At 40.6% G+C, this 54,847-nt stretch carries 71 protein-coding genes and 1 tRNA gene (1 of these 72 cut by a window edge); 27 read left to right on the plus strand and 45 right to left on the minus strand.

From position 1 onward, the window contains the following. Positions 1-84: 84 nt before the first annotated feature. The 7 genes from ACFSQ3_RS14565 to ACFSQ3_RS14595 are packed head-to-tail and all read left to right on the plus strand — an operon-like array spanning position 85 to position 3,024. Positions 85-366, plus strand: coding sequence for a hypothetical protein (locus tag ACFSQ3_RS14565; protein ID WP_380870305.1), 282 nt, complete (start codon positions 85-87; stop codon positions 364-366). A gap of 2 nt (positions 367-368) precedes the next feature. After that, positions 369-665, plus strand: a complete 297-nt coding sequence (locus ACFSQ3_RS14570) for a hypothetical protein (protein WP_380870306.1) — start codon at positions 369-371, stop codon at positions 663-665. Beyond that, on the plus strand, positions 666-1,124 hold the full coding sequence (locus ACFSQ3_RS14575) for a lysozyme (protein WP_380870307.1): 459 nt from the start codon (positions 666-668) through the stop codon (positions 1,122-1,124). It begins immediately after the preceding gene. Beyond that, positions 1,125-1,466, plus strand: a complete 342-nt coding sequence (locus ACFSQ3_RS14580; RefSeq protein WP_380870308.1) for a hypothetical protein — start codon at positions 1,125-1,127, stop codon at positions 1,464-1,466. Further along, positions 1,463-1,636 (plus strand): hypothetical protein, encoded by a 174-nt coding sequence (locus tag ACFSQ3_RS14585; protein WP_380870309.1) that lies wholly within the window; start codon positions 1,463-1,465, stop codon positions 1,634-1,636. The genes ACFSQ3_RS14580 and ACFSQ3_RS14585 overlap by 4 nt, the downstream gene beginning before the upstream one ends. Before the next feature lie 32 nt (positions 1,637-1,668). Beyond that, on the plus strand, positions 1,669-2,184 hold the full coding sequence (locus tag ACFSQ3_RS14590; protein WP_380870310.1) for a hypothetical protein: 516 nt from the start codon (positions 1,669-1,671) through the stop codon (positions 2,182-2,184). Between the two features lie 51 nt (positions 2,185-2,235). Next, positions 2,236-3,024 (plus strand): hypothetical protein, encoded by a 789-nt coding sequence (locus tag ACFSQ3_RS14595; protein WP_380870311.1) that lies wholly within the window; start codon positions 2,236-2,238, stop codon positions 3,022-3,024. A 119-nt stretch (positions 3,025-3,143) separates the two neighbouring features. Here the strand turns inward: ACFSQ3_RS14595 and ACFSQ3_RS14600 are convergent, their stop codons facing one another. Then, on the minus strand, positions 3,144-3,353 hold the full coding sequence (locus ACFSQ3_RS14600) for a DUF6965 family protein (RefSeq protein WP_380870312.1): 210 nt from the start codon (positions 3,351-3,353) through the stop codon (positions 3,144-3,146). Between the two features lie 39 nt (positions 3,354-3,392). Further along, complete coding sequence (locus ACFSQ3_RS14605) at positions 3,393-3,851, minus strand: hypothetical protein (RefSeq protein ID WP_380870313.1); 459 nt, start codon at positions 3,849-3,851, stop codon at positions 3,393-3,395. A 352-nt stretch (positions 3,852-4,203) separates the two neighbouring features. On the opposite strand from ACFSQ3_RS14605, the gene ACFSQ3_RS14610 reads away from it, so the two are divergent. Next, positions 4,204-4,377 carry a hypothetical protein gene (locus ACFSQ3_RS14610; protein WP_380870314.1) on the plus strand — a complete coding sequence of 58 codons (174 nt, stop codon included), beginning with the start codon at positions 4,204-4,206 and terminating at the stop codon, positions 4,375-4,377. Between the two features lie 24 nt (positions 4,378-4,401). Then, entirely contained in the window at positions 4,402-6,249 is a 1,848-nt protein-coding gene (locus ACFSQ3_RS14615; RefSeq protein WP_380870315.1) for a hypothetical protein, read from the plus strand. A 171-nt stretch (positions 6,250-6,420) separates the two neighbouring features. On the opposite strand, the gene ACFSQ3_RS14620 is transcribed toward ACFSQ3_RS14615, so the two are convergent. Next, positions 6,421-6,792, minus strand: a complete 372-nt coding sequence (locus tag ACFSQ3_RS14620) for a hypothetical protein (protein ID WP_380870316.1) — start codon at positions 6,790-6,792, stop codon at positions 6,421-6,423. A gap of 40 nt (positions 6,793-6,832) precedes the next feature. Then, complete coding sequence (locus ACFSQ3_RS14625) at positions 6,833-7,519, minus strand: SOS response-associated peptidase (protein ID WP_380870317.1); 687 nt, start codon at positions 7,517-7,519, stop codon at positions 6,833-6,835. A gap of 38 nt (positions 7,520-7,557) precedes the next feature. Here ACFSQ3_RS14625 and ACFSQ3_RS14630 point away from each other — a divergent pair, with 38 nt between their 5' ends. After that, positions 7,558-7,818 (plus strand): hypothetical protein, encoded by a 261-nt coding sequence (locus ACFSQ3_RS14630; protein WP_380870318.1) that lies wholly within the window; start codon positions 7,558-7,560, stop codon positions 7,816-7,818. 275 nt (positions 7,819-8,093) lie between these two features. Next, positions 8,094-8,390: a hypothetical protein gene (locus ACFSQ3_RS14635; RefSeq protein WP_380870319.1), complete on the plus strand. Its 297-nt coding sequence runs from the start codon at positions 8,094-8,096 to the stop codon at positions 8,388-8,390. 12 nt (positions 8,391-8,402) lie between these two features. Here ACFSQ3_RS14635 and ACFSQ3_RS14640 read toward each other — a convergent pair whose 3' ends face one another. The 25 genes from ACFSQ3_RS14640 to ACFSQ3_RS14760 all read right to left on the minus strand — a co-directional run bounded on the left by ACFSQ3_RS14640 (position 8,403) and on the right by ACFSQ3_RS14760 (position 22,391). Beyond that, complete coding sequence (locus ACFSQ3_RS14640) at positions 8,403-8,957, minus strand: ASCH domain-containing protein (protein WP_380870320.1); 555 nt, start codon at positions 8,955-8,957, stop codon at positions 8,403-8,405. 236 nt (positions 8,958-9,193) lie between these two features. Further along, complete coding sequence (locus ACFSQ3_RS14645; protein ID WP_380870321.1) at positions 9,194-9,439, minus strand: hypothetical protein; 246 nt, start codon at positions 9,437-9,439, stop codon at positions 9,194-9,196. A 2-nt stretch (positions 9,440-9,441) separates the two neighbouring features. Further along, positions 9,442-11,961, minus strand: a complete 2,520-nt coding sequence (locus ACFSQ3_RS14650) for a DNA methyltransferase (protein ID WP_380870322.1) — start codon at positions 11,959-11,961, stop codon at positions 9,442-9,444. Then, on the minus strand, positions 11,954-12,196 hold the full coding sequence (locus ACFSQ3_RS14655; RefSeq protein ID WP_380870323.1) for a hypothetical protein: 243 nt from the start codon (positions 12,194-12,196) through the stop codon (positions 11,954-11,956). Before ACFSQ3_RS14655 ends, ACFSQ3_RS14650 begins: the two co-directional genes overlap by 8 nt. Beyond that, on the minus strand, positions 12,189-12,644 hold the full coding sequence (locus ACFSQ3_RS14660; RefSeq protein ID WP_380870324.1) for a hypothetical protein: 456 nt from the start codon (positions 12,642-12,644) through the stop codon (positions 12,189-12,191). The genes ACFSQ3_RS14655 and ACFSQ3_RS14660 overlap by 8 nt, the downstream gene beginning before the upstream one ends. Then, positions 12,637-13,113, minus strand: coding sequence for a hypothetical protein (locus ACFSQ3_RS14665; RefSeq protein ID WP_380870325.1), 477 nt, complete (start codon positions 13,111-13,113; stop codon positions 12,637-12,639). Before ACFSQ3_RS14665 ends, ACFSQ3_RS14660 begins: the two co-directional genes overlap by 8 nt. Next, complete coding sequence (locus ACFSQ3_RS14670) at positions 13,106-13,495, minus strand: YopX family protein (protein WP_380870326.1); 390 nt, start codon at positions 13,493-13,495, stop codon at positions 13,106-13,108. Before ACFSQ3_RS14670 ends, ACFSQ3_RS14665 begins: the two co-directional genes overlap by 8 nt. Then, positions 13,488-13,808: a hypothetical protein gene (locus ACFSQ3_RS14675; RefSeq protein ID WP_380870327.1), complete on the minus strand. Its 321-nt coding sequence runs from the start codon at positions 13,806-13,808 to the stop codon at positions 13,488-13,490. Before ACFSQ3_RS14675 ends, ACFSQ3_RS14670 begins: the two co-directional genes overlap by 8 nt. Further along, positions 13,798-13,965, minus strand: a complete 168-nt coding sequence (locus ACFSQ3_RS14680; RefSeq protein ID WP_380870328.1) for a hypothetical protein — start codon at positions 13,963-13,965, stop codon at positions 13,798-13,800. Before ACFSQ3_RS14680 ends, ACFSQ3_RS14675 begins: the two co-directional genes overlap by 11 nt. Beyond that, a complete protein-coding gene (locus ACFSQ3_RS14685; RefSeq protein ID WP_380870329.1) occupies positions 13,965-14,240 on the minus strand; it encodes a hypothetical protein in 276 nt (91 codons plus the stop codon). The genes ACFSQ3_RS14680 and ACFSQ3_RS14685 overlap by 1 nt, the downstream gene beginning before the upstream one ends. 547 nt (positions 14,241-14,787) lie before the next feature. Beyond that, positions 14,788-15,132, minus strand: coding sequence for a VRR-NUC domain-containing protein (locus ACFSQ3_RS14690; RefSeq protein ID WP_380870330.1), 345 nt, complete (start codon positions 15,130-15,132; stop codon positions 14,788-14,790). Further along, entirely contained in the window at positions 15,119-15,331 is a 213-nt protein-coding gene (locus ACFSQ3_RS14695) for a hypothetical protein (RefSeq protein ID WP_380870331.1), read from the minus strand. Before ACFSQ3_RS14695 ends, ACFSQ3_RS14690 begins: the two co-directional genes overlap by 14 nt. A 206-nt stretch (positions 15,332-15,537) precedes the next feature. Then, entirely contained in the window at positions 15,538-16,203 is a 666-nt protein-coding gene (locus ACFSQ3_RS14700; RefSeq protein ID WP_380870332.1) for a DUF6633 family protein, read from the minus strand. After that, positions 16,172-16,990 carry a hypothetical protein gene (locus ACFSQ3_RS14705; RefSeq protein ID WP_380870333.1) on the minus strand — a complete coding sequence of 273 codons (819 nt, stop codon included), beginning with the start codon at positions 16,988-16,990 and terminating at the stop codon, positions 16,172-16,174. The genes ACFSQ3_RS14700 and ACFSQ3_RS14705 overlap by 32 nt, the downstream gene beginning before the upstream one ends. 10 nt (positions 16,991-17,000) lie before the next feature. Then, positions 17,001-17,405, minus strand: coding sequence for a hypothetical protein (locus ACFSQ3_RS14710; RefSeq protein ID WP_380870334.1), 405 nt, complete (start codon positions 17,403-17,405; stop codon positions 17,001-17,003). Positions 17,406-17,434: 29 nt separating this feature from the next. Then, the gene (locus tag ACFSQ3_RS14715) at positions 17,435-17,788 is read right to left on the minus strand and encodes a helix-turn-helix domain-containing protein (RefSeq protein ID WP_380870335.1); all 354 of its coding nucleotides are present in this window, start codon (positions 17,786-17,788) and stop codon (positions 17,435-17,437) included. Further along, positions 17,788-18,291 (minus strand): MazG-like family protein, encoded by a 504-nt coding sequence (locus ACFSQ3_RS14720; protein WP_380870336.1) that lies wholly within the window; start codon positions 18,289-18,291, stop codon positions 17,788-17,790. Before ACFSQ3_RS14720 ends, ACFSQ3_RS14715 begins: the two co-directional genes overlap by 1 nt. A 22-nt stretch (positions 18,292-18,313) precedes the next feature. Further along, positions 18,314-18,688: a DUF3127 domain-containing protein gene (locus tag ACFSQ3_RS14725; RefSeq protein WP_380870337.1), complete on the minus strand. Its 375-nt coding sequence runs from the start codon at positions 18,686-18,688 to the stop codon at positions 18,314-18,316. 12 nt (positions 18,689-18,700) lie between these two features. After that, positions 18,701-18,985: a hypothetical protein gene (locus tag ACFSQ3_RS14730; RefSeq protein ID WP_380870338.1), complete on the minus strand. Its 285-nt coding sequence runs from the start codon at positions 18,983-18,985 to the stop codon at positions 18,701-18,703. Between the two features lie 147 nt (positions 18,986-19,132). Next, positions 19,133-19,708: a 3'-5' exonuclease gene (locus ACFSQ3_RS14735; protein WP_380870339.1), complete on the minus strand. Its 576-nt coding sequence runs from the start codon at positions 19,706-19,708 to the stop codon at positions 19,133-19,135. Continuing rightward, positions 19,701-20,315, minus strand: a complete 615-nt coding sequence (locus tag ACFSQ3_RS14740) for a hypothetical protein (protein ID WP_380870340.1) — start codon at positions 20,313-20,315, stop codon at positions 19,701-19,703. The genes ACFSQ3_RS14735 and ACFSQ3_RS14740 overlap by 8 nt, the downstream gene beginning before the upstream one ends. Then, positions 20,308-20,790 (minus strand): hypothetical protein, encoded by a 483-nt coding sequence (locus ACFSQ3_RS14745; RefSeq protein WP_380870341.1) that lies wholly within the window; start codon positions 20,788-20,790, stop codon positions 20,308-20,310. The genes ACFSQ3_RS14740 and ACFSQ3_RS14745 overlap by 8 nt, the downstream gene beginning before the upstream one ends. 190 nt (positions 20,791-20,980) lie before the next feature. Beyond that, a complete protein-coding gene (locus tag ACFSQ3_RS14750; RefSeq protein WP_380870342.1) occupies positions 20,981-21,766 on the minus strand; it encodes an ERF family protein in 786 nt (261 codons plus the stop codon). A gap of 20 nt (positions 21,767-21,786) precedes the next feature. Next, the gene (locus ACFSQ3_RS14755) at positions 21,787-21,975 is read right to left on the minus strand and encodes a hypothetical protein (protein WP_380870343.1); all 189 of its coding nucleotides are present in this window, start codon (positions 21,973-21,975) and stop codon (positions 21,787-21,789) included. A gap of 86 nt (positions 21,976-22,061) precedes the next feature. Further along, complete coding sequence (locus ACFSQ3_RS14760; protein ID WP_380870344.1) at positions 22,062-22,391, minus strand: hypothetical protein; 330 nt, start codon at positions 22,389-22,391, stop codon at positions 22,062-22,064. Positions 22,392-22,856: 465 nt separating this feature from the next. On the opposite strand from ACFSQ3_RS14760, the gene ACFSQ3_RS14765 reads away from it, so the two are divergent. From ACFSQ3_RS14765 to ACFSQ3_RS14775, 3 genes are read left to right on the plus strand one after another with little or no spacing between them, the layout of a single operon-like run. Beyond that, on the plus strand, positions 22,857-23,672 hold the full coding sequence (locus tag ACFSQ3_RS14765) for a S24 family peptidase (RefSeq protein WP_380870345.1): 816 nt from the start codon (positions 22,857-22,859) through the stop codon (positions 23,670-23,672). A 6-nt stretch (positions 23,673-23,678) separates the two neighbouring features. Further along, a complete protein-coding gene (locus ACFSQ3_RS14770; RefSeq protein ID WP_380870346.1) occupies positions 23,679-24,044 on the plus strand; it encodes a hypothetical protein in 366 nt (121 codons plus the stop codon). Continuing rightward, positions 24,041-24,415 (plus strand): helix-turn-helix domain-containing protein, encoded by a 375-nt coding sequence (locus tag ACFSQ3_RS14775; protein WP_380870347.1) that lies wholly within the window; start codon positions 24,041-24,043, stop codon positions 24,413-24,415. Before ACFSQ3_RS14770 ends, ACFSQ3_RS14775 begins: the two co-directional genes overlap by 4 nt. On the opposite strand, the gene ACFSQ3_RS14780 is transcribed toward ACFSQ3_RS14775, so the two are convergent. Next, positions 24,412-25,689 carry a tyrosine-type recombinase/integrase gene (locus ACFSQ3_RS14780; protein ID WP_380870348.1) on the minus strand — a complete coding sequence of 426 codons (1,278 nt, stop codon included), beginning with the start codon at positions 25,687-25,689 and terminating at the stop codon, positions 24,412-24,414. The two genes, ACFSQ3_RS14775 and ACFSQ3_RS14780, sit on opposite strands and share 4 nt — an antisense overlap. Positions 25,690-25,871: 182 nt before the next feature. Next, positions 25,872-25,945, minus strand: a tRNA-Met gene (locus ACFSQ3_RS14785). Between the two features lie 251 nt (positions 25,946-26,196). Here ACFSQ3_RS14785 and ACFSQ3_RS14790 point away from each other — a divergent pair. The 4 genes from ACFSQ3_RS14790 (at position 26,197) to ACFSQ3_RS14805 (ending at position 31,012) form a co-directional block, all read left to right on the plus strand. After that, a complete protein-coding gene (locus tag ACFSQ3_RS14790) occupies positions 26,197-26,574 on the plus strand; it encodes an START-like domain-containing protein (protein WP_380870349.1) in 378 nt (125 codons plus the stop codon). Between the two features lie 72 nt (positions 26,575-26,646). Further along, the gene (locus tag ACFSQ3_RS14795) at positions 26,647-28,158 is read left to right on the plus strand and encodes an LptF/LptG family permease (RefSeq protein WP_380870350.1); all 1,512 of its coding nucleotides are present in this window, start codon (positions 26,647-26,649) and stop codon (positions 28,156-28,158) included. Between the two features lie 104 nt (positions 28,159-28,262). Continuing rightward, a complete protein-coding gene (locus ACFSQ3_RS14800; protein WP_380870351.1) occupies positions 28,263-29,474 on the plus strand; it encodes a bifunctional 3,4-dihydroxy-2-butanone-4-phosphate synthase/GTP cyclohydrolase II in 1,212 nt (403 codons plus the stop codon). A 104-nt stretch (positions 29,475-29,578) separates the two neighbouring features. After that, positions 29,579-31,012 (plus strand): NAD-dependent succinate-semialdehyde dehydrogenase, encoded by a 1,434-nt coding sequence (locus ACFSQ3_RS14805; RefSeq protein ID WP_380870352.1) that lies wholly within the window; start codon positions 29,579-29,581, stop codon positions 31,010-31,012. A gap of 75 nt (positions 31,013-31,087) precedes the next feature. Here ACFSQ3_RS14805 and ACFSQ3_RS14810 read toward each other — a convergent pair whose 3' ends face one another. From ACFSQ3_RS14810 to ACFSQ3_RS14835, 6 genes are all read right to left on the minus strand, one after another. Continuing rightward, a complete protein-coding gene (locus ACFSQ3_RS14810) occupies positions 31,088-31,603 on the minus strand; it encodes a hypothetical protein (protein WP_380870353.1) in 516 nt (171 codons plus the stop codon). Next, the gene (locus ACFSQ3_RS14815) at positions 31,600-32,157 is read right to left on the minus strand and encodes a CopD family protein (protein ID WP_380870354.1); all 558 of its coding nucleotides are present in this window, start codon (positions 32,155-32,157) and stop codon (positions 31,600-31,602) included. Before ACFSQ3_RS14815 ends, ACFSQ3_RS14810 begins: the two co-directional genes overlap by 4 nt. Before the next feature lie 108 nt (positions 32,158-32,265). After that, positions 32,266-33,303 carry a uroporphyrinogen decarboxylase gene (hemE, locus tag ACFSQ3_RS14820; protein WP_380870355.1) on the minus strand — a complete coding sequence of 346 codons (1,038 nt, stop codon included), beginning with the start codon at positions 33,301-33,303 and terminating at the stop codon, positions 32,266-32,268. Next, a complete protein-coding gene (locus ACFSQ3_RS14825; protein ID WP_380870356.1) occupies positions 33,304-33,819 on the minus strand; it encodes a hypothetical protein in 516 nt (171 codons plus the stop codon). A gap of 14 nt (positions 33,820-33,833) precedes the next feature. Then, positions 33,834-34,535, minus strand: a complete 702-nt coding sequence (locus ACFSQ3_RS14830) for a response regulator transcription factor (RefSeq protein ID WP_380870357.1) — start codon at positions 34,533-34,535, stop codon at positions 33,834-33,836. Continuing rightward, entirely contained in the window at positions 34,525-35,403 is an 879-nt protein-coding gene (locus tag ACFSQ3_RS14835; RefSeq protein WP_380870358.1) for a sensor histidine kinase, read from the minus strand. The genes ACFSQ3_RS14830 and ACFSQ3_RS14835 overlap by 11 nt, the downstream gene beginning before the upstream one ends. A 123-nt stretch (positions 35,404-35,526) precedes the next feature. On the opposite strand from ACFSQ3_RS14835, the gene ACFSQ3_RS14840 reads away from it, so the two are divergent. Together ACFSQ3_RS14840 and ACFSQ3_RS14845 are read left to right on the plus strand one after the other, a co-directional pair. Then, a complete protein-coding gene (locus ACFSQ3_RS14840) occupies positions 35,527-36,228 on the plus strand; it encodes a YjjG family noncanonical pyrimidine nucleotidase (protein WP_380870359.1) in 702 nt (233 codons plus the stop codon). A 115-nt stretch (positions 36,229-36,343) separates the two neighbouring features. Next, entirely contained in the window at positions 36,344-36,502 is a 159-nt protein-coding gene (locus ACFSQ3_RS14845) for a hypothetical protein (protein ID WP_380870360.1), read from the plus strand. A gap of 288 nt (positions 36,503-36,790) precedes the next feature. Here the strand turns inward: ACFSQ3_RS14845 and ACFSQ3_RS14850 are convergent, their stop codons facing one another. From ACFSQ3_RS14850 to ACFSQ3_RS14860, 3 genes are all read right to left on the minus strand, one after another. Next, on the minus strand, positions 36,791-37,612 hold the full coding sequence (locus tag ACFSQ3_RS14850; protein ID WP_380870361.1) for a 3-keto-disaccharide hydrolase: 822 nt from the start codon (positions 37,610-37,612) through the stop codon (positions 36,791-36,793). Positions 37,613-37,668: 56 nt separating this feature from the next. Continuing rightward, positions 37,669-40,155 (minus strand): TonB-dependent receptor domain-containing protein, encoded by a 2,487-nt coding sequence (locus ACFSQ3_RS14855; RefSeq protein ID WP_380870362.1) that lies wholly within the window; start codon positions 40,153-40,155, stop codon positions 37,669-37,671. An 86-nt stretch (positions 40,156-40,241) separates the two neighbouring features. After that, positions 40,242-40,523 (minus strand): ATP-dependent Clp protease adaptor ClpS, encoded by a 282-nt coding sequence (locus ACFSQ3_RS14860; protein ID WP_380870363.1) that lies wholly within the window; start codon positions 40,521-40,523, stop codon positions 40,242-40,244. Between the two features lie 74 nt (positions 40,524-40,597). On the opposite strand from ACFSQ3_RS14860, the gene ACFSQ3_RS14865 reads away from it, so the two are divergent. Beyond that, positions 40,598-41,644: a 3-oxoacyl-ACP synthase III family protein gene (locus tag ACFSQ3_RS14865; RefSeq protein ID WP_380870364.1), complete on the plus strand. Its 1,047-nt coding sequence runs from the start codon at positions 40,598-40,600 to the stop codon at positions 41,642-41,644. A gap of 25 nt (positions 41,645-41,669) precedes the next feature. Here ACFSQ3_RS14865 and ACFSQ3_RS14870 read toward each other — a convergent pair whose 3' ends face one another. Both ACFSQ3_RS14870 and ACFSQ3_RS14875 read right to left on the minus strand, forming a co-directional pair. Further along, positions 41,670-43,541 carry a M56 family metallopeptidase gene (locus ACFSQ3_RS14870; protein ID WP_380870365.1) on the minus strand — a complete coding sequence of 624 codons (1,872 nt, stop codon included), beginning with the start codon at positions 43,539-43,541 and terminating at the stop codon, positions 41,670-41,672. Between the two features lies 1 nt (position 43,542). Beyond that, positions 43,543-43,911, minus strand: coding sequence for a BlaI/MecI/CopY family transcriptional regulator (locus tag ACFSQ3_RS14875; RefSeq protein ID WP_380870366.1), 369 nt, complete (start codon positions 43,909-43,911; stop codon positions 43,543-43,545). 217 nt (positions 43,912-44,128) lie between these two features. Here ACFSQ3_RS14875 and ACFSQ3_RS14880 point away from each other — a divergent pair, with 217 nt between their 5' ends. From ACFSQ3_RS14880 to ACFSQ3_RS14890, 3 genes are read left to right on the plus strand one after another with little or no spacing between them, the layout of a single operon-like run. Continuing rightward, the gene (locus ACFSQ3_RS14880; RefSeq protein ID WP_380870367.1) at positions 44,129-45,418 is read left to right on the plus strand and encodes a citrate synthase; all 1,290 of its coding nucleotides are present in this window, start codon (positions 44,129-44,131) and stop codon (positions 45,416-45,418) included. Between the two features lie 60 nt (positions 45,419-45,478). Beyond that, positions 45,479-46,138 carry an outer membrane beta-barrel protein gene (locus ACFSQ3_RS14885; RefSeq protein WP_380870368.1) on the plus strand — a complete coding sequence of 220 codons (660 nt, stop codon included), beginning with the start codon at positions 45,479-45,481 and terminating at the stop codon, positions 46,136-46,138. Positions 46,139-46,147: 9 nt separating this feature from the next. Next, on the plus strand, positions 46,148-47,791 hold the full coding sequence (locus ACFSQ3_RS14890; protein ID WP_380870369.1) for an NAD+ synthase: 1,644 nt from the start codon (positions 46,148-46,150) through the stop codon (positions 47,789-47,791). A 5-nt stretch (positions 47,792-47,796) separates the two neighbouring features. Here ACFSQ3_RS14890 and ACFSQ3_RS14895 read toward each other — a convergent pair whose 3' ends face one another. Continuing rightward, positions 47,797-48,828, minus strand: a complete 1,032-nt coding sequence (locus ACFSQ3_RS14895) for a GntR family transcriptional regulator (RefSeq protein WP_380870370.1) — start codon at positions 48,826-48,828, stop codon at positions 47,797-47,799. Between the two features lie 238 nt (positions 48,829-49,066). Here ACFSQ3_RS14895 and gndA point away from each other — a divergent pair, with 238 nt between their 5' ends. Genes gndA through pgl form a run of 3 tightly spaced genes read left to right on the plus strand, consistent with a single transcriptional unit; the run spans position 49,067 to position 52,751 of the window. Continuing rightward, positions 49,067-50,470 (plus strand): NADP-dependent phosphogluconate dehydrogenase, encoded by a 1,404-nt coding sequence (gndA, locus tag ACFSQ3_RS14900; RefSeq protein ID WP_380870371.1) that lies wholly within the window; start codon positions 49,067-49,069, stop codon positions 50,468-50,470. Positions 50,471-50,494: 24 nt separating this feature from the next. Next, positions 50,495-52,018, plus strand: a complete 1,524-nt coding sequence (zwf, locus tag ACFSQ3_RS14905; protein ID WP_380870372.1) for a glucose-6-phosphate dehydrogenase — start codon at positions 50,495-50,497, stop codon at positions 52,016-52,018. A gap of 1 nt (position 52,019) precedes the next feature. Further along, positions 52,020-52,751, plus strand: coding sequence for a 6-phosphogluconolactonase (pgl, locus tag ACFSQ3_RS14910; RefSeq protein ID WP_380870373.1), 732 nt, complete (start codon positions 52,020-52,022; stop codon positions 52,749-52,751). Between the two features lie 312 nt (positions 52,752-53,063). Here the strand turns inward: pgl and ACFSQ3_RS14915 are convergent, their stop codons facing one another. Together ACFSQ3_RS14915 and ACFSQ3_RS14920 are read right to left on the minus strand one after the other, a co-directional pair. Continuing rightward, a complete protein-coding gene (locus ACFSQ3_RS14915; protein WP_380870374.1) occupies positions 53,064-54,419 on the minus strand; it encodes an FGGY-family carbohydrate kinase in 1,356 nt (451 codons plus the stop codon). A gap of 6 nt (positions 54,420-54,425) precedes the next feature. Further along, positions 54,426-54,847: the 3' end of a sugar isomerase gene (locus ACFSQ3_RS14920; RefSeq protein WP_380870375.1), read on the minus strand. Its footprint extends 853 nt past the window's final position; only the last 422 of its 1,275 coding nucleotides appear in the window; its start codon lies off the right edge, out of view; it ends in the stop codon at positions 54,426-54,428.

Here is a 54,847-nt window from a genome sequence, read left to right on the forward strand (position 1 = left end):
TGTAACAGCTTACCGGTTCTGGAATGGCCAAAACACCGGGAGCCAAATCATCAATAACATTTATGTACCTCCAAGATAGAAATAATGAAAAAGCAACATACACGAATCTTCGACCTCAAGGAGGTCGGATTCAACGATCTAGATGGGAACTTCACGGCAGTCAATTTTGACCAAAAGGACTTTGGTAATGCATTATTTAAAAATGCGCAATCCATCGAGATGGACGCTTTTGCAAAGGCGATTCACGGCGATGGTAAGGCGGAACTAAACGAAATCGTAGAAGCAGAGTTAACGCCGTTGGTACAAGGGATGTATCAACATAGAGTCGCTCAAGCAATCATTGAAACAATCAAAAAAATAAAATAATCATGGCAAAGCAAAACTCAATTCAAAGACAGGTAGTAGCCACTTCGACTCAAGAGAGATCTACAGCAGTTTTCAATGATTGGAATTTAGATTTTAATATCCAACGTTCGGATAATAAGGTGCAATCAATCAACGTCAATGGCTACAAAGATCAAGCGTCGGTAAATGCCACCAAAAACGAACAAGGCTACGTCAACATCGGCTTTAGTTCCGGTACGCGCGATAGCGCATTGATGATTGCTATTCTAGACGAGATGGATGCGATAAGTGTAGATGGGGAAGTACAGGAAGGAGAATAGATGAAGACATCAGAAAAGGGTTTAGCCCTAATTAAAAAATACGAGGGATTTTACAGCAAACCTTACTTAGATCCGGTAGGAATTCCCACGATCGGTTACGGAGTGATCAAATATCCCAATGGAAAGCGCGTGACGATGAAGGATCCTGCAATGACCGAGAAGCAAGCCAGCGATATGCTGGCGCAACTTCTTGAACAAACATACGAGAAGGATGTCAACCGATTGGTAAAAGTAGCATTGAACCAGAATCAATTCGATGCACTGGTTAGCTTCACATACAATCTGGGAGGTACCAACTTGGGAAATTCTACTTTGCTTCGAAAAATCAATGTTAACCCATGTGATCCGACGATCAAAGCAGAGTTTCCTAGATGGAATAAGGCAGGTGGCCGTGTGTTGGCTGGGTTAACGCGCAGACGTAGAGAAGAAGCTGATTTATATTTTACAGCGAATAAATAAATGAAAACAGAAGAGCAAGGCAATCAGCAGGGCAAGCAAACTCAAAGCGGCGATAAGCAAAAGCCATCCTTTATGCAGGTGGTCAACCATCCGGTAACGTATGCGTTGATCACCGTCGTATCGGTATTTTGGTTCGTGCTTTATTATGTGACCGATCGTAGCGATAAGCATAATCAGCAAATGACTGAAATGCAAGATCGCCTATACAAGCAGATGATCGAAGAAGTCCGCAATCAGGTCACACCAGCAGTTGATAAAGTGAAGGAAGCAGCTATTAAAGTAGATAGCGCAGCGGTAAAGGTGGATAGCGTTGCTCAACAACAGAAAGGAGTAAAACGATGAAATGGTTAGTTATGATTGGTTTCGTTTTCGCGGTGAGCGACGAACCTCAAAGCCGTCCAGCCATAGTTCCGGCGAAAAGTATTGCTGAACCGCTGGATGAGCTTGTGCCTATGCTGGATTCGCTATCGTGCAAACTGGAAGGTGTAACAAAGAAAATTGAGAAATTATGATACGAGTGTTATTCATTGCACTAGTGTGCCTGATGGTTACTAGTTGCGGAGTCTTCCGTAAATCAAAGCGATCGGAGAAATCTTTGGAGAAAATCGAAAGTACGAAGGATGTTCAAGTGAAAACGGATGTCACCGTCAAAGAGACTGGCCGTGTCGAAGAAAATGCGCGCATAGTTACCAGTAGTGATGGGAATACGACTATTTACCCAAAATTCGGATCGCAAACCACAATAGCTCCCGATGGTACAATCACAACGGAAGCAGATAGTGTTGTGCAGAAAACCAAACGTCACACGGATGATGCTCGGAATATTATCGGCGAGGTAACTAAGGAGCTTCAGCAGAAAAAGGATAGCGTGGAGCAGGAAGGGAAGAAGCAGGAAGTCGAACAGCAGAAAAAGGAAAGCGAAAGCAAACCATCATTCTGGGCTGTGTGGGGAAACTGGATTGGTTTCGGTTGTGCGGCTGTGTTAATATTGTTGGGTTTGATTTGGAGGTTTCGAATCAAAAAAAATAACTTCGCGAGAGGTCCTAAAATAGGTTCCTGAAACTCTCAATTAAAATGCTATATTTGAGGTATATATCACATATAACCAATTATGAAAAATTTTAACAAAACCTATTTACTATTTGCACTCTTGACATGTTTTGGCTGTCAAAAGGGATACGAATCCTTAAATGAATTAGAAAGTGTTTTCGCGAGCAAATCTAACAATGAAACACCCTGCGGTTACTTTGATGATCAAGATTGCGATTCTGTTCCTGATGACATAGATAACTGTATTAACGTTAAAAATGCGGATCAAGTTGATTCAGATGGAGATGGTATAGGAGATGCGTGTGATCCAACTCCGTTTGGAAATGGAGGCAATCAACAGAGCTCAAATTTGAAAAACAAACCTTTTCTTTCTGCAGCTGATTTTGCAAGTCGATGTATTGCTTTAGAACAAGTCCGCAATTCTTATGATTGCGGTATGGCTGCAGGATTGAGCGAAATTATCAAAGAAGCTCATCCAGTTTTTGCTGCTCATCCCGCATACAATTTTGAACTTGCTTATTACAAAAAGAATCAAATTGTAGCGCCAAGTGAAAATAGTGATTTGGGAGCTATTTATAGTGCATCTAGCACTTTGTCCAGTGCTAGCGGATGTGCGACAGATAGTACTAGCGTTTGCTATCGGGCTGTGAAGCAATCACAGGACGATTTTCTAACGAGAGTTGCTGCCATTAATATCTTTAATGGTAAGATTGAATACGCAAACCAAATGATTACTTCTTATCCAGCAAGAGCTGAATATTTTAATGGTTATAAAATGGGCTGCGCGGAGGGTTTTTGGATGAAAGATACCGATATGATTGTTTTTAAAAATTTATGGCAGAACGAGTAATTTTTTGCAAAAAACGTCTGATTGACATGGAAAGCTTAGGCTTGTTAAAAATAGACAGTGTAGGTTGAAATTTTATATTCTCGAATAAATATTGACACAAAGTATTCTTATTCATCAACTTAAATTTCCTTCACCGCTTCCCGAAACTCCAACAACCGTTGCCAAGCAGCACATCTACGCAATTCTCCTTTGTGTCGGCTGACAATATCAAACTGAACAATTAAGAAAGCTTCCGCATCAATAACAACAGCGCCCGCATTAATTTTGATATTTGCTGGATGTTTTTTGTTCAATAACTCATCTCGCAGTTGGTCTGGCGTGATTTCCATGTACTAAAATACACTTTATATCCAATATTTAGTGGTGGCTTACCGTTTCTTGATTTTTCCATCTTTAAGCATATCAATAAACAAATCCATATGTCGCGGACGAATCCATCCACCACCATTATGGATGTGCCATGAGTATGCGCCGGAATCAGAATGATGTAGGAGGTACCCAATATAATAATGATTGATCATCACGTGCCAAGTTCCAGAATTACCGCTTACTTCTCCTACTGTTACTATCTGCCTTTCGCCTTTGTATATAAAAGTCTTTACGATATGTGGCTCGAACTGCATGATCAGCGCATCCAATATACATTCGCGCAATTCGTCGGTTAGATTTCCGTAAGCCAAACTCCATTTTGTCGATTCATGGCGAAAAATATAAAGCTGGCCAGTCTTGCCACTCAAATGATATTCCGTAGAAGACATGTGTTTCTTCACGACTTCCATTGGGGCGGTAATCGTTTTATTTCGGTAAGTAAATGTAAGTGTGTTCATGGTTCAATATTACTAATATATTTAGCAATATTATTTGTTAATTACTTTAAATTCTATATCGTACTCCAAGACTTATTTATTATGTATTAAAAAACATCGGTACGTGAAGAGCTATGCAAAGCTATAAAATACATAAAATTTATGACATACATGATTATTATATTTATATTTGCGCCAATAACTGGCTTACTCGATTGTTTCTAAGCACCTGTTGGTTAACTGTTTGTGGTGCGCTTAATAAAATAGATAACTGAATACGGTCGATATCATTTTATGTATAAGCGATTATATGTTTATAAAATACCTGTTATAGGAGTATTCTCGTCTAAATTTACTTTATACAATACAAAACATGTTTGAAAAAAAAACGTATTCATCACCAATAATAGAAGTTTTCTATGTCGAAACGGAAATGTGTATTGCTGCAGCTTCAGATGTAACTTTTAGTGGAGCTGGTGGTACACAAGGTCAACCAGATGTCGAAGAAGCCGTTCTAGAAGATAGCAATTCAGATATTTTCTTTTAAAATATAGTTAAAACCTATCATCCATTGCAATATTTTTATATGTATAGACTTTCGTCCAAGCATTCAATTAGTCAATTCTGCTTACTATCTATATTCATTGCTTTTACATTCAGCATTGCTGTCTCGTGTCAAAAATCAAATGACGAATCAACACTCGGCGAATCTGAGATAACTTTCCAACTTAATGGTATAGATGATGGAGAGGAAGAAATAATTAAGTTCACGAGCAATAATCAAAATCGTAATCAAAGAAATTCGATTAATGCCCCTCATGTTGTCGAAGAAGCGAGTGTTGAAGATCTTGATCTGTCGACATCTCTTATAGTATCATCAGAACTCAATCGTATCGAAAGTTCGTTTGATTCTGAGTCGTCCAAATTAAAATTTGCATCCAACGCAAAACGAGCAGCAATAAATCCAATGCCAGTTGGCCGTCAATTTAGGGTATTGATATATGAGCAATCTGGTTCTGAATGGAGATTCGTAACACATGTTGATTTTGTGTCAGCAACAGGCAATCAAGGAAAAACGATAAAATTAGTGATGGATAAGACTTACCGCTGGGTAGCCTATTCTTATGATTCGAGTGATCCCATTGTAGATCCATTGCCACAAGTTGGTAGCACTGCGGTTCCAACTATAAACACTCAATCCAGTCAACCTACTTTGTATTCTTCTGGAGGACAATTTGTGAATACTGCCACCACTGCAACTCAATATATCCTTTTTAGACATAAAACTTCAAAAGTAGAGGTTGTCGTTGACGCGCGCGGTATGTTTGATCAGACAGGTCGGTACGTTACCGACATCCCCCTTTTGAGCGCTCGACTGGCATCAAATAGTGGAGGTATTGCAAGACTGACAACTGCAACACTCGATCTTTTTACAGGTCAATTGTCTAGTCAAACTCTACACAGTCCTTCTGGAATTGCGTTGAATTTTACTAATCTTAACAGTATTAATGGGCGTGATATTGCTAACACTTACTCTTCAGCTAAAATCTCTACAAACCCCGTTTATACGGCACTAGCACCCCAGCAGGCAAATTTCTCGGCAACACTCAATTCAGTTGATGTCACAGAAAGTGGAGGCTTCGCTGATGATGGTGCAATCACACAGTCTGGCAATCGGACGCGAACTCTTATAACAGGTACAGGACAGCTAACGAGAACTTTTGCTTCTACAACAACAGATAATTCTGTCGGCCGTGTACTTAGACTTAATTTTCGATTTGCCCATCGAGGTGTTCGTGTCGGAAACAATTTTTGGGCTACTGGTGGCCTTTATTTTGAGGATAGTGAGTATCGCATTGATCGAGCTAGAACGACTTCAATAGCGTTTAAACAAAACAGCACTGCACCTAGACAGTTTTATTGGCGATATGGGAAGCGATATCCACATCAAACAGGAACGACATCTTGGACCACTATAGCTCCAGTAGACAACCCTATAGGTGACCCTTGTAGTTTTATGCAACCGCGGGGTATGTGGCGAACTAGCACTACTGCCGATCTATCGGATGTAAGCGGTCGAACGAGAACCCGGTCAGGGACTGGAGCAAATAACCTCGTAGTTTACTATGCAGCAACAGATGCGAATCCTCCAACAGATTATTCCAGACTTTATTTACACGGTTATGGCTATATCAATCCATCGTTGAACTTAGTGCCGGCTGCTACAAACAATGCTCATGGGATACATCTAAACTCTTTTTCAACAACAACGCCTGCGCCAATTCAAAATCCTGATAATAATCCGACCTACTCAGGATTACGTATAGGTTTTACTGATACTGGAAATAATATAGAGTATCCAAGTAGCTTCGGTATGACCTCCTCACATACGGTCAGATGTGTGCGTAGCGCTCTTTAAGTTGATTGAATTTGTAGAGTTTATTTTTATTACTAAAGATTTTTTGGTAGTAGCAGTTTGATAGAAGATGCTTTGAAAAATATTAAGGAAGAGGATTTGATTGGGAAGGTGTGGGTGTAAAAATGAGTCGTGATATAGATATGCTTTGATACCTCTAATGATCAAAAAATCTTACAGTCGTTTCATATTCGCCGTAACTCTCCCTTCTTCAAGCGCTAAATCATTTCCAGAAATTCTGTATTTGAATCCGAAACGCTCATATTGATCCTCTTCCTTTACCTTCACATTGATATGAACCGAGTCCTGAGATATCTCATAGAATCCCTCTCCATCTGCAGTGGATAAAAATGTCATGTCGGGCCTGAAATCAAAGTAGTAATCTTCCGAATCTAATGTGTCGATTGTAATCTCTCCATTAGCTGAAATCCTTTGTTCGGAAAAGTAATACCATTTACCGTGAATTTGATCCAAGTTTACGTCGTTATCTTTTCCGCAGGAAGATAGAAGAATTGCAGCAAATATTAGGATGGCTAGGTTTTTCATAGTTTGAGATAGTCAATAATGATGCCGTCTGCACAAATCATCAAATCGCATTCTGGATATTGGGCACATTCGTATCCGTTCCGCGAATCTTCGTAACCTCTACAGTTCTGTGACTGGCCAATTCTCCGCCATAGGGCTGGATCAATTTTTCGATTTCCGATCGTCCATCAGCAAATAACCAAGCTTCGCGTTTATCTTCGGGAAGGATCAAAGGCATTCGTTTACCAACATTATGGATATCGGCCATGTAATCATTTGCTTCGGTAGTCAATATCGAGAACGTCGGGTATTCCTTGCCATCCTCATTTTTCCATACGTTGAACGTTATCCCGAGCGTAAATATTTCCTTCGACGGCATATAAACAAAGAAATTCTGATCATTCGTTTTCCCTTTGCTCGCATGGGGTTCGAAAAAGCCGTTGACATAAAGCAAACCACGATTTTTGCCGATCACATTTTTGTAAGATGCTTTTTCGAAGATTTCTTCTCCTTTCGCATTCAGTGTATTCGCTGCTTTGTTGGCATCAACTTCGGACTTTACCCAATAAGGTATAAGCTTCCAGCGTGCCGGAATAATTTCCTCAGCGTTGCTATTTAGCGTAACTGGTAAATACGGGCGCGTAAATCCGCTGACATGGAATATTTCCGGCTCCTTATAAAGAATCGTTTGCTTGACAAATTGTGCGCGTAATTTTGCGGCGTCGGGTGTAGCTGTATGATAACACATAATCAGTATATTTATCTGACAACAAGATACTACGTAATATGCAATTCGTCAAACTAACCCATTATGTGCTGCGCTCATTGCGAGACAAAGGATATAACATATTGCGATCGACGTCACCGTTAAGTAGCGAGAATCCATCTTGGTATCCGGATACGGTCGACCTCGATGACTTTATGCATTGGGAAAACAATGAGTTCCGATTATTGAATATTCCGCTAGAAGAAAAGCATCTCCTTGTTATAGAAGATGCTTTAAAAAATATTGATGAAGGTGATTTGATTGGGGAGGTGTGGGTGTGATGTAGCCTCGTCGAAAAGCATCAAAGTATTCTCATAAATTAGTAATATGGAAAGAAAAGATATAATAATTAAACCTTACGAAACTATCGTTCTAACGGATAGAAGAGTTGTTAGAACATATTGGTTGAAAAACGAAAACGATGGATCTGAGGATGCGTACTATTACGTCGATGATGAACAAATTAGTTTGATAACTAAAACGAAGCTTGTAGAAGAGAATTGATAAATTTATAAGCTTTCAAAATTAAATAGTATAACATTTTTTATAACACGATATGACATACGAAGAATACGAAAATCTACCTCAATTTTTGGAGTTCGCAAAAGTGGGAAACACACTTATTTCGCTGGCCCATAATCCAGAATCATTGACCGAGGAAAGTAAATCTTTTTTTGAGGACAAAGTGATTCTAGTTCCTAAATTAGAAAAGTTAGATGTTATGATTAAGCTGGCTTTTGATCCTTTCACAGATTCATTTGATTTTAGAATAATAGAAGAGAACGTACTTAGAGAACTCAACGGAACCTTGCATACAGCTTTGGAAATAAACATAGCAACCCCATCCACGTAGGATAGGGTTGTTTTACCCTGTCAATCCGCTGAAACAATTAGCGCAAACTTTGCCGTAATCACCATATTCAAACTCTGGATATTCATTAACCAAATTGTCGCAATATCCACACTCAAAATTTGGATCGATATAATCCCAAAGTGATAACTTTCCTTTTACATTGAGTATCGGCTCATCGTAGAGTACGGCGTTAGCTAATACCCAATTGTATATTGGCTTCTCTCCCATATAAACCCCAGCGGGCATTTCTGTTTTTTCAGCCCAAATACTCAAATGGTTAATAACGCAATCCACAATATCCACTTCTCCGATTATTGCGGCATAAGGATAGGTTTTGTCGCGTGTGTCAAGAGGTATTGAATAGTTTGGGTTATAGTGACTGTATAGAATCAATGCATCCATTTGATCTTGTGACAAGTTTAATGTTAAGTTGCGGAAAGATGGCTTACCGGATGCATGAATGTAAATCCGTCCACGGTACGAGGTTTTCCAAGTCCTATTTTCTATGTCTTTAATTCCATGAGCAATCAGCGATGCCCACGGCTGTTTTATTGATAGTGCTTTCATTTATTATCGTATTTACTAATAATTTCAATTATCATTGATTTTGGTGATATCGTCAAAATAACTTTTCCGGACCAGCACTTCCGTATGCGCGTTGTGGTGCGAGCTACGGAAAGTCATAATCTTAACTGATAGTTGCTCCAACTCCCTAACAGTGCATCCACACAAGCTTGCTACCTCATTATAGGACATACCTCTACCGTGGAGTAGTTCGAGTGCGGATGCTATTTCTTGACGGGTCATGTTACATCTCCCAACCACACACCGATCAACAACCCAGATAGACCACCGATAGATGCTCCTAGCGAGTAAATCAATCTATCGGATATTGATCCAAATGCGACTTTTTTAACATTGAATGACCAAATGAAGCTAATTAGGAAGCTAACAACCAACACACCTATGTAATTACGTTGGGTGATGAAGTAGGTGTTAATCGCTACGAAAAACACCTGCAGAAATCCTGTTATGAATAGTTGAGTCATGGTTAAGCGCTAAGCATGTCAAATAGCGTTGGTACCGAAAGCTTATACTCCAAAGCCTTTAGGTAGAAAAGCCCATCATCGTAATAGTTCGGATTTAGCTCTGCGGATATCGCTTTGCGGTTAGCCTTTAATGCTTGATGCGCCGTAGAAAACAAACCACCAAATGGATCATCTACCAAATCACCTTCGTTGGTAAATCGATGGATTAGTCGGTCGATGATATCCAGCTGCAGCGGGCAAATATGTTTCTCGCGTTTGCGGTTGGCTTGGTTTGCGTTCAGCGTATTCATCCGGTTTATATCCGTCCAAACCATATCGCTATTAGATGTAGGTGGTATGGTCATAAATAGCTTGGATAGCTTACCTGTCTTGTCTAGATCCTCACAAACTCGTAAATGCTCCTGAAAGTTATAGATTGTTGACGCGTCGAAAGATTTCCATTTATTGAACACATACTTCATATCTGCTTTTGAGAGCTCGTCAAACGAAAGAAACCGATCGCCACTAGATTTCCAATAAGCGTGCGCGTCCAGTTGCCATAGGGAAAGTAGATAATCGTCGATTTTCTTTACTACCGGATCATCCGCGTAGGCATTATTCATTTCGGTTGGAGCTTTGCGGAACAGCAATACGTATTCGGGAAGTCCAACGCCCATTTTGGTGGCATCCTTGCGCTGTTCGCCCCACGTCAATCGATATGTTTGATTATTCTCGCGTACTACGTCGGTGGTGATCGTAATCTTTCCAACAAGGTAGAATCCATGCTTGCGGAAGCATCTCACAGTGTCGCCGCTAAAGTCGTCAATGGTTGTGAAGCAAGTTCCGTTTTGATGTGAGTATCGGATCCTGTCTTTGACGTGAATAGCTGCAATACGTCCCGGCTTCAATGTGCGAAGGAGTTCAGGTACCAGAAAATCCATTTGCTTAAAGAATCCTTCGTTTCCGTAGTTGTGGCCGAAATCATTGTAATTGTCGCTGTATTCGTAATGATCACCGAACGGTATCGACGTTAGGATCATTCCGGTGTGATTGTCGGGCATTTCTTGATGGATGATAGTAGTGTCCTCGTTATATACCGTCGCGTCTGCTACCGTTGCCGATCGGCGATTGCTAAAAAGTTGACGTTTCATGTCTGATTTAATTTTGGAAGAGTTCAAACCGTACTCGCGTACTAGGTTGATCATCTCGGTTTGCAACTCTATGTGTTTGCTCCATTTTTCTTTGAGCGTTTTTAATACCTCGTGCTCGTTCTGGGTGACTATTACCCACACATTGACCTCGTTAGTTTGACCGAATCGAAAACAGCGGTGTATAGCCTGAATGAAGTCGTTAAACTTGTAATCAATACCCACAAAAATCATATTGTGACAATGATGCTGTAGGTTGCATCCGGATCCGGCTATCTTAGGTTTGGTAGATAGGATCTGGTATTTACCTTCGCTAAAATCGATCAGCAAATGTTCCTTTTCATCATTAGTCTGCGAGCCAAATACCGACTGCAGATCGTCGTGATGTGGTACCGATTTGAACTTCTTTTCAATAACTACGCGCTCCGCTTCCAGATGATGCCATAAAATCCAGTTCTCGTGCTTACCATTTTCTTGCACGATATCGAAAGCTTTTTGCACTCTGATGTTCACGCTATCCGACTTTTCGCGGCTCACGTCCACAAGGCTCTTTGTCGTATCTTTAAACATCACGATATCGCCCTTTTTGTTGGTGATGATATCATCCGTGAGATTCGATACTTCGATCTCGTGTAAATGCAGCTTAGGCAAATCGTATCCGTGATCATCAAAACCTAAATCGGAAGGCTTGTTTATGAACACCGCCCACGTCGCAACCCATTTCCAAAATTCCTCTTTCTTGTTTTCGTATAAAGTCAGATGGCCAGCTTTTGTGCTATCACGCTGGAAGAATCGTGTAAGTGCGTGACCGCGATCAATCACGCCCAGATAATCCGCATAATTCAATACCTCAATAAAGTCGTTCGGCGTGGGTGTGGCAGTAGCAACGAATCGATAAGGTATTTGCTTGAAATACTGCAATACGTAATTTGTAGTCTCCGTTTTCAGATTTCGCAATATCGATGCTTCATCGAACGATACACCGCCGAATAATGACGGATCAATATCGCCTTTACGAACACGTTCGTAATTGGTCAAGTAGATTCCGGATCCGGTTATGTTGGCGACATCAGTGTCGGTGACATAGGTTACGGAATGACCTGTTTCCAAGAAATCATTATCTCTACGGAACTCCCCAACTACCGCCAATGGCATGCAGATCAAAAACGGCTTTCCGGTGATGGCAATCACTTGTTTTGCTATCTCGAGCTGCATCATAGACTTGCCCAAACCGAAGCTTGCGAAGATAGCCCGACGACCGCCTTCAATACACCACGGCACAATAACTTTTTGATGTGGTAGAAGTTTTGGTGATAGGCTAGCGGGATCGATTGCGGTACCGAAATTTTCAGCTACGACAATTTTGCTTTCCAAGAATTCTGTATAGCTAGACATCTGCACCTCCTTTCCTAACAATCTCCAAAACATCTTCCGACACTTCCACTTCTTCCAACCAATGGGTGTATCCCATAGCTAATAATTCTTTTTGGCCTGTACGCGCGATGTTGCGGATGGATATTGTATGACGTATTCCGCAATTATCGATCAACACAATATTGTCAAGCGGATGTGGCTTATCAACAACCGGCATGCGCTCGGCTATCGATACTGGTATGTATATTTTAGGCATGTCTTTCTCCTTTCAAAGTGTTAATGTCAATAGCCAATCCTGCATCTATAAGGACGAATACGTCGAAGTGCCATTCGATTAAAAGTTGAACTTTCCAGTAGTCAATAAAACGGTATCCTGAACTAAAGTCAATGAATCCTCCCAGAATACTTATAGGCACAAATTTTACACCTTTATGCTCTATCTCTTTTGTTAGATTGGATAGGCGGCGAAGTATGGGTTTGTTTGGTGTACCCATCCCATCTGCATGCAAACAGCATCTATGCTCTTTCATTTCGTAACCGTCCTCAATTCCAATATCTTTGTAACCGCTTACGTAAACTCTTCTTCTTATAATAGAATCTTCATCAATAAAACCTATTAATTCTCCAATTTGACCACAAGAAGAAATCATTTCCAACCCATACGGCAAGTAAGGCGCTAGGTGTTCTAGTGTTAGCTTATCCATTTCGAACCTCCTGTTCTAATACCGCCCAACCTCTATTTAATATTTCCTCTTTATCTAAGTCATAGAAAGGAACTAAAAAACTCTCTCCACGCAAATAATCCTTTGTTGTATCGGATATTGTCACCTCTAATTCATCATTATTGTAAAACTCAACATCCCCAGAAACAAGATCAATAGAAAATGAATGTGCTGATCTTTTTGATTCTAAAATAATGTGGTGTTCATGCCTGACTACTTCCCACTTCTTTTTTGTGAAAAATGATAAATCAGATTTATACCTACAACATTCTATAGCTTGCTCATCGCTTATTGCTGAAAGGGATTTGAGCAAAAGGTAATCATGCTCGAACTTCTTATACCAATTGTCAGGTGTATTATCTCCCTTGAAAGGGTGTCCTATATTCATCAATACTGTCTGATCCCAATATTGCGCAAAGAACTTCGCTTTATTTTCTAGTGTGTTATCCATTCCTTCCCTCTCTTTCTTGGTGTATGTTGCCAACTACTTCGCACTCATCCCAATCAGGATGAAAAAGATAGCCGTCTAAAGTTTGCTTGCCTAAGCTCATGTTGTAATTGTCTTCACTCCATTGGACTTCCACTTTAAAAATCTTTTCGTTGCTTCCATCGGCTACAAATCTTTTTGAAAATGGCGCGTTCAACACATCCCCCTCGTATATATCTACACCGTTCTTGTCTTTTAATCCGGTATATTGGCCGACTGATTCGGGTATGACTTTATACCATGTGTTCGATATTCGATGCTCACCCTCTGACGTAACGACTATATATCCATAAACCCACCCTTCGCCCTCTGTCCGCAAGCCTCTGAACTTTATCTCTCTATTCATTGGGTACCTCCGTAGCTGATTTGATTAATTCTTGAAATTTGACATATGTATGTTTACTTTTGACTTCACCTCGTTCTACACGTCGGCAGAACTCTTGCAAAGCTTCAAGCATTTCCGGCGCTTTGCTCATCAATCGAGCATTAGCATAATCTTCTTGACTTGCAACAACTATAGGCGCGACGCATGCGATTACGCTTTTTCCTCCATTTGCTTTATCATCGTTGTTTGGATATACAACTAATTCATTTTGACCGTTGTCAGCCATATTAGCATTACCCACTAACCATTTTCCTTTTGTTCCTTTAAATTTCATCACTTCCTCCTTTACCCTTAACTGGCTCAAAAACTTGCGCCGATGTAAATAATTCTACTTCCTCACGTTCAGGTGCTATATCATAGATTCCTGATGCCAATTCGATAGCCGGCGCTTCGATCTGATCGAGCGCGGCAATAGCTTCTTGGGTTCTCATTAAAGTAGTCGAATTAGATCAAGTAAATCCTCGCAGGTTTTAACATCTGTTAGTAGCGTAAGCTTTCCATTTACCTCTAGCCAAACAGTGCTGTAAGCTACCACGTGAATCTCAAATGCTGATTCGGTAGAAATTGTGTGATACGTGTCCATGTCATCCCATAAGTGGGATTGCTTTTGAAAACCAATGCTCAACAGAAATTTATGAGGAAAATCGTTCTCATGTTTTGTCAAGTCGGTCACGTTGGTTTTCAGGTGTGTTAATTCTGATGCCATTGTGTTAAATTTAGATGTGTTACTTAATATCAAAGGTAAGAATACTTTTTGATATAATATAATATTATTATATAATTTCGATAATTAATAATTATAAATGGAATTGTATTTGTGCATTAATTTTAGCTCTATAGTCTGCATAAAATCTATAGAAGTGTTTTGCTGATCGAACGTAAACGCTGATGCCCCATCTATCAGATCCTATATGTTCAGACAATTGTTTGCGCTGCACTTTCGAGAAATCAGACTTTACGCCCAATTCCCGAAAAAATGGACACGTTAAGCAATAGTAGATGAAGGATATATCACGCTTAATGTCGTTCGCTTCGCGGTCGCACGGTTTGGATTCGAAGAAATCCAAAGGCTTCCCAATTGTCTCAAGGTAATGATTAGAGACTTCGATGATACAATAATCGGTTTTCAAACTTGAAATTTCATCAAACACCTCGTCAACGTGATTCTTAAGCTCTTTCGATAGATGCTCAAGTATTCTCAACTTCATTGTATCAACCACCATAATGCGTATAATTTTAATATTCAGGAATTATCAGCTGGTCATAAATCTATCCACCACGGAGGTAAATTGATCAAATGTCCGGCATACGATAACCTTATGTTTCAATTGTCGCAAAATACCATGCATAGCATCTTGTTTCTCACTGGTAGCGCTTTTAGAATTCGTGGTTTTCATTTCTACAAAGAGGATATCGCCACTTTTAAGTATCTGCAGATCCGGGAAGCCAGCTTTTAAACCCATGCCTTTCAACCTTCCCCCAGTTCTTGCGTTTCTCCTACCCTCGTTGGGGATAGACACGATCAAACCTAGTCCACGATTCTCATATCGAAGTTTGTACCAGTCAACGCATGACTTTTGAAGTTTACTCTCCGACATTTAATCTGCTTTGTGAAAATCCCAATTCTTTTGCCAACACAGGGTTTAGCTCTATCACTTGATGACAGCTTCTGCAAACGGGCAGAAAATACGTTTCATCAGTCAATAGATTGTTGATCCTCCCCTTCTTGTGGTGAACATCCGTTGTCCAAACTGTACAACCTTCTAATCGAGCTTTACATAATTTATTTTGCTCCATAAAGGTAAGCCTTTTTTTTCTGTACAAAGCATTTTGTGCTTTTCTTTTGGTAGATACTTTTGGTAAAATGTACTTCGGTTTTCTAGGTAATTTCTCTGGATTGCTTTCCGTCTTACGCCGATTTCTCCAATAGCAATTATTGCAGCGCTTCGCTATCAAAAGCGTTTCACGTTGGCAGTCTATGCAAGTGCCTTTCCTTTTTTTGATCATTTGATTGCATTTTGTACTTTTCGTTCGATAAAATCATCAATCATAAAAAATCTTCCTCCGATATCGAGTGTTCGCAATCCAGACCTTGACACGCCGAATTTGCGATACAAATTGTCGAATTGCCTAATACATCTTTGATAGAATAGATCAGCATCAGTCGGCTGTCTTTTCGGCGAATCATTGCTAACGATTTTCTTTTCTCCTACAGCTTTTTTCATTGCTTCAACTACTGTCGGGTGTAGTGCGCTATTCGCTTTCTCTTCCCTTCGAATATTATTGTGAGCACCATCATTCATAAGCTGATACTCGTTCATTCGATCTTGGTTGTATTGCTCCATCTTCGAGAGAACGATTTGACCATCCATCCGGTCATAAAAGCTCCCATAATGTCCAAGCTTCATTCGTTCAAAGAACAGTTTTAAATCGCCCAGATTGAAGTGCGGAAAATATTGCTGGATCATTGCGACCGTTTGCGCAATCTGAACACCACTGAACGTTTTTCCGACATTGATAAACTCGATGAAATCAGCCAGCATATCTACTAATAAAGCTTTGACGACTGTATCTCCGTGAGTAGCCTTGAGTTTCCCTACTGACGGAAAGCCGGAAGCGATAGCTTGAGATTGCGTTTTAATCACCATACCGGATAATCTCTTTTGCAAGTGATCTAAGGTTTGCGACTTCGTCAATGCGTTGTTGCCTGCTGCCGCCGGATGTATTTCTTGATGTTCCATTGAATTTTTGCTTTTCATTTTTCGACCATGTTGCTAATCTTCGTTTGATATCGAAGACCTTCTGCATTTCGAATCTCATTTTTTTGCCGTTTTCGTTTTTTTCCGTCCAGTAGAAATAAAATTCATTTAACGTGTCTTTGGAATAAACTCCAGTGAAAGCGGCCAATTTTTCTGTGAAAGAAATCTTTCGATCTTCGAGACTTAAATTTGCATTTGAAGGAGTGGACGAAAATTTATTTTCGGCACTATCAAACTTTATAGATTCTTCCCTTCTTTCTTTCTTTTCATTCTTTATATTCTTTTCATTCTTGTTTGTAGTTGCTCGTTTGTTAGTGGTTTGTTGGTCGCTTGTTGATCGTTTGTTATTTGTTTGTTGCTCCGCTTGTTGATCATCATCTACAGTCTGATAAAAATCATAGTTCACTACAGTAATAACGCTGTTTTTGGAACTACTTTCGATTGTTATTTCGTTTGTTGATTTAAGTTTTTTTAATGAAGTTCTTAGCTGCTGAACTGATAGCGAAGTTTCGATCGATAAAGCGTTGATTCCTGTCAAAATTTGACCTCTTTTGACGACATTTCCTTGAAATCTATTATCCTTATGATTAGCTCGAATTAGCAAGTGTAGGAATAGAGATCTAGTGTTTAAGTCCTTGTACCACTCCCACTCTAATAAACTTCTATGCAACTTTATCCAACCTTGTGAACTAGACATATTCCCCTCCCTATTTCTGCTCTTGTAGCTCTGCTATTTGCTGCTTTATCATCTCGTTTTGCCCCTGCTCCAAGCCGTCCACAATCTTATCTACCAATTCCGCAGGTAAAAGGCTCAAAAATGAAACCGCACGATCCATAGCTGCTGACATATCGTACTCAAGTTCATCCGGATGCTTAAGGTTAAACTTCGCGGTCATTTCTCTTTTCATTACCTGAATGCCGCGGTATACTTGTGAGCTAAAATTCTTGATGGTTTGATTACCTAGGTTGACATCGAAAAGATTATTTCTCCAGCGGTTTTCTATCATCTGGATAACGATTCCCATAAACTGGACGTCACATAAAAGCGCATACTTGCGCTCGTCTGTAAGTGGTTGCCTAGCCTTTGGCTTAGGCACTGCATCTCTTATCATTATATCTGATTTAAAGTATCAAAATTCTATTAGCGCAAACCTTTCGGTTTCTTCACGTCGACCTTGTTATATGTCAATAGATCAGCTTTTTTGAAATACGGCCTCCCTCCTATCTTGATGTACGGAATCTTGCCAGATCGTTTCCAAACATGAATGGCGTTGCGCTTCACCCGGCAAAACTCAGCCGCTTCCTCAATGGTAAAAAGCTGATCCGGATCTTCCTCATTCAATCGCGGCGCTGTAGCATAACTATCCAGCTTTTTCACGACCTGATCAAATAACGATCGGACACCTTCTAACTCTTTCTTGGTATTAACCAACTCTTGGTAAATAACCCCCACGGCTTCCGGGAGGTTATTGTGTGTTACTTTAATATCGTCCATTACTGTTGTGGTTCCTTCGGTTTGCGTGGCGCTCTAGGCTTTTTTGGCGGGATATCGTCTTTGACAAATACACCATTTTCCATCTTACCCGTGCGTTTTGATATGACATCATAGGCCGATTGGGTACAATCCTCGAGTGTCAAGTTATTTTCTTGAGAAACGCGCGAAAGGCATTCTTGGGCGCGTATGATATCAATTCCGACATCCTTATTTTTCGAAACTTTACTGAATATTTCGACAATCCAATTGATGGCCATGAAAACCCGAGAGTTCGAAAGTGAGCCGTCAACTTTTCCGGATTCCGAAAGCTTTTTGAGAATGATGAGCGTTACATTGACATCTCCAATTGCGTCCTTAATCTCGGCATCGTTTTTATCCACGAGAGCGCATATTAGTTCCACTACTTCTTCGAAAGTCTTTTTAAGTTGTTTAAGTGGATCTGAATTTTCCAAAATCCCTCTATCACTTGCCCAGTCGACAATTTTTTTTTGTAATTCTTGCATGATATATTTTGATTTTTACTTTCTAAAACGGCAAATCATCGTCTTGATCTCCGAAACTATCCACTGGGGCGGGCATATCAAATGATCCTGCACTCGCTTGTTTCGATGCTTGTTGTGTCTGCAAAGGCGTGATTCTCCAAGCGACTAGCGTATTGAAGTACGTAGTCATTCCATCTTTGTTGGTCCAGGGTCTGCCTTTGATATTGAAAGAAACTTCAACATCCTGTCCAACTGTTAAGTTGTCGAAGATCGAAACCCTTTCTTGCATCGCCTGAAATGTCACATATTCGACGAACTGCGGATTTTCCGCATAAGCCACGATAAGATCGCGCTTTTTGAATGAGTCGGTAACTTGATTTATTGCGCCGATCTCGTGTACTGTACCTCGTATTTCCATTAATTATAAAATTTAATAACCCTTGATTTCTTCTTCTAAATCTTCATTCGGATCCGGTATGTAATGCATGAGATAACAAGATGCAATACGCTTTATATCCTCCACGAAGTCTAGGAACTTCTTATTGTTCAAATCTGCTGTACTAGGTATTCCTAGCAATGTTTTCCAAAACTTATGCACTAACTCTGCATGTGTAAATCGCTCTCGTTCCCAACCGGCATAAATCAGTGCTTCGGATGAATGTGGTACAACAACGCCCCAGTAATAATTATTAAGGAGCAGGCTTCTTTTCTCCATGATCTAGTTGTTTAATCAGATATGATAACTGTCGAACATTTGCCAATAGCGTTATCTTGTCAGCTGAATCACTCAACAGATTATCGGTCGCAAGCTTTTCGATTTTCAAAGCAAGATCCATTGCGACGGTGACCGTATTTTTTGAGTTTATGAAACTGGACATAGTTCGTAATAGCATTGACGCGTGATAGTCACATCATATAGTGCATCGTGCAATTTTTCGTGTGACAGTTTTATGTTGAGTTTCTCCGCTACTGTTGATAGTTTAAAGTCGACTAATTCCGCACGATTCGATAAGAAATGTTGCGACGCCAAAACGATAACATCCAGACTATTTGCCCAAAACCATGATCCGAAATAGTTGTCACCACATTGAGTAAAAAAAGCTCTCAAAAATGGATCGTCAAATCCACGGTTATTGAATCCGCATAAATGGAACTTGTCCGATTTATCGAATTTGCTAACGTATTTAGAAAGTATGCTGATCAAAGTCTTGTAACCTTGAACCATTCCCATCCCATAACTCTCAATTTGTTCGCGCGAAACACCAGCGATCCTCAAGGCTTTATCATCTATGACAGCTTTCGGATTTGGCTGCATTTTAATATCAAAGGATTCAACCGTTTTTCCATCGATATCAACGATACCCGACAATTGGTGTATTCCATTTTTCCAATACATGGTACCTGTTGTTTCAAGGTCGTAGAATAATATCTTAGCCATTCCCCCAAATTTTAGTGTCTGTAATCAGTTGGGAATGCTCTTTGCAAAACAAGTAGAACATTTCAACGTTGCTTATAAACTCTTCGTGATTAGCCTTTTTGTTTACGTAAGGCTCTAAGTACACGTTTTCAAAATCAGTGACTAGGTAGTCGAATCGTTTGATATCAGGATCGATTAGACCGAAAGCTTTGTGTTGCGAGTAATCTGTGTACTTACCCAGCTTGTAATTTGAAGTTGTTTTAAGGTCAGTAATTTTGAAAGGCTGCGTATAATCTGCGAAACCTCCAACTTTGAATACGCCATACGAAAAATCTACATCAGCATCAATCCAAACCTGCATACCCGTGTAATCATATAGCTTACTAACGATCTTATTGACTAATCCGGGATCAAATGAAAATCCATCGAAATCAAACGTCGGATTTCCTGAAAGCGTTAAGTTCACACATGACTCAAAAGCGACGCCTTTCTTTGCGCTATCATCTTGAGATGTTTTGACCTTATTAATTCGGTTAATAAATTCCTGAAAATCGTCAGGTTGAAAGCCGCTGCTTTGTAAGAAAAGAAAGCTATCAATTAATGTAGGTGTGATATAAAAGTTATGCATCTGCCTTTTGTTTTACGTACGTTAACACTAGATTGACACCTTGCTTTTTCAATGGCGCTTTAATAACTTCGCCAGTATCTTCATCGGTAAACTCTTTAGTAATAGCCTTCAAAAAGTTTTCCTTGCCTTTTACTAGAGCATCAATCTCTTTCTTTTGCTCAATCAGCATTTCGTACTCACTATCGCCACAACGGCTAAAATCATAGGTGGGCTTGCCAGCTCTGGTAGAAAGATTTATGAAATGCTTATTGTACCCATCCCTCAATTTTGTTTCGTCAATACGATCTTTTATGAAAGGCAATATAGTTTCAACGAACTTCTCCATCTTTTTAAAAGCAATGTATAGGTCAATCTCATCCACTTCACCGTGATCTAATAATTCGAAATAGTGAGTTGATACTAATCCGAAATCAGACTGCTTTATAGCTAGAGCTGACTCTACACCTGTGCATACTTTTTCTAAATCTTCATTCATGATTGTGTGTTACTTTTGATGTGTTCTAAAAATTTTTTGTACAACTCTGTATCAAAGTAGACCGTCGAATTAAATTCAGACATTCTACCTTGATATGCTTTGAAGCTAGTTCGCAACTTTCGAATTTTGGTTGAAGCGACATCAATTCCTAAATCGTCGCGGACTAGTTCGTTAAATAGCTGGCCACGCATTATGCAGTGGCTTTTTTGCTATCCACACTCTGCAAATCCTTTTTCTTGCAGGTAATAGCCTTCACAAATTCTGCATCCGAGTGAAGCGATTGATTCGTATCGAATACTTTGGTTACTTCTTCGGTCGTCGTGACGAACTCTAAACGCTTGATTGCAACAGCTTTCAAGAAGTCCGCATCTTCATGAAGCTTTTTGTTATTTCTCCAAATTGTGTTTAGCGCTGACAGACTTTCCGCACCCTCGACAACCTTTTTTAATCCGGGTGTGATAATACTTTTCGGTGTTTGATCTTGCTTGCTTTCAGTGCTGACGTCAATTTTAAGATCATCCGAATGCGTTTTGTCCGTATCGTCAATACCGCCAGTAGGTACCAAAAATGTATATAGCAACGCGTTTTTTAAGGCGTAGGTAGTTGCCTTGCCAGCAGATTTATCTTGCGAATCGATTCCGTGACCATAACCAACAATTTCCATGCTTTCGCCTGATTCGTGCATAAGCAAGTACCGAGTGTTTACTTGAGTGAAAACTGATTGCTTTGATTTGACACCTGATTTTTGACCGTTGTAGTATGTGTCTTCTTGCCATCTCTCAACTTTTGCATCAGCATTTACCTCAATAGGCAGCATAACTAAACCGTGCTTCTGCATTGCCTTGCCAATTACAAGCTTGACATCTTTATCACTAACGCCGTTGTAGGCGTTTTGACCAGAGCCTACAACCATTTTTTTATCAATATTTTCCACCTCGCCCATTACGGCGATAATCGCTTTTACTAAATTTTTCATCTGCTTTGTGTTAAATGGTTTTACTTCGATAGAATCAAGTTCACTTGATCTATCAGGCTTTTTTGTTGGCGCTCAACGAAAGAATATGTTTCGCATTGCTGTCTAATGTAGGATTGCCATTCGTTAAATGACTGATCAGAACATGACCTATCCCAATCGAGCGGATATAGCGACTTCGATACACCCGGTGCAACTTTTCTTTTACTCATTTGTGTGTGTTACTTTAAGTATTGTAAAGGTAATAAATAATACAATATATAATACTTTTATATTATATAATTTTAATAATCAATGATTATATTCCTACTAGTTCTAAATCGTGCTTTTGTAGAAGAATTTCTTTCGATGCTTCAAGCGCTTCCTTATATGCTGCATCATAATCAAAATTATCATCCCCTGGGTACACCTTAGATTCTTTGAAATCTGGATATTCCCATCCTGAAACTCTTTCTAAGACCTGATATTGATAACTAATCTCTACTTTAATCAAATCTTGATCTTTGAAATCGCCATCTAAGTAATTTTCCGAATTAATGAAGTAAGCGACTATTCCCGAAGTATCGCTATCAGCATCAATGAAAACAAAATCTTGGTTTACACCATTGATAATAGTTAAATCTTTCATACCTTTGAGTTGTGTTAAAACCACCTTATAGATCGCATTCTTTTAGGTGTGTTACTTTAAAAATTAGCTCTGCACCTGCAGGGCTTTTTATTTACAATCAAAGATACAACTAAATACAATTAAATACAACTATTTAATAAAAAATATTTTACTCTTCCTTCTGCCCTAGCTGATCCTCCAAGCGTAAACATGCTCATTCTCGATCTTAGTCCGAAATCTAATTAATTTATTTTCTTTTCGAATAGCACATATTCTACCACGCAAATATTGCGCACGTGCTTCTGGAAGCACTAAACACTGCGTATTTAACTCAAGTGATAATAATAATTCTTTGACACCCTGTTGTAAACTCTTGTTTATAATAGTCATAAGTTATATATTAGTATTATATATGTATTACAGTTGTTATATATAGGTTGTACAAACATAGTACTAATAACAACTAATTACAACTATTTAAGGAGGATGTTTAAAAATTTACGTGCCGCAATCAGGGAAAAGTATACTGAGGATCAATTCGCGGCTGAAGCGTTAGGAATGGATAAGGGTAATTTCAGTAACTTTCTAAAAAAGACACCTGAGCAAATCCAAAAGCTTCGTGGAGGAACTATCAAGAAGTTTGAAGAAGCATTCCCAGAATATAATATTGATTGGCTATTTGATCGATCGCCTATAAAGTACAAATCGGATATTGAAGATTTTCCATATAAAGACCTTCCAAAATCACTAAAATCATCAAACACGAAGTCCATCGGCTTTTTGTCTGACGACGAATTGCAGATGTTTGATGAGGAAGGAAACACAAAATTTTACGAAATATCACAAGGAGTTTATCGGATGAAGGTGCCTTTGATTCCCGAAACCGCTAAAGCTGGATATCTTTCAGGGTTTGCGGATGCTGAATATCTGGAGGACCAAGAATACATTGTTACAACTGTTAGCAAGTTTCACAAGGGGAGCTACCGCGCGTTCAGGGTTGTAGGCGATAGCATGGACGTCGATAAGCGCACAACATTCGTACATGGAGATATTATTATTGGTCGTGAGATCCGAAAAGATCTATGGAAGTCTAGATTCCATACACACAAATACCCTTTCTACGCATTTGTCACGATTAATGACGGGATAATCTTTAAGGAGCTAATCAATCACGATGTCGATAACGGGGTAGTAAAACTCCACTCCTTAAATGAAGACCGTAGCACATATCCTGATTTTGATATTAATCTAGCGGATGTGGCATACATATACAATATCGTTAAAAGAGAAGTAGAAATATAAATGGAAGTGAAAAACGAGCTAAACATCTCCGAAGATGTGATCCTACACCTCAAGCAAAAGGAAGTGTTTAAAACCGATGATATACATTTTTCATCAGGCAGCAAAAGGAGGCCTTCAAAGTATAAATTAATATTGGCCAATGTTCTCTTTGCAATGAAAGATGATATCACGAATGCTGTAGATGGATATATGAATATCAACGTACAGGATGACGACAAGGTTTGGATAGAATACGTTAGTGAATTGATCACACTGTACATTGACGAGTCTATTATTGGAGGATACAAATTTGAATACACGAACGAGCACCTTTTTAAAGTGTCCGAAAACCTGTATTTTAAAAATTTAAAGTTTAAGTTTGCTTCTTTATGAGTGACAAACCATACATAATTGATTATAAAGGTGAGGGAGCGAGACTTTTAAAGTTTCGCAAAAAGATAGGTTTAAGCCAAGATAAACTTGCAAAGGAAATCGCATCACATCAACCCTTTATAGCAAAAGTAGAGAAAGGAGAAACCACGTTTCCGACTCATTATTTGAAGTATTTGAGAGATAAATATAATCTGGACCTAAACTGGTATTTTACTGGCAAAGGAACAATGATATCGGAGCAAGACGAAAAATCAACACTTATATCAGATCTAAATACCATCAAAAAAGACTACGATGATCTTTGGAATCAATTCGACGAAATGAGAAAAACGATGCACAAGTTGGTTCGCGATTTTTACGACAAAGGTTAGATCCCCAGTTTATCCATCCAATCAGCAAGCAATCTGGATTTCTCCTCGTTTGTCGCTTTTATGTAGCGCAAGAACATCTCTTCTTTTTTATGGCCTGTAGCAGACATTATCAGTAAAGTCGGAACACCCAGTTTAAACATATTGGTAGCGTACGATCGCCGACCAGTATGACTAGTAATCTTTGAACTCCACATTATTTTTTCGCCTAAATCGTTTATTTCGTAGACTCGATCTAAACCAACAGATTTAAGCGCACAAACCTTCTTAATGGTCCTGTTAAAATGTTGGTTTGTGCATGGTGGAGGAAAAACACCTCCATACTTTGCCAAAACAGATTTCATTTCCTTCATGATTGGTATGGAAACCCTGTTTTCGGTTTTCTCCTGCTTAATTCTAATAAATCCATCATCAATATCTGTTATCTCTAACTTAGAGAAATCACTAAATCGAAGTGCGGAGTAGCACGCAATTAAAAACAAATCGCGCACATGATCCCATTCATCGGGAATATCAGCATCCTTTATTTTCTTTATTTCCTCTAGAGTGAGGGCAATACCTGTCGAATCGTATTTCGGAGCAATGAAGCGTTTGTTTTTAAACTCTGAATTTGTGTGCACACCCTCATCCAAAGCTTCATGCATAAACGCTTTAATATCTCTGACCCTTGTAGAGAATGTGCTAATCTTCCGTTTTTTTTCATTCAACAAATAGTCGCGATACGAATTATAGAATTTAACATCAATTTCATCAAACGTAAAGGAGTTTTTCTTTTTGAATTTAGCAAACTCTCGCAAAGATGTAATCGTGGTACCGGGGTTTCGTAGGCTGTTTGGTTTATAATTCATACCCTGACGATTCCCGTTCACGATAGACCTTTTACCTTGCTTACGCTCGGATTGAACATACTCACAGTATGAAATAAAATCGCCAGCTACGAAGTCTGTCACTGTAGGCTCTTCAATTTTCGAAGCCTTAAATTCTTCCGAAAGCCTAGACTTCAGTTCGTTGTTATCGAAAATTTTTTCATTCACAACTAATGAAACAGCGTATAGCTTCATCTCCTCAAAAAGGCGGTTGTAATTTTCGTGATAGGCGCACTTCTTGTTTATAGGCTTTTTATTACCTGACCAATAGTTCTCGTTGTAATAAGAATTGTTTATTCGAAAACCAGTATAAAAAATTAATCTTGATTTTCCTCCATAGGAATAATAAAGATATAGCTGGCCATCCGGCTCCGTGCTCTTCCTTTTCAAATAAATTTTAGGCTTCGACATAACTGTTTTGACAACTGCTCACAAAACTGCTCACACTTTTTTTGATATACGAAGATATAAATAAATACTAATAAATTTAGCGCGAACAATCAAAAGAAAACCCCTAGCTATATGCTAAGGGTTTTTTGACTAATTACGATAGATTTAAATATCTATAAAGATTCGGCAATATGTAGCCTGTGTAGCGGGGAGCAGGATCGAACTGCCGACCTCAGGGTTATGAATCCTGCGCTCTAACCATCTGAGCTACCCCGCCGTTTTCGTGTTGCAAATATAGCAATTAGGAATTATTTTCAAAGCAAAAAACTTAAAATTCCGACACCTCATATAGCACGGATTCCCTTATACCCATCTAGCCAACCACTTATTCCATTTAATTTGCATAACACATATTTTGTTTAACAGATTTATTGTGTATTATTACGGACACGGACATAACCATGCCTTCGATCCCTTACCTGACCGATAACCGTCCGTGATGTGTAAATAATAATTCATGCAAGCAGAATGGCAGAAAAAACAAAATTAAACTTAGAGTATGTAGTCAACTCTTCACCTAGAATATTGTATCCATATCTTTTCGAACCGAATGAGTTGGCACAATGGTTTGCTGATGACGTGAATTATGCTGATGGCATTTATGAATTCGTTTGGGATAACGAATCTTTCAAAGCTAAACTGATCCATTCCAAAGAAAATAAATGCGTCAAATTTAAGTGGTTGGAAGACGATCCTTATTTTTTCGAGATCGAGATTGTCCAAGATGAGTTGACGAACGACGTCGCTTTGAGCATCACCGATTACGTAAAAGATGAAAATCTAGAAGAACGTCGGATGATTTGGAACAATTCCATTAGCTACCTACAAAGTGTTATCGGCGCTTAAAAATCCGTACCTTTGTCTTTACTTTTCAGAAGTTTTGTAGTCTATTTTAGAACTATTTGAGCTCGCGTAAGGATGAAGAAAATACACTTATTGATATTACAGGCATTTATAAGGCCATTTCTCGTTACTTTCAGTATCGTGATGTTCGTCTTATTGATGCTTTTTTTATTTAAGTACATTGATGATCTGATCGGCAAAGGATTAGAATGGTATACCATTTTGGAACTTTTGGGGTATCAATGTGTCGTTCAGCTGACCATGGCGTTGCCTTTGTCCATGCTATTATCTTCAATTATGACGTTCGGGAATTTGGGCGAAAGTTATGAATTGGTAGCAATTAAAGCAGCGGGTGTATCGCTAAGAAACGCGATGACGCCGCTGTTCGTATTAGTTGCAATATTCGCCGGAGGTGCCTTTATTTTTTCCGATTACACCCTACCTGTCGTGAACTTAAAAATGGGAACGATGCTTTTGGATATCCGTAATCAGAAGGCAGATTTCCTAATCAAACCCGGCGTATTCAACAACAGTATTCCAGGATACTCCATCCGAGCAAAAAGCAAAAGCGAAGACGGAACGATTTTGTACGATTTAGTAATCTATAACCATACATCCACCAGTAAAGCAACCAATGTACTGATAGCAAAAGAAGGTTATATGCACAATTCGGAGGATAACGAATACATGGTTTTGCAACTGCGTGATGGTGTACAATATGAAGATTCCCGCGTAAAAAACGCGAATAGATATGATGAACGGCAGCAGTTTACACGATTTCGATTTAAAGAATCTACGCAAAAATTCAGCATGGAATCTTTCGGAGCGCAAAAAACAGATGCCAGCTTATTCAAATCGCATCATCAGATGCTAAATTTGAAACAATTGAAGCATTACTCGGATTCGAATCATATTCAACTAGATAGCATTGGACATGTCATCGCAGAAGATAGCAAACGCCATATCAATTACTTTACAAGCTACTACAATCAAAAACGCGATTCATTAAAAAATACATTGGTAGCATCCGGCGATTATGCGCTACCAGATTTTTCGCTGCATACAAATTCGAACAGCGAAAAACGAAGCGTGCTTACTAATGCTATGAATCAGGCCAACTACGTAAAAGATGTCGCAACTAACCGCAGCCAAGAATACAAGTTGTACACAGAAAAGGATATTCGTTACGATATCGAATGGCACCGAAAATTTACCTTAGCAGCATCCTGTTTGCTTTTGTTTGGCATCGGCGCACCTTTGGGCGCAATTATTCGAAAAGGGGGATTGGGTCTTCCCGTAGTAATGGCCATTGTTTTTTTCCTTATTTATCACGTGATTTTCACCATTGCGGAGAAAGCGGCGCGCGATGGTAGTATGCAGCCATTTTTTGGGATGTGGATGGCGATTATAGTGCTGACACCGTTGGCCATTTTCTTGACCTATAAATCTACCAGCGATTCAGCTTTATTCGATGTGGATCAATACAAGATCAAGGCACAAAAATTGGCGAAAGTGGTGAAAGAAAAGTGGGAGAAATACAACAAAAAGAAGAAAGCTACGCCGCCAAATCACAGTCCATCTGTCTAAAGATTATGACAGCAACTTTATAGAATATCCTTGAATTACTGCTAACTTTGTATGTGTAGTGGTTGCCCGTATAATGCGATACGGTAATTGCGCACTCGAACAACATGAAAGTACAATTAAACACGATAGAGGAAGCCATTGCCGACATTCAGGCAGGCAAAGTAATCATTGTAGTAGACGACGAAGATCGAGAAAATGAAGGCGATTTCGTCACAGCAGCTCGAAATGCTACTCCCGAAATCATCAATTTCATGGCTACGCATGGTCGCGGATTAATCTGCGCGCCATTAACCGAAGAGCGCTGCAAGGAATTGGACCTTCAATTAATGGTCAATAACAACACAGCGGTTTACGAAACGAATTTCACTGTTTCTGTAGATTTGCAAGGATATGGCTGTACTACCGGGATTTCCTCTTCCGATCGTTCAAAAACGATATTGGCGCTTATTAATCCGAATATAAAAAACGAAGAATTAGGTCGTCCGGGGCATATTTTCCCATTGATCGCTAAAGATGGCGGCGTACTTCGCAGAACCGGACACACGGAAGCGGCGGTAGATTTGGCGCGTTTAGCCGGATTTGAGCCTGCGGGTGTTTTGGTTGAAGTATTAAAGGACGATGGTGAGATGGCGCGTTTGCCGGATTTACTGGAAGTCGCGAAGCGATTCGATCTTAAAATTATCAGTATTGAAGATTTGATTGAATATCGTCTTAAACATGATTCCCTAATCGAAGAAGTGGTTAAAGTACAAATGCCAACAACTTGGGGAAACTTCCATTTGCAGGCATTTCGTCAGAAAAATACCGGAGAAGAACATATTGCTTTAATTAAAGGAGAATGGGAACCTGACGAGCCTATTTTGGTACGCGTCCACTCTTCATGTATTACGGGCGACATTTTTGGATCTTGCCGTTGCGATTGTGGACCTCAACTGCACAAATCCATGGAGTTGATTGAGCAGGAAGGCAAAGGTGTAATCGTGTATATGAATCAAGAGGGCCGAGGGATTGGTTTGATCAATAAATTGCATGCTTATAAATTGCAAGAGCAAGGTATTGATACAGTGGACGCGAACGTGCAGTTGGGTTTCAAACCAGATCTTCGCGATTACGGCATTGGCGCTCAAATCTTACGCTTCTTAGGTGTAACGAAAATGCGCTTATTGTCCAATAATCCTACGAAACGCGCCGGACTTACTGGATATGGGTTGGAAGTTGTCGATAATGTAGCAATAGAAATTGAGCCAAATGTACACAACGAATATTATTTAAGAACCAAGCGAGATCGCATGGGTCACAGTTTAAAAAATATCTAAAACAAAAAGGACGCTAGCGTCCTTTTTTAGTTATACAAGGTTTCGCTTACCTGATGAAAATATAATTTTCTAGCGTTTCGCGTACCTGAGAAAAGAAACACCACATGAAGAACAACGAATTACTGATTGAAAAAGCATACCTAAACGGAGAATTTGTAGATAGCTACAAAACGTTTGATGTCATCAATCCAGCTACTGGAGAAACCATCGGAAAAGTGCCTGATCTACCCATGGATAAGGTTGAGCAAGCAATCGCAGATGCGGAAGCTGTTTGGCCAGCGTGGAGGAAAACGTTAGTTGGTGAACGCAGTAAACTGCTGTATAAACTATATGAACTAACTTTAGCGAATCGCGAAAAGTTAGCCGAAATCATGACGTTGGAAAGTGGAAAACCTTTGCAAGAATCGTTGGGAGAAGTTGACTATTCAGCATCATTCCTTATTTGGTTTGCTGAAGAAGCAAAACGCAGTTACGGCGATACGATTCCGTCTTTACAAAACAACAATCGCTTAATGACGATCAAGCAGAGCGTCGGTGTTGTTGCAGCGATTACGCCCTGGAATTTTCCGTTGGCGATGTTGACTAGGAAGGTTGCTCCGGCATTAGCTGCAGGCTGCCCAATCGTGTTGAAACCTGCGGAAGAAACGCCGTTAACAGCAATTGCCTTCGCTAAACTTTCACAGGAAGCAGGCATTCCGGCTGGCGTATTCCAAGTACTAACATCCACCGATGCAAAAGGCGTTGGAAAGTTGTTTGCAACGAGCGAACGTGTTCGTAAAATTACGTTTACCGGATCAACCGCTGTTGGCCGTTCGTTGATGGAACAAGCTGCCAGCACCATAAAACGTGCTTCGATGGAATTAGGCGGAAATGCACCATTTTTGGTATTCGATGATGCCGATATCGAAAAAGCGGTGCAGGGCGCCGTGACGGCGAAATTTAGAAATGCCGGACAGGTTTGTGTGTCGGTGAATCGATTTTACATTCAGGATAGTGTGTACGATCAATTTGCGGAAGCGCTAGCTAAAGCTGTTGAGCAATTGAAGGTCGGCAATGGCATGGACGAAAGAGTAAAGGTTGGCCCGTTGATCAATAAAAAAGGATTAGAAAAAGTGCAAGCGCATGTAGACGATGCTGTAAAACGTGGCGCAGAAGTTCGCGTTGGCGGAAAAGCTTTGGAAGGCACTTTCTTTCAACCTACGGTGTTGACATCCATGCCAAATGACAGTTTAATCGCCAAAGAAGAAACGTTTGGGCCGGTTTGTGCGTTATTTCGTTTCTCTTCGGAGGAAGAAGGCATTCGATTGGCTAACGATACGCCATTCGGATTAGCTGCCTATTTTTATAGCGAGAATGTTCGTCGCTGTCAGCGCGTCAGCGAACAGCTTGAATCAGGTATGGTTGGCGTGAATACCGGCATGATATCCGATGCATCCGCTCCATTTGGCGGCGTAAATCAATCGGGAGTCGGACGCGAAGGATCGCATCACGGGCTGGATGAGTTTCTAGAAATAAAGTATATCGCCTACGGCGAATAATATAAAAATAGAGCAGGCTACCGAATCGGTTGCCTGCTCTGTTTTTATATGCTTATTCCGATAAACCTATTTGGTTTACCAAATATGATAACGAAGCCCAGCCATCACGAAATGTGGTCGATCATCTTTAAAGTTTACTTCCGTTTTCGCTTTGTATCCCACGTAAACCGATAGCGCAACATCGGGCACGTAATAGCTAATTCCTGCTTGCGCGTTAAGCGTAGTTCGCTGATGGAAATCTTCTATACGCGCATCGTTCGCATCGTAACTTAAAATGCGATCCCATTCGCTGGAAGCGCCCGCTCCTGCAAATACGTTCCAGTTATTAGCCGTTCGATCCAGAAAATTAAAAATATAATCTGCGCCCACAGCTACGAAATCTTTCTGACCGTGCACCAAAGCTTGTACACCATGATGTAGGGCAAAATCATATTTCCCTTGAATACCAAAAGTACCTCTACCCCGTTCGCCAAATTCCGGCGCTTGCAGATTCATATCTCCATAGAAACCAAATCCCCAATCATGCTCCTGCGCATACGACTGATTCAAACCTAAAACGACCAATACAAGCAATACAATTTTTTTCATCATTTTTCTTTTTCTTCTAAAGCTTTACGCATACGATATCTTTTGTACACTTTAATTCCGATCATGAGTAATACGGCCAAGCCGACTAATCCGCCAACGCCGAACATCCAATGCAGAGTTGATTTCAACACCACCAAGAACACAATAGCGAACAAGATCAGGGTCGAAACCTCATTCCACAACCGCAGCTGCGCCGAACTCCACGTTAACTTCTCATTGGATAAAGCAAACATCATATGCTGACATTTGAAATGATACAATGCCAAAGCACCGACAAAGGCCAATTTCACCTGCATCCATCCCATTTGTAGGAAACCCGGATTCAGCCACAACATTACCAAAGCCGACGAAATTACCAAATACATCGCCGGCGTAGTGATTACCCACCAAAGCCGCCGTTCCATGACTTGGAATTGCTTATGCAATACCTGATAAACTTCGGGCGATTCGGCCTTTGCTTCCGTATGATAAATAAATAACCGCGGCATATAGAACAATCCCGCCATCCAACAGACCACAAAAATGATATGAATCGATTTCGCGTAAAGATATATCATGCTCGTATTTCAAAGTGCAACGTGGGGTGCCTGTGTACACATTCTGTCCATCACAAGCACCCCACGTTTAGATAACAATTATTTTAGAAAGTCGTTTGTTGGCTTTCGTTAATATTTAAATTCTTTGACCACCTCAATGGCATATTTCACGTTATCAAACGGAATATCCGGCATAATACCGTGGCCAAGATTAAAAATAAATCCATCAACACCGCGCATACGCTCAAACAATTCGATAATTTTCTTGCGAATTACTGGTTTGTCTGCATACAGCACAAATGGATCTAAGTTTCCTTGTACAGCAATATTTGCCGGCAACGATTGTTTGATATTCAACAAATCCGCATTCCAATCTACCGAGATAACATTCGGCTCCGCTTCTGCCATAATTGGCGCAAACACCGAACTTCCTTTACAGAAAGAAATGATTGGCACATCCTGACGGTTCAATTTAGAGATGATGTATTTGTTGTATTTATGTGAAAACTCTTGATAATCGTTCCACGAAAGCGCTAATGCCCAACTGTCGAAAAGTTGCAACGCATCTACACCTGCTTCGATTTGCATGTTCAAGTAATCCACCGTTACATCCGCTATTTTTTGCAAAATCGCGTGCGCTAACTCAGGTTGATTATTCAACATCAACTTCGTTAATTTAAAATCTTTCGACGAAGCACCTTCTACCAAATAACTTAAAATCGTGAAGGGTGCACCAGCAAAACCGATTAACGGAATACGGCGATCCAAACGTTGTTGAATCACACGAATCGCATCCGCGACATACTGCAAACGATCCAAACAATCTACTGAAAGGCGTTCCATATCTGCTACCGAGCGAACAGGATTTGCAAAGCGAGGACCAACGCCTTGCTCAAACGATAAATCGCCGCCCATTGCTTCTGCCGTCACTAAAATGTCTGAGAATAAAATCGCACCATCAATACCTAAAAGATCGACTGGCAACATAGTTACATCCGCCGCAATTTCCGGCGTTTTGCACATTTCTAGAAAGGAATATTTGTTTTTAATCTCCCAATATTCTTTCATGAATCGTCCAGCTTGACGCATCATCCATACAGGTGGACGTTCAGTTTGCTGCGACCATGCAGCGCGGAGTAGCAAATCGTTTTGTAAGGTGTTTTTCACTTATGTATATTTATTGACTTCGTTTCTAATTTTTTCTACAATGCTTTTCTGACGCGCAGTCAGCTTCAACTTTTCGGCAACGTCTAAATAAGCCACCACTCGATCGTAGGTCTTATTGCGCAAACCGATGTTGGCTAAATTGATCAACACCATTGCTTTCTCATTATCCTTGCGCCAAGGCAACCTAGAAGCTAGCTGAAAATGGTATTCTGCATCTTCGATACGATCTTCCTTCAAAGCGATGTTTCCCATCATGAATTCATAGAAATTTCTACGTCTCTTGCGAAGGCGATCTGGATTGGATATTTCGGCAAGCAAAACTTTCGTTTTCTCATAATCTTGCTTATGAAAGGCTTGTGTTGCTAAATACACCGTTCCTTCGCGCAAGTGGCTCCATAACAAATAAGCCAAACCGCCGGCTAGATACACAATGATGTTATATTGTTGCACCGAAATAGCGTACACAATCATCAGCAATAAAATTCCCGCAGCTATTAATCTCCCTCTTGTATTCATTCAGATTTTTGCTCTTACTGATCCATGAATTTATAACCTACACCACGAATGGAGTGGAAATAGGTTGGTCTTTTTTGGTCAGGCTCAAAATATTTACGGAAAGTAAGGATAAAGTTATCGATCGTTCTAGTCGATGGATAAACATCGTAGTTCCAAACTGTTTCTAGAATTTGCTCGCGCGATACGGCTTCATTTCTGCGCTCAATCAGCAGTTTTAACAACATCGTTTCCTTTTTAGTCAAGGACGTTACCGTGCCATCTGCATGGTGCAATTCGTAGGAATTGAAATAAATCGTCTTATCACCGATTACGTAAGAATTCAATTCTTTCAAATCATCGCCTTTCATACCGCGACGAATTAAAATACCAACACGCAGGATCAATTCTTCTAGGTTAAATGGTTTCACCAAGTAATCATCCGCGCCTTTTTTCAATCCCGTGATACGATCTTCGCTGCTATTTTTTGCCGTTAAGAACATAATTGGCACTTCTGTATTTTGCAGACGAATAGTTTCAGCTACTTGAAAACCATCGATTTCCGGAATCATAACATCCAGAATAATCAGGTTGAAGCGCTCTTCTTTAAATATTTTCAAGGCTTTTTTACCGTCGGTCGCTGTCGTGACGCGGTAGCCTTCCAATTCTAAATTCAATTTGATGGCTTCCAACAAATGCTCTTCGTCTTCTACCAATAAGATACGTTGCTTAGCTTGCATAATTCCCAAATATTACTTCAAAAACACTTCCATTTGGCGTATTGTCTTTCACACGAATACTGGCCTCGTGCTTTTGCAATACGGTCTTCACTATATATAAACCTAATCCTGTTCCTTTAGTTTTGCGCGTTGCTTCATTACCAACTCGATAAAACTTATTGAAGATTAGTTTCTTTTCGGCTTCCGATATCCCTTCCCCGAAATCGGCAACTTCAAAAATAATCTTGTCGTCTTGCTTCTTCAACAATACATTGATATGTCCGCAAGGCGGAGAATATTTAATCGCATTTTCAATCAGATTACTGACCACATTTGTGATGGCAAACTTATCAGCATAAATCATCACGCCCGGCTCGATTTGTCCTACGATAGCTTGTTGTGATTTACATGCATTTTTTTGCAAACGATCGACCACATTATTCACCAATTCGGTCAATTCGAAATCCTCCTTCGGAAAACTGAAAGAACGGTTTTCCAACTTCGTTGCCAACAACACATTTTCCACCAGATAATCCAAGCGCTCGATATCTTTCAAGGAGTTTCCTAAAAACATTTGCTGCTGCTCTCGATCCAAATCACGTTTTAAGATCGTTTGCAAATACAGCTTCACGGACGCCAAAGGCGATTTGAGTTCGTGCGTTACAGAAAGCAAAAAATTTGTTTGCTGTTGATGATAATTACGTTCGTGCTCCAAATGCTTTTTCAAACGAATGACGGCCATGATGAAAATAGCTAAGAAAATCATTCCTTCACCGATGATCATCCCTTTCCGCTCCGGAACATATTTAATGAAAATATATCCCCAGCTGATTAGCTGACACAAGGCATAAAAAGCAAGTAGGTATAACCAAAAAAGAGCTCTCTTCATTTTAAATCTTCAACGGTACAAAAATAGCTAAATATGCGGTCATTAGAAATGCCACGGCGCTTTATGACAGAAAGAACAGATAGGCAAATACCTTGATTCGTTCGCTAAAGCTATATTTGCAATATGTTTACCAACAAGAAAGATCTTTTTTTCGATTTAGACCACACGATTTGGGATTTTGAGAAGAACGCGAACGAAACGTTGCAGGAACTTTATTTAAAATATAAGTTTGATGAATTGAGCGGCGATCCGACTTCACACGCATTTATTCGCACGTACACAACCAATAATCATCGACTTTGGGGCATGTACCATCACCATCAAATCGACAAACCAACGTTGCGCCGACTACGTTTCGAAGACACGTTTACTGAACTCGGAATTGATCCACAGCTTTTCCCATGGGATTTTGAAGAAGAATACTTAGCGGTTTGTCCTACGAAAACAAATTTATTCCCGAATGCACATGAAACGCTGACATATCTGAAAGATAAATACACGTTGCACCTCATTTCCAACGGTTTTCAGGATGCTTGCGAACGTAAACTTTCCGGCAGTCAGCTCAGCGCGTATTTCGAAACCATCACTATTTCAGAAGTTATCGGGATAAACAAACCGGATATCCGGATTTTTGAACACGCTTTGCAAGGCGGAAAAGCCAAAAAAGATGCTTCTTTGATGATCGGCGATAATTTGGATGCGGACGTTCGCGGTGCGCAAAACTTCGGCATGGAAGCCATTTACTTTAATCCGCTTCAAGCAGAAGTTCCTTCGGATATTCCGCACGCAATTCATGATTTGAAAGAGCTGCAAACATTGTTGTAAAGAAAGGTTGGTTCTTTAAGGTTATAAGCTTTTATAAATGGAAGATTTGCATTTTGGCGACTCTGAGGAATGAGTGATCGGATCTATTTCAAACTTTTCTTGATAAAAGTTTGGCATGCCCGGCTTTATAGCAATCTTATTAGTAATGTTGGAAGATCACGTTGTCGTACCTCCGCGTGATGACGAGACTGGTTTAGAAAAACTGTATAAAGTTCGTCCTTGCGAATCCGAGGAACGAGTGATGAAGCAATCCCACAACTCAAAGTTTTTATAAAGTTACATTTTAGCAACAACCTTCCACCTTCGTATAATGCCGCCTCAGCGGATTGGCAATTGCACAAAGATGCACGAACGTTGTGCCAATACGGTCAGCGGCGAGTTTTTGCAAACTTTTTTCGGAAAAAAGTTTGAGCCTGCCCGGCTCGAGGGCAATCCAATTAACATAATTGAAAGATCACGTTGTCGTACCTCCGCGTGATTACGAGATTGGTAGGCGATAAAAACGAGAAAGGATCTTTGCTAAGCAAAGATCCTTTCTCGTTTTTATCTTAAGCAAAAGTGCTTACAATGGTTTAATAGTGATGTTTTTCATCCAAACTTTATCGCCGTGATCTTGGAAACCAACAACGCCAGATTTAGATTTTCCACCTACATTATTCAACAAGTGAAATGCTAAAGGCCATTTTTCTTGACTGAATTTACTTGCTTGCAACATCTGCGTCCATTCTGGAGTCCACAATTCGTACTCAACTACCTTTTCATCGTTTTGGTAATGCGTAACTTTCCCCTTATTCACTACGATTTTAGCACGATTCCATTGCTCGAAAGGAAAACCATTTTGAGGTTTAGCAGGAATCATATCGTACAAAGAACCAGATTTTCTATTGCCATCGACACCCATTTTTGCATCTGGGTGGTTTACGTTATCCAACAATTGGTATTCTGGAGATGAGATGTAGATCGGTTGACCTTTTACCTCTTTTGCCAAGAAAAAAGCACCGGAGTTACCCGCTTTTGCTACTTTCCATTCAAATTCAAACTCAAAGTTTTTCAAATCTGAAGCGAAGATCAAATCACCACCTTCCGGGTTTTGAACACCTGCTGGTTGTGGATTGAAATGTAACGTCCCATTATCGATTACCCATTTACTAGGCACATGATCTTTGGCGTATCCGCGCCATCCTTCTAGAGATGAACCATCAAAAATTACATATGCACCATTCGAATTTTTCTTAAAATTCTTGATGTTTACCATCGGTAAATCAAGGATTTCGTGCTCCGGTACATTTTCGTTGTTTGTCATACTTTTTTTAGATGAGCATGCCGAATGCGACATCATCATAACTACGGCTCCCAATACACCGAAAATCTTGCTCTTGTTCATAGATTGTTTAAATTTTATTTAAAGTAAGGAAAGCATTCCGAAAACCGAAATTAATCTTAGAATTCTCCGCCGCCCATTTCGCCCATCGGCGCTTCTCCACGATTTTCATCGCGTTTGAAAAGGTCTTGAATACCAAAACGATAGGTAAATGTCAACGTAATCATTCGGCGATTCCAGCGATTCCCCATCTCAATAGTACGATCTGGTAAATAGCTTTCCATTTCGAAGAAACGAGAGTTGAATACATCGCGCACATTCAACAAGACGCTACCACGATTTTTTAATACATCCTTTTTGATTGCCATATCGACGCCCCACATCGAGTTCATATATCCCTGCGGACGATCTCTTCCGCTACGATAATCGCCACGCGCTTGCAATGACAACGTTGGCATAAACTTCACATTCGTCGTCAAGTTTCCATCCCAGTTGATGGTGTTCACTCTATTCAATCCCGCACCATCAATCGTCGGCGAAATACGGTTGTTGAAAAGGTTCGCATTTGCTGTAATGTCCCACCATGGCGCGACGTCTACCTTCGAGATCAATTCTAAACCTAAATCATTTGATTGACCAACATTTTCCCACCTGAAGTAGGAAGCATTTTGAAACTCTTGAGGTAAATCTACCGAAGATGGATCCAGTTGCAACGGATTGATCATATCATTTGTCCGGCGGTAGAAAAGCGTACTGACGAAGTTCCATTTGTCAAAAGATTTGGAATAACCCATTTCCGCAGCATGAATATCTTCCGGACGTAAATTCGGATTACCTTGACGAAGGTTTTGCTCATCGGCAGCACTGATAAATGGATTTACCTGCCAACCCTGTGGGCGACGTACGCGTCGTGAATAACTTAATTGAATCTTATCGCCTTGATTTCCGACCTCATACGTTAAATAAGCACTTGGAAACAAACGTAGAAAATCAAACCCACCATCGGTTGCACGCTCATCGACTGGCGTGGTTGGATCCAAATCATAGTACGTAGAATTGAGATTCATTTGCTCAGCACGTAGACCAAGCTGCGCACCTAATTTAGAGGTCAGCATACGCTGATAATTCGCATACAAAGCGTGCACTTCGTTCTTCAAATCAAAACGGTTACTTAAAAAGTAATCCGGCATCAAGTTATTAACGCCATCGCGATTAACAAACGACAATTGTGAATCTTCAGAAGATCGGATAATAGAACGATATCCCGTTTCGAATTTATGATTCTCCCCTAATGGCAACACGTAATCAATTTGCGCATTCCAATTACGGCCCATTTCCGTGGTTTGGTTTTGACGTAGGATATCCGGCCGCGAACCTTGGAAAATCTCGTTAAAATCATTGATCCCATCCTCAGTACTGTATCCATAAGATAGATTAGCAGTAATCTCCTCCCCTTCTTGACGTAATTTACGACGGAAATCAAATTGTAGATCGAGTCCCAAATCATCCTCGTATTGTTGTGAAACGCGACTTCCACTTGTTCCATTTTCTGGGAAATTAAGATAGGTATAAGCCAGTTCTTGTCGACGATCATTATCGCGCAAACTCAGGTTTCCTGCCAAACTCAATGTCGTTTTCTCGGTCATAAAATAATCCGTACCCAGACGAAGCGTGTGATTTAAACCTGTACGTCGAGATTCGTTATCAGCAAAAATACCGCGTTCCAGACTATCGCCTACAGCGCGAATTGTATTTCTATTGTAACCGTCACTGCGCGAAACTCTTCTATTGAAATTGTAATTACCGAAGTGATTAAATTTATTATCACGGTAGTTCAACGTTACGCCAGCCATTGCATTCCCGAATGATCCACCGGAAACGTTTGCCGAGCCGTTAAAACCAATGCGTGCGTTCTTTTTTAATACGATATTAATAACGCCAGATTGTCCTTCCGCATCATATTTTGACGAAGGATTAGTCATAATCTCCACTTTGTCAATCACTTCCGCTGGAAGCGTTTGCAAAAGCGCACCAATATCAGAACCAGCCATCGCGGATTCCTTACCATCAATTAAAATACGTACAGCAGAAGATCCACGCAAACTCACTGTTCCTTCCTGATCCACTTGCAATGTTGGCACGTTCGCCAGTAATTCGCTAGCCGTTCCGCCGGCGCTCACCAAGGATTGAGAAACATCGAAAATCTTACGATCGATACCAATCTGCATGCTCGGCGTTTTACCTTGCACGGTAACTTCCGAAATCACTTTGCTTTCCGTGTGCAAGAAAATGGTATCCATTTGCAACTGCTGTCCAGCCGGAAAACGAACATTATCCTGCGTGTAATCGTTATATCCTACATTCGAAACGCGAATGGTATACGTAGAAGGATCAATATTTTGTATAGAAAACTTTCCATCGTCAGCAGCTTGCGTTCCGCGCAAATAACTTTGGGTAGCTTGAGTCAACAACTGCACACTAGCACCATTTACCGGCGATTTGGTTTCAGCATCGACCACAACGCCACGCACTTGGGCTTTTTGTTGAGCTTGTAAAAAGAAAGGTAGAAGGAATAAGCTTACGCTAAATATTCTGTTAAAAGACATGCTGGATAAATTTCGTAAAGCAAAAGTGGTGATTTGCTAACGAAACTTAACACACGTAACCGTATTATTACCTTGTGTTATTTAGGTTATTCGACGCTTACCGACAGTCCTTCGGATTTTAGAATCTTACGGTAGATTTCCATTTCGGTATAGGAACCTTCTAAAATAGCACATTTACCTTCATTGTGTACTTTCCATGCAATACGCGAAGCTTCGCCTTCAGAATATTGCAAATGATGCATCATACAATGGATAACATGATCGAAAGTATTGAAGTCGTCGTTCCATAAAATGAGGCGATGTCCATCTTTCGCTGCTGCTAGGATTTCCTCTAGGGTGAAGGTTTCTGTTGCCGTCTCGGTAGCCATGACAGCAAAAATAACCTAATTTTTAGAAAATTGGCTACTTTTGTATGAAATTCAATGGCAAGAAAAAGCACAGTATGTTTCAATCAAAGATAGCAGGCATAGGCCACTACGTTCCGAAAAACGTTTATAAAAATGAGGATTTGCTGAAGTTTATGGATACTAGCGATGCTTGGATACAAGAGCGCACGGGTATTCAAGAGCGACGCTATGCGGATCGCGTGGGTGAAACAACGACCAGTATGGGCGTAGAAGCTAGTAAAATTGCGTTGGAACGCGCAGGCATCACCGCTGCGGATGTGGACTTTATCATCTTTGCTACGCTTTCTCCAGATTACTATTTTCCGGGCTGTGGCGTTTTGCTACAACGCGAAATGGGCATGGGAGAAATTGGCGCGTTGGATATTCGCAACCAATGTTCGGGTTTTGTTTACGCGCTATCCGTGGCTGATCAGTTTATCAAAACTGGGATGTACAAAAACATTTTGGTGGTCGGTTCGGAGAAGCAATCTTTTGCGATGGATTTCTCCACGCGCGGACGTAATGTTTCTGTAATTTTTGGCGACGGCGCTGGAGCCGTAGTTTTGCAACCTACCGAGGAAGCAGGAAAAGGCATTCTAAGCACGCACTTGCATTCGGACGGCGCGGATGCCGAGAAATTAGCAATGTATTATCCTGGCGCTGCGGCAGGTTTTGGATTGGAAAACACACCGAAATGGCCAGAACAGGAGTTAGGTGGGATGTTAATGACTGCGGAAATGTTGGAAGATGGTTCTGCTTTCCCATATATGGATGGACAAGCGGTTTTCAAAAAAGCGGTGGTTAAGTTCCCCGAAGTGATCGGCGAAGCGCTTAGAAAGAATAATCTGCAAACTACAGATATTGACTTGCTAATACCTCATCAGGCTAACCTGCGCATCTCCCAATTTGTACAGAAGACGCTCGGTTTGCCTGATGAAAAAGTATTTAGCAACATCCAACGTTACGGCAATACAACAGCAGCCTCCATCCCAATTGCGCTTTCAGAAGCGTGGCAGGAAGGTCGTATCAAAGATGGTAATCTCGTATGTTTTGCTGCGTTCGGTGCCGGATTTACTTGGGGATCGGCACTTATCCGTTGGTAGTTTTTCTTGGTAGCTGAGGCTAGGTTTATTTTTTCGCCTTTGTGGTGATTTCTATCACTCCATGTTTACCTTTTTCGCCGTAAAGCTCTACTGCTTGGTCATCTTTCCATACTTGCATCTTCTCAATATCATTAGGATTAAGTGCCTTGACGTCGGCATGGCTTTTAGCTTCTCCATCGATAACGTACAACGTTTTTGCCGTCCGCTCATCCTCTTTCCTTTGTTCCTCCGGACTAAAATCTTTTGTGATTTTCATCACGCTATTTCCGAAAACTTCATCGACTGTTTTTCCTTGCTTTTTTGCTTCCGCAGCTTTAGATTTAAAGATTATAACGCCATGCTCGCCCGCTTTGCCATACTTCTCGGTTGCCGCTTTATTCTTAATAACATGCATGCTCGCAAAAGTATTGGGATCTATTTTTTTATATTCTTCTTTGCTGATCTCCTTTCCGTCTACAATGTATAAGGGATCGGGAGTCTGTTGAGTCTGCTGTGTTATTCCACGAATAACAATCTTAGAAGCTCCATTTTTAGCTGGATTTTCTACCATATCAACTTGACCATTGCCTTTCTTCGTCGTGATCAAGACAACACCATCCTTACCCTTTTCTCCATAAAGTGCGGTTCCACTTTGATCTTTCAAGATATCAATGCGCTCAATTTGATTTGCATCCATTTTTTTGACACTTACATCTTCACTTTGCACGATTCCATCTACTACAATTAAAGGGTTTGCTTCTTGCCCTGTCCCGTCAACATAAAACTGTGCACTTGAGCGATCGCCTTTAACACCTTGAATAGTGATACTTTTCACTTTACTTTTCAAATCATTTTCTGTTGTATCTCTCGATTCCCCTGCCGAAAAAGTCATCGCCTCGTTTTCGCTTTGAGCAGAAAATACTATTTCCCCCGTATCACCTTTTACATCTTCCAAAATGATTTCAGTGGTGTCCGATTTCGCTGGATTTAAATTCACTGAAACCTCATTAATAGAAATTGGTTGTTTTCCTTTTTCAACCACTTCTTGGATGTTTGCTTCGACCTGATTTATGGTAAAAGCTCCGGACGCTAGCACCACCACCGGGATAAGCACCGCGTATTTGCTCAACTCCAGTCGGGAGGAGCGCTTTTTGTTCATCATCATAATACGTTGTTTTAATAATTTAAAATTGAACTTATTGGTAATCGGGCTAGCTAAACCCGCTCTGTTAACATGCAATAGACTGTATTGATACGTTTGGCGATCGATGCCTAAGTTTAGTACTTGCTGATCTGTCAAGTATTCTAAATTTTGGTGAACCGCTTTTCGCAAGAGATACATCAGCGGATTATACCAGCAAAGAATTCGAAGTGCTTCCACCGCCAAAACATCCACGGAATGCAAACCTTTGGTATGCACCAATTCATGCTCGAAAATAGGCGCTAACTCGGGCTCTTCATGCTGCGCGCGATGCAAGTAAATGTGTTTCAGAAAGGAAAATGGAACGATAGGAAATCGTACATTTCGATAAGGAAAAGAGAACCATGTAGCTGCCTTTGATTGTCGGTGAATACGCCAAACACTTAAGCATTGGACGACCAACCGAATTAAAAACACCAGTCCGCCGACGGCGAAAAACGTTAGCAATAGGTTATTGATATTTAGCAGCGATTCGTTCGTTGGTTCAGGAACATAAAACGGCAAATATTCAATCAGTTCGCCGACAGGTTCTACGTGCTTTACGAACCAACTTTTCACGTCTAGAAAAGGATAAACCAAACTGAAAGCTATTCCGATCAAGAAATATGTACGATTTAACGTGTAAAACGTCAACTTTTTCAGCAGCAGCGTATACCCTAGATAAACAATGCTCAACAACAAATTGACTTGGACAATATAGATCAGTAAAGCTTCCATGTTACGATGATTTATTGTTTTTGATCATATCCAAAATATCTTCCAATTCCTGTGGCGACAAACGCTCTTCTTTCACAAAAAATGACACCATTTCCTTATAGGAGTTTTTAAAATATTCGCCCACGAAACCATTCATGAATTTACCTTTGTATTCTTGTGCAGAAATAATCGGCTCGTAGCGCTTCGCGTTTCCGTGTTTTACCGCTTTCACATATCCCTTACGTTCTAAATTCCGAACAGTCGAAGCTAAAGTTGTGTACGGCATCTCCTCTTCCGACGTCAGATTTTCCAATATATCGCGGATCAATCCGCCTTCGGATTTCCAAATAGCACGCATGGCTTCTTCTTCTTGTATCGTTAGCTTTTCCATATCATTATCAATTGATTAAACAATGTTACGAAAATTTCGTAGAAAAGAAAATCTTTTTAACATCTTTTTACGGAAAAATCGTAGATGTATGCATTTCGGCATTTCTTACGATTAACCAACATGGTCAGAAATGACGATTTCATGGTAATTTAATGGTTATACAGCGTTCAACTGTTTCCTATTTTTTATACATTTGTAGAAATCTAGTCAGAAAATTATGTCAGATAATAAAGCTTCAATAAACTTAAACGGGCAATCCTATGAGCTTCCTGTGATTGTAGGAACCGAGAATGAGAAAGCAATAGATATCTCCAAACTGAGAGATCAATCCGAATTCATCACCTTAGACCCTGGCTTTAAAAACACAGGCGCTACGAAAAGTGCAATCACTTATTTAGATGGAGAAAACGGTATTTTACATTATCGAGGTTATCCGATCGAGCAATTGGCAGAAAAATGCCTTTTCTTAGAAGTAGCATACCTTTTGATATATGGCGAATTGCCAACTAAACAAGAGTTAGAAGATTTCCGCGCGGAAATTAAAGAGCAAACGTTGATCCACGAAGACATGAAAAATTTCTTCGCTGGTTTTCCTTCGAAATCGCATCCAATGGGACAGTTGTCTTGTTTGGTAGGTGCTTTATCCGCTTTTTATCCGGAATCTTTGAATCCAAACGCGACAAAAGAAGAAGACAATAAAACAATGATCAACTTGTTGGCTAAAATGCCGACGATTGTTTCATGGATTCATAAAAAATCAATTGGTCACCCAATTGTTTATCCGAAGAAAGACTTGAATTACGTAGAAAACTTCATGAATATGTTGTTTGCTGACGTAACAGCGGAAAGTACTTTCGATCCGGTTATCATCAGCGCCATGCAAAAATTATTGATTTTGCATGCGGATCACGAGCAAAACTGTTCGACATCGACTGTTCGTATTGTTGGCTCTTCTAACGCGAACTTATATGCTTCTATCGCATCAGGAATCAATGCACTTTGGGGACCATTGCACGGCGGTGCTAACCAAGCGGTGATTGAAATGTTAGAAGCGATCAAAGAAGATGGTGGCGATGCGGATAAATATCTGGCGAAAGCAAAAGATAAAAATGATCCATTCCGTTTGATGGGATTTGGACACCGTGTTTACAAGAACTTCGATCCAAGAGCGAAAATCATTAAAAAAGCTTGTGACGACATTTTAGAACGTTTAGGTATTAATGATCCAGTTTTGGACATTGCAAAACGTTTGGAAGAAGCGGCATTAAACGATCAATATTTTATCGACCGCAAATTATATCCAAATGTGGATTTCTACTCCGGTATTATTTACCGTGCGTTGAACTTCAAACCGGAAATGTTTACCGTATTATTTGCATTGGGTCGTCTTCCGGGATGGATTGCGCAATGGAAAGAAATGCGTGAAAACAAAGAACCAATTGGCCGCCCGAGACAAGTGTACACCGGGGAGACCAAAAGAGACGTTGTCGAATTAGAAAAACGATAAAACGATATCAAAAGAAAAGCACCTATCGAGGTGCTTTTCTTTTAAACCTACTATAAAACCATGTTTAACTATCCTTATTTCCGTAAGAACATTCTGGTGATCGTGAGCACGATCGTTTTTATTTGCACATTCCACAGCGCGAGCGCGCAATATGGCTATCCGCAGGATCGCAATATGCGTTTAGGATTAGTATTCAATCCGAACATCAGTTGGATGAACTTTGAAGGCGCACGCACTGCCAACGCTGGAGTTCGTTTTGGTTACGGATTGATGGCAGATTTCGGCTTTGCTAGAAACTATTACTTCTCCACGGGTTTAATCATCAACGATCTAAAAACAGAGACAAACGCAATCAGTGGCGAAGCTGCAAGCATCGGACAAGAAATCCGTTTGAAATACGCGGAAGTTCCTCTTGCGATCAAATTAAAAACGGAAGAAAAGAATTTTGGCCGGATTTACGGTCAGTTTGGTGTTACTGCCGGACTACGCGTGTCGGCCAAACAACGTTTAGTTGATTCCGATCAAGCTTTCGAATCCCTATCCGGCGCAGATTTAATTCGTTTAGGATTGCAAATTGGCACAGGAGTGGAATGGAATTTGGGAGGTAATCTCGGACTGTTGACCGGACTTTCGTACAATAATGGCTTTACGCGTGCTATTCGCACCCAAGGAGATCCGAAATTATCCTACGTAGCTTTGCAGTTCGGTCTGTTATTTTAATTTTAGCTCATGAAAATCGCTCTAGCGCAACTCAACTATCATATTGGCAACTTCGAAAAAGATACCGTACGTATTATCGAAACGATTCATCAAGCAAAAAAAGCAGGAAACGACTTAATCATTTTCGCAGAATTAGCGATTGGTGGTTATCCAGCAAAAGATTTGTTACGCAATCAAACGTACTTAAACAACGTCGAAAAAGCGCTTCACGAAATTGCGGAAGCATGTTGTGATATTAGTTGTATTATAGGCGCTCCAATTCGCAATCAGCATGCAGAAGGGAAGCGATTATTCAACGCGGCCGTAGTAATTGCGGATAAAGAAATCAAACATCTTGTCAAGAAAAGTTACTTGCCGGATTATGACGTGTTCGATGAATACCGTTATTTCGAACCAAATCGGGAAACCAGTTGCGTGACAATTGGCGACACAAAAATTGCGCTAACTATTTGCGAAGATTTGTGGGATGATGGAGTTGACAACACATACATGGGCGACATTCTGCAAGAGTTGGCAATTGAAAAACCGGATTTGATTGTTAATATCGCAGCGTCGCCGTTCTCGTACACACACCACCAAACGCGCTTAAACATTATGCGACGCGCAGTATTGAAAGGAAATGCTCCGTTGATTTATGTAAATCAAGTCGGCGCACATACTGATTTGATTTTTGACGGGCGATCATTTGTTTTAGATAGCAATGGGGATGTAGTCACCGTTTTGAAAGATTTTGCCGAACACGTATCATCGGTAAGTTTTGAGAAAGGCACATTCGCCCTTCAGGATGAAAAAGAAACCTATCAACCCAACACAGAAATTGGACAAATTCACGATGCGTTGGTTTTCGGCTTGAAAGAATATTTTGAAAAATCGGGATTTAAAAAGGCGGTTTTAGGACTATCCGGCGGATTGGATTCTGCGGTTGTTGCGGCGTTGGCTTGTGAGGCTTTGGGCGCCGACAACGTTTTGGCGATCCTTCTTCCTTCTCGATATTCATCGGATCATTCATTGAAAGATGCGTTGGATTTGGTTGCGAAAACAGGTTGCAATCACGAGATTATCCCGATCAATCATATGGTGGAAGCATACGAGGAAAGTTTGTCAGGTTTGTTTAGCGGAATGGAGCCCGGACTTGCAGAGGAGAATATTCAGGCAAGAGTTCGCGCTACGGTTTTGATGGCAGCGTCCAATAAATTTGGTCATATTCTATTGAATACATCCAATAAAAGCGAAGCTGCCGTTGGTTACGGCACATTGTACGGCGATATGGCTGGTGCAATTAGTGTTATCGGCGATGTGTACAAAACGCAAGCTTATCAACTCGCAGAATACATTAATCGAAAGCATGAAATCATCCCAAGAAATACCATCGTAAAACCTCCATCCGCGGAACTCCGCCCGGATCAAAAAGATTCAGACTCCTTACCTGCTTACGAACTTTTGGATAGCATTCTATATCATTTGGTGGAGCAAGAAAAATCAGAGGAAGAGATTATACAGCTTGGCTTTGAGGAAGCAATGGTAAAGCGCGTGACAAAATTATTGTACGGCGCGGAATTCAAACGTTTTCAAGCGCCACCAATTTTACGTGTAAGTCCGAAAGCGTTCGGCGCAGGAAGAGTTATACCATTGGTAGCCAAATATCCAAATTAATTCGGCTATATAGATTTGCGCAACTTCAAGTAGAATGGCACCTCAATGTGCTTCTTTTCACCACTTTTAATAATTTGTGCTGCATATTGCCCCATCAAATTAAAATCGGTGGAAATAGTTGTAATGCCATCTAAAATAAACTTCTTCAATGGTGTCTCATTATAGGACACCACACCAATGTCTTGACCAACGGTCAATCCTTCCGAGATCACACGATCCAGTAGCGTGACCAGATCTGCCTCTGCGATATTGATGAAGCACTCCCCTTTCACGATCGGTTCTTCGTGCAAATCTTCCACCAAAAAATGATCAAAAGCATACTGCTGGCAAAATTTATAAAATCCTTTGATAATGACTTTCGGATAATCGCTATGATCTGGAAAAATCAATTTTAACGTGCGGTATTTACTGAGCGTATCCAACGCTTTCTCCAAAGCATCGTAAATATCCTTCTCGTAATTTTCGAATACGGCCGAGAAATTACCCGTCATCCCCTCCACAAATCGCCCTAATAACATCAATTTTTCAATCGGAATCAATCCAAGCACATCAGGAGCTTGATCCCTGCCCTCTTTGAAATGCGGAAATACGACATAATGATCGTACTGCTTGGTCAGGTTCAACAGAAGTGATCGCAAATGCGTGATATCGCTATTGTAAACGAACAAATCGATGGACGACGATTCACCAATTTCCTCTGCGAATGCATCATATACAATCTTTTTGTGCGCGCTCAACTTGTTGAGGAAGACCGCAATTTTCTGTTTATTTTGCACCTCCGATTTGGCAATGAAATATCCCTTTCCTGGCGTAGATGAAATAATTTCCTGCTTTTTCAATAGCTTGTATCCTTTTTCAACAGTATCTCTCGAAATATCCAATCGAATGCTCAATTCATTAATAGATGGCAATATATCGCCAACTTTCAGCACCTGATTTTTCACGCCATCGATTACCGCATCTGCCAATTGAATGTATTTGGGCGTAGCGGAAAAGTCACTGATCTGAATGGATTTAATAAGCTTGGAAGTATTCATCTAAACAAAACTGGGTATCTTATAATTGTTGCCCTAATGTAGCAAAAATGTTCGAAAATCATCGCTTTTCAGCGTGCTAATAGGAGTTAGTAAGTATAGCGTCATTTCAACATTATGCCTAGTTGATTGTTAGGAAAAATTTTATCTTTGATCCACGTTTGCTTCTGCATGAATATTTTGTGGTTTTTGTGCACAAAATGAGCAACGTAAGTTCCTAATCAAAAACAGAAAATAGCTTATGGAATCGTACGATTTTGGTATAGTAGGCCTCGGCGTAATGGGAAGAAACCTATTGCTGAACATGGCTGATCATAAATTTGCCGTTGCGGGCTTGGATTTAGATACTGAAAAAGCAGCTTCGCTAGAAGCTGAAGCTGGACCAAAACATCAAATTAAAGCAACAACTGACGCAGCAACATTTGTTGCATCAATCCGCAAACCGAGAGCTATTATGCTATTGGTACCTGCCGGAAAACCAGTGGACAGTGCAATCGAAAGTTTGCTCCCGCATTTAGAAGAAGGCGATATCTTAGTGGATGGCGGAAATTCCTATTTCCCAGATACCGAGCGTCGCTACACATGGCTTTCTGAGAAAAATATTCATTTCTTCGGAATGGGTATTTCCGGAGGTGAAAAGGGCGCACGATTCGGACCAAGCATGATGCCTGGTGGTGACGAGGTGGCGTACGAACGCTTGCGTCCAATCTTCGAAGCGATTTCTGCAAAAGTAAACGGCGATCCTTGCGTGGCATATTTAGGAAGCGGATCGGCTGGAAATTACGTAAAAATGGTTCATAACGGAATTGAGTATGGCATCATGCAATTGCTTGCTGAGGTATATGATTTGATGAAACGCGGTGCAGGCATTGCAGATGATAAAATTCAGCAAACCATCGCGTCGTGGAATGATACTGAATTACAATCTTTTTTGGTGGAAATCACTGGAGAGATTTTGAAAAAACAGGATGAAGATGGTACGCCGTTGATTCACCGCATTTCTGATTGGGCAAAATCTAAAGGAACAGGAAAATGGACTTCGCAGAACGCGATGGATTTACAGGTGCCCGTTCCAGTCATCGATGCAGCGGTGAACATGCGCGATATTTCAAAATACAAACCGGAACGTATCGAAGCTGCCAAACAATTAACTTGGGATGGTTCGTCTACCAATACGGACGAAGACGAATTGTTGACGCAATTGAAAGATGCCTTTCACTTTGCGATGTTGATTACGTATGCGCAAGGTTTGGCACAGCTTACCGTTGCTTCTCAAACCTATCAATACGGATTAGATTTAGAAACAGTAACCAAAATTTGGCGTGGGGGATGTATTATTCGCGCAGCAGCTTTGGAGGATTTTCGACAAGCCTACCAACGTAACAAGCAATTGCCAAACATTCTATTGGATGAGCAAATCGGAAACACATTAAATCAACTACAAAGCAACTTCCGTTCGGCGATTACCTATGCCGTAGGCAAAGGAATTCCGGTTGCGGGGCTAATGAATGCTTTAGTATATTTCGATGCATACCGTTCTGCAGAACTACCAACCAACCTCATTCAAGCACAACGCGATTTCTTTGGAGCGCATACTTACGAGCGTATTGATCGGGATGGAGTTTTCCATACGCAGTGGAATTAGTTCGGTACTTTTATTTTTCAATTCATGAAAACAACAAAAAAAGCCAGACCAGCCATCATCATCATATTTGGTGGTACCGGAGATTTGGCCAACCGTAAATTAATACCTGCATTTTATAATCTCTTTTTAGATGATTGGATGCCGGAAAAGTTTGCCATTATCGGACTCGGACGCACACCATTAGATAACAACGCGTATCGCGAACATTTGCGCGATGGTTTAACGGCCTATTCACGAACCGGAGCACCAGAAGCTGCAAAATGGGAAGCTTTTAAGCCGAGTATTACCTATTTCCAATCGAACATCGACAGTCCGGAATCCTATCAGGAACTTGCGAAACAGTTGGACGAATTGGATGCTGCCTGGGGTGAGCGTGCGAATCGTTTATTTTATTTATCGGTAGCTCCGAAATTTATTGAAGCAGCAACCGTAAATATTAATGCGTCAGGATTGGCTAGTATTCCCGAACAAGATCGCATTGTTATCGAGAAACCTTTTGGTTACAATAAAAAAACGGCCGTTGAATTGAATAAATTGCTGACGCAAACGTTTCAGGAGGATCAAATCTATCGGATAGACCATTACTTGGGTAAAGAAACCGTCCAGAATATTTTAGCTTTTCGCTTTGGGAATGCACTTTTCGAACCACTTTGGAACCGTAACTATATCGATAATGTACAGATTACCGTAGCCGAACAAGTAGGTGTAGAAAACCGTGGCGGATACTACGAAGGCGCAGGCGCATTACGCGACATGATTCAGAATCACTTGTTACAAATTCTTTGCATGGTTGCGATGGAATCTCCGGCATCTTTTAAAGCCGAAGAAATTCGGAATCGTAAAGTAGATGTATTGCGCGCTATCCGTCGAATCAAACCTGAAGAGGTTTCTCGCTATGCAGTGCGCGGTCAATATCATGAAGGCTGGCTAAAAGGCGAAAAAGTGGCGGGCTATCGCGAAGAATTAGGTGTCGACCCACAATCGAACACAGAAACATACGCGGCAGTAAAGTTCTATTTAGACAACTGGCGCTGGCAGGGCGTTCCTTTCTACGTACGCACTGGAAAACGTATGCAAGAGAAACATTCTTCGATTACGATACAATTTAAACCCGTTCCGCATTCGACATTCTCCAACGGACAAGTGGATAATCTGATGCCAAATCGTCTGACGATAAATATACAGCCGCAAATGGATATCCGCTTGCGCTTCATGACGAAAAAACCGGGATTGAGTATGAGCTTAAATCCTTCGGAAATGATCTTCGATTATGATAGCTGTTCCACGCAATCTCCGGAAGCTTACGAAACGTTGCTTTTGGATGCGCTAAATGGCGATGCTACATTGTTTATGCGTTCGGATCAGGTGGAAGAAGCTTGGGACGTAATTACGCCAATCCAAGAAGCTTGGGAAAGTCGAGATTCGTTGGATTTTCCAAATTATGCTTCTGGAACTTGGGGACCGGAAGCTGCGGAAGTTTTAGTAGCTCAGCAAGGGCATTTATGGGCGATGAATGCACTACAAAAGTCAACAAAAAAAGAATGTTAGCGTGTTAAAAATATATCAATCACCTTCAGAAATTCATCCGGCGGTAGCCGAACTATTCGTGGAAGCAGCACAAACTGCCATTGCTGAAAAAGGCTCATTTACCGTAGCGCTTACAGGCGGCTCCTCACCAATTGAGCTGCACAAGCTTTTGGCAAGTGCAATTTATGCCGATAAAATCGATTGGAACAAAGTTTTCGTGTTTTGGGGCGATGAGCGCTGGGTACCGTTGGCAGACAATTTAAGCAACGCTAAGATGGCTTTCGAAACCCTGCTAAGTCACGTCCCGCTCCCGAAAGATCAAATCTTTCCTATGTACGATACCGATCGTACGCCGGAAGAATTTGCAGCGATTTACGAACAGAAGTTGTTGGAAATTTTAGGTAAGGATGGCCATTTCGATTTGATTCTATTAGGTATGGGCGACGATGGACATACCGCATCATTATTTCCACATGAAGAGGTGCTGAACGAACAGGAAAAATGGGTTGATGCCTATTATTTAGCTCCGCAAGGTATGCACCGTATTACGTTGACAGCTCCTTTGATCAACAAAGCAAAGCAAATCGTTGTCATTACTTTTGGTGAGAAAAAAGCACCTGCGTTGCACCAAGTGCTGGAAGGCGAGCCGAGCGTACAGCAATATCCTTCGCAACTACTTAAACCTGCGAATGGAAACTTAACATTCTTCGTTGATGAAGCAGCCGCTTCACAATTAGAAAACAAACAAGGCTAATCCGCTGGATTAGCCTTGTTTGTTTATACATATTTATTCCGAACCGAGTATTTCGAGTTAATAACTCCACTTCTAAAAAAAACAAGCGTTGAGATTGCTTCACCGCTCGTTCCTCGGGCTCGCAAAGACGGAAACATCATACCGTTCTAAAACCAATTTCGCTATTGCTCGGAGGTGCGAAAACCGATCTTCCTCCTATTTTATAGCCATTTGTCTAACTGCAACGACGAGCTTTAAAAAGCTAAACAATCTGCTCAGGCTCTGTAATATCGCAATTCTATACTCAGGCTCTGTAATACCTCAATTCTATACTCAGGCTCTGTAATACCTCAATTCTATAATATTGTTCGGAATAGGTTCACTATTCCAATGTTGATGTATCACCAATGCTGCGCCGATCGCTGTCGCTTGCGCCATCGATGCAGCATAAATCTCACATTCTGGGAAAGCTTTTGCCAGCAAGTTCATGAAGATTTGATTACGACTGAATCCGCCATCCACAAAAACGCGCTTGGTGTTTTCAGAAAGCACGAGTTTGGTCGACGCAACCTGTGCGTTTACCAAATGCAATATAAATGCGTGGTAAGCTTCTTCATAACTAGCAAAAGCAGCTAAATCCACTGTTTCGAAATCAGATAATGATTGCGCATTGAATCGTTTATCTTTCGATAAATGCTCAATAATTCGCCAATTAATCTCCAAGCTTTTAAATCTCGCGGTCGTCACTTTAAAATGATCGGCGATACGTTTGGATTGCACTTCGTGTTCATAGCCAGCAAACAAGCGCGAAGCCTTTACGGGTTGTCCAGAATAAGTCAGATAAAACAAACAATCCTCGTCCAACTCGGCTTTCGTCAACGCACTGCTATTAAAAGGATTTAGGGAAATACACCAAGTTCCAGTCGATATCAATACAAATGGCTCGTGGAAATTGAGCAAATAAGGAATTAATGCCGACGAGCTATCGTGCAGACCGACACCGACTTTGAACGTACTTCCCGGAAATGTTGCTGGAAACACATCATCCCCTTGAACGATTGGTGCAAGCTTTTCTTTCAAGCCATTTACGCCTACCCAGTCGTGATATTCTTCTTTTGTAAAATCCCACAGTGCGGTATGACAGCCAATACTGGTCATATCTGAATAGACTTTTCCAGAAACCAAAAAGCTCAGGTATTGTGGCAAATGAACGATATGTTTTACCTTGTCGAATAGTTCGCTTCGCTCCTGCTGCAAACGATAAATTTGCAATCCAGAATTTAAACTTCCCAAAGTTGGTGATGCTGTCGCTAATGCGAAAGCATCTTTCCCGCCGTGCGCTTGATACAATTGATCTTCCAAGGCTTTGGGATAATCCTTCAAATAATTGTACAACGGCGTCAACGGGCGACCACTTTCGTCCAAATAGACGAAACTGGCGCCGTAGGAAGTGAAGTTGATTGCTTTCACATCAAACTCTTCGCGACGAAAAACTTCATGCAAAGAATCGAACACCGACAAACGAACACTTTCCAAGTTCTCGCAAGGATCACCATCCTCATCCGTAGTTTCCAAGAAACGAGCCGACCGCTCAAATACAATCCGATAATGCTCATCGAAAAGGAAAAGCTTTTTGTTGGTCTTTCCAACATCAAATACGGCTACTACCGGTATACGTGCTTTCGCCATAAATTTTTACAATCCTGTCGCTACTGTATTTTCTCCGCGTTCTTCGATCAATCGTTTGCGGATTTCCAAATCATTGAACATCCGCACCGGCTGTAAAGCTGCGCCACTACGCAACCGCGCTTCAGCGACGATTGGGCGTACGTCTGTACGAAATGCATCCTGCAATATTTCCTGCGCACCAACCACGTCATTTTTCGCTTGGGCTTGCTTCAGCGCCGAACGATTTACGAGCAATGCTTGTGCGTATGCAATTTGAATAGCTTCCACCGATTGCAATAAATCTACCAATGGATCTTTCATATTATGCGAAGCATCAATCATCCAACCTAATCCAGTTGCATGATCCCAACCCAAATGATCCAAACCATCAATTAATTCATTAAAAATCAAGAATAACTGATAAGGTTTGATACTTCCAGCCGTCAAAT

It is taken from the genome of Sphingobacterium corticis, assembly GCF_042684745.1.
Classification (GTDB): Bacteria; Bacteroidota; Bacteroidia; order Sphingobacteriales; family Sphingobacteriaceae; genus Sphingobacterium; species Sphingobacterium corticis.

Coding starts and splice junctions, on each gene's coding strand:
- gndA (WP_380870371.1), top strand. CDS start 49,067: ATGGAATCGTACGATTTTGGTATAGTAGGCCTCGGCGTAATGGGAAGA.
- ACFSQ3_RS14860 (WP_380870363.1), bottom strand. CDS start 40,523: ATGGCTACCGAGACGGCAACAGAAACCTTCACCCTAGAGGAAATCCTA.
- ACFSQ3_RS14850 (WP_380870361.1), bottom strand. CDS start 37,612: ATGAACAAGAGCAAGATTTTCGGTGTATTGGGAGCCGTAGTTATGATG.
- ACFSQ3_RS14650 (WP_380870322.1), bottom strand. CDS start 11,961: ATGTCTAGCTATACAGAATTCTTGGAAAGCAAAATTGTCGTAGCTGAA.
- ACFSQ3_RS14675 (WP_380870327.1), bottom strand. CDS start 13,808: ATGAAATTTAAAGGAACAAAAGGAAAATGGTTAGTGGGTAATGCTAAT.
- ACFSQ3_RS14795 (WP_380870350.1), top strand. CDS start 26,647: ATGAAGAAAATACACTTATTGATATTACAGGCATTTATAAGGCCATTT.
- ACFSQ3_RS14680 (WP_380870328.1), bottom strand. CDS start 13,965: ATGAGAACCCAAGAAGCTATTGCCGCGCTCGATCAGATCGAAGCGCCG.
- ACFSQ3_RS14750 (WP_380870342.1), bottom strand. CDS start 21,766: ATGAAAAATTTAGTAAAAGCGATTATCGCCGTAATGGGCGAGGTGGAA.
- ACFSQ3_RS14830 (WP_380870357.1), bottom strand. CDS start 34,535: ATGCAAGCTAAGCAACGTATCTTATTGGTAGAAGACGAAGAGCATTTG.
- ACFSQ3_RS14870 (WP_380870365.1), bottom strand. CDS start 43,541: ATGGAAGCTTTACTGATCTATATTGTCCAAGTCAATTTGTTGTTGAGC.
- ACFSQ3_RS14710 (WP_380870334.1), bottom strand. CDS start 17,405: ATGATAAGAGATGCAGTGCCTAAGCCAAAGGCTAGGCAACCACTTACA.
- ACFSQ3_RS14595 (WP_380870311.1), top strand. CDS start 2,236: ATGAAAAATTTTAACAAAACCTATTTACTATTTGCACTCTTGACATGT.
- ACFSQ3_RS14645 (WP_380870321.1), bottom strand. CDS start 9,439: ATGACTCAACTATTCATAACAGGATTTCTGCAGGTGTTTTTCGTAGCG.
- ACFSQ3_RS14705 (WP_380870333.1), bottom strand. CDS start 16,990: ATGTCTAGTTCACAAGGTTGGATAAAGTTGCATAGAAGTTTATTAGAG.
- ACFSQ3_RS14630 (WP_380870318.1), top strand. CDS start 7,558: ATGCAATTCGTCAAACTAACCCATTATGTGCTGCGCTCATTGCGAGAC.
- ACFSQ3_RS14665 (WP_380870325.1), bottom strand. CDS start 13,113: ATGGATAACACACTAGAAAATAAAGCGAAGTTCTTTGCGCAATATTGG.
- ACFSQ3_RS14625 (WP_380870317.1), bottom strand. CDS start 7,519: ATGTGTTATCATACAGCTACACCCGACGCCGCAAAATTACGCGCACAA.
- ACFSQ3_RS14865 (WP_380870364.1), top strand. CDS start 40,598: ATGTTTCAATCAAAGATAGCAGGCATAGGCCACTACGTTCCGAAAAAC.
- ACFSQ3_RS14620 (WP_380870316.1), bottom strand. CDS start 6,792: ATGAAAAACCTAGCCATCCTAATATTTGCTGCAATTCTTCTATCTTCC.
- ACFSQ3_RS14565 (WP_380870305.1), top strand. CDS start 85: ATGAAAAAGCAACATACACGAATCTTCGACCTCAAGGAGGTCGGATTC.
- ACFSQ3_RS14575 (WP_380870307.1), top strand. CDS start 666: ATGAAGACATCAGAAAAGGGTTTAGCCCTAATTAAAAAATACGAGGGA.
- ACFSQ3_RS14890 (WP_380870369.1), top strand. CDS start 46,148: ATGAAAATCGCTCTAGCGCAACTCAACTATCATATTGGCAACTTCGAA.
- ACFSQ3_RS14605 (WP_380870313.1), bottom strand. CDS start 3,851: ATGAACACACTTACATTTACTTACCGAAATAAAACGATTACCGCCCCA.
- ACFSQ3_RS14640 (WP_380870320.1), bottom strand. CDS start 8,957: ATGAAAGCACTATCAATAAAACAGCCGTGGGCATCGCTGATTGCTCAT.
- ACFSQ3_RS14845 (WP_380870360.1), top strand. CDS start 36,344: ATGCCCGGCTTTATAGCAATCTTATTAGTAATGTTGGAAGATCACGTT.
- ACFSQ3_RS14855 (WP_380870362.1), bottom strand. CDS start 40,155: ATGTCTTTTAACAGAATATTTAGCGTAAGCTTATTCCTTCTACCTTTC.
- ACFSQ3_RS14765 (WP_380870345.1), top strand. CDS start 22,857: ATGTTTAAAAATTTACGTGCCGCAATCAGGGAAAAGTATACTGAGGAT.
- ACFSQ3_RS14805 (WP_380870352.1), top strand. CDS start 29,579: ATGAAGAACAACGAATTACTGATTGAAAAAGCATACCTAAACGGAGAA.
- ACFSQ3_RS14585 (WP_380870309.1), top strand. CDS start 1,463: ATGAAATGGTTAGTTATGATTGGTTTCGTTTTCGCGGTGAGCGACGAA.
- ACFSQ3_RS14760 (WP_380870344.1), bottom strand. CDS start 22,391: ATGAAAGATTTAACTATTATCAATGGTGTAAACCAAGATTTTGTTTTC.
- ACFSQ3_RS14570 (WP_380870306.1), top strand. CDS start 369: ATGGCAAAGCAAAACTCAATTCAAAGACAGGTAGTAGCCACTTCGACT.
- ACFSQ3_RS14670 (WP_380870326.1), bottom strand. CDS start 13,495: ATGAATAGAGAGATAAAGTTCAGAGGCTTGCGGACAGAGGGCGAAGGG.
- ACFSQ3_RS14715 (WP_380870335.1), bottom strand. CDS start 17,788: ATGGACGATATTAAAGTAACACACAATAACCTCCCGGAAGCCGTGGGG.
- ACFSQ3_RS14840 (WP_380870359.1), top strand. CDS start 35,527: ATGTTTACCAACAAGAAAGATCTTTTTTTCGATTTAGACCACACGATT.
- ACFSQ3_RS14885 (WP_380870368.1), top strand. CDS start 45,479: ATGTTTAACTATCCTTATTTCCGTAAGAACATTCTGGTGATCGTGAGC.
- ACFSQ3_RS14755 (WP_380870343.1), bottom strand. CDS start 21,975: ATGAGTAAAAGAAAAGTTGCACCGGGTGTATCGAAGTCGCTATATCCG.
- ACFSQ3_RS14775 (WP_380870347.1), top strand. CDS start 24,041: ATGAGTGACAAACCATACATAATTGATTATAAAGGTGAGGGAGCGAGA.
- ACFSQ3_RS14580 (WP_380870308.1), top strand. CDS start 1,125: ATGAAAACAGAAGAGCAAGGCAATCAGCAGGGCAAGCAAACTCAAAGC.
- zwf (WP_380870372.1), top strand. CDS start 50,495: ATGAAAACAACAAAAAAAGCCAGACCAGCCATCATCATCATATTTGGT.
- ACFSQ3_RS14660 (WP_380870324.1), bottom strand. CDS start 12,644: ATGGATAAGCTAACACTAGAACACCTAGCGCCTTACTTGCCGTATGGG.
- ACFSQ3_RS14740 (WP_380870340.1), bottom strand. CDS start 20,315: ATGCATAACTTTTATATCACACCTACATTAATTGATAGCTTTCTTTTC.
- ACFSQ3_RS14695 (WP_380870331.1), bottom strand. CDS start 15,331: ATGGAGCAAAATAAATTATGTAAAGCTCGATTAGAAGGTTGTACAGTT.
- ACFSQ3_RS14690 (WP_380870330.1), bottom strand. CDS start 15,132: ATGTCGGAGAGTAAACTTCAAAAGTCATGCGTTGACTGGTACAAACTT.
- ACFSQ3_RS14730 (WP_380870338.1), bottom strand. CDS start 18,985: ATGGAGAAAAGAAGCCTGCTCCTTAATAATTATTACTGGGGCGTTGTT.
- ACFSQ3_RS14685 (WP_380870329.1), bottom strand. CDS start 14,240: ATGGCATCAGAATTAACACACCTGAAAACCAACGTGACCGACTTGACA.
- ACFSQ3_RS14635 (WP_380870319.1), top strand. CDS start 8,094: ATGACATACGAAGAATACGAAAATCTACCTCAATTTTTGGAGTTCGCA.
- ACFSQ3_RS14590 (WP_380870310.1), top strand. CDS start 1,669: ATGGTTACTAGTTGCGGAGTCTTCCGTAAATCAAAGCGATCGGAGAAA.
- ACFSQ3_RS14880 (WP_380870367.1), top strand. CDS start 44,129: ATGTCAGATAATAAAGCTTCAATAAACTTAAACGGGCAATCCTATGAG.
- ACFSQ3_RS14800 (WP_380870351.1), top strand. CDS start 28,263: ATGAAAGTACAATTAAACACGATAGAGGAAGCCATTGCCGACATTCAG.
- ACFSQ3_RS14790 (WP_380870349.1), top strand. CDS start 26,197: ATGGCAGAAAAAACAAAATTAAACTTAGAGTATGTAGTCAACTCTTCA.
- ACFSQ3_RS14655 (WP_380870323.1), bottom strand. CDS start 12,196: ATGCCTAAAATATACATACCAGTATCGATAGCCGAGCGCATGCCGGTT.
- ACFSQ3_RS14745 (WP_380870341.1), bottom strand. CDS start 20,790: ATGAATGAAGATTTAGAAAAAGTATGCACAGGTGTAGAGTCAGCTCTA.
- ACFSQ3_RS14825 (WP_380870356.1), bottom strand. CDS start 33,819: ATGAATACAAGAGGGAGATTAATAGCTGCGGGAATTTTATTGCTGATG.
- ACFSQ3_RS14915 (WP_380870374.1), bottom strand. CDS start 54,419: ATGGCGAAAGCACGTATACCGGTAGTAGCCGTATTTGATGTTGGAAAG.
- ACFSQ3_RS14610 (WP_380870314.1), top strand. CDS start 4,204: ATGTTTGAAAAAAAAACGTATTCATCACCAATAATAGAAGTTTTCTAT.
- ACFSQ3_RS14780 (WP_380870348.1), bottom strand. CDS start 25,689: ATGTCGAAGCCTAAAATTTATTTGAAAAGGAAGAGCACGGAGCCGGAT.
- ACFSQ3_RS14895 (WP_380870370.1), bottom strand. CDS start 48,828: ATGAATACTTCCAAGCTTATTAAATCCATTCAGATCAGTGACTTTTCC.
- ACFSQ3_RS14720 (WP_380870336.1), bottom strand. CDS start 18,291: ATGCAAGAATTACAAAAAAAAATTGTCGACTGGGCAAGTGATAGAGGG.
- ACFSQ3_RS14725 (WP_380870337.1), bottom strand. CDS start 18,688: ATGGAAATACGAGGTACAGTACACGAGATCGGCGCAATAAATCAAGTT.
- ACFSQ3_RS14815 (WP_380870354.1), bottom strand. CDS start 32,157: ATGATATATCTTTACGCGAAATCGATTCATATCATTTTTGTGGTCTGT.
- ACFSQ3_RS14875 (WP_380870366.1), bottom strand. CDS start 43,911: ATGGAAAAGCTAACGATACAAGAAGAAGAAGCCATGCGTGCTATTTGG.
- ACFSQ3_RS14735 (WP_380870339.1), bottom strand. CDS start 19,708: ATGGCTAAGATATTATTCTACGACCTTGAAACAACAGGTACCATGTAT.
- ACFSQ3_RS14835 (WP_380870358.1), bottom strand. CDS start 35,403: ATGAAGAGAGCTCTTTTTTGGTTATACCTACTTGCTTTTTATGCCTTG.
- ACFSQ3_RS14600 (WP_380870312.1), bottom strand. CDS start 3,353: ATGGAAATCACGCCAGACCAACTGCGAGATGAGTTATTGAACAAAAAA.
- ACFSQ3_RS14810 (WP_380870353.1), bottom strand. CDS start 31,603: ATGATGAAAAAAATTGTATTGCTTGTATTGGTCGTTTTAGGTTTGAAT.